This window comes from Bacillus sp. FSL R5-0286, from assembly GCF_038593245.1.
GTDB classification, from domain to species: domain Bacteria; phylum Bacillota; class Bacilli; order Bacillales; family Bacillaceae; genus Bacillus; species Bacillus altitudinis.
Map to the genome: position 1 here is coordinate 2,526,316 of NZ_CP151977.1, position 57,671 is coordinate 2,583,986.

General features: G+C 40.6%; 59 protein-coding genes, 1 tRNA gene, 3 pseudogenes, 1 riboswitch and 1 other annotated feature (2 of these 65 only partly in view). Of the genes and pseudogenes, 6 read left to right on the forward strand and 57 right to left on the reverse strand.

The features are described from left to right. The 6 genes from leuB to ilvE form a co-directional block, all read right to left on the reverse strand. Positions 1-47: the start of a 3-isopropylmalate dehydrogenase gene (leuB, locus tag NST24_RS12990; protein WP_342461866.1), read on the reverse strand. The gene continues 1,051 nt to the left of window position 1, outside the view; only the first 47 of its 1,098 coding nucleotides appear in the window; the start codon lies at positions 45-47; its stop codon lies beyond the left edge, outside the window. 18 nt (positions 48-65) lie between these two features. Further along, positions 66-1,619 (reverse strand): 2-isopropylmalate synthase, encoded by a 1,554-nt coding sequence (locus tag NST24_RS12995; protein WP_008342850.1) that lies wholly within the window; start codon positions 1,617-1,619, stop codon positions 66-68. Continuing rightward, positions 1,606-2,634, reverse strand: coding sequence for a ketol-acid reductoisomerase (ilvC, locus tag NST24_RS13000; RefSeq protein WP_007501581.1), 1,029 nt, complete (start codon positions 2,632-2,634; stop codon positions 1,606-1,608). The genes NST24_RS12995 and ilvC overlap by 14 nt, the downstream gene beginning before the upstream one ends. An 18-nt stretch (positions 2,635-2,652) precedes the next feature. After that, a complete protein-coding gene (gene ilvN, locus NST24_RS13005) occupies positions 2,653-3,171 on the reverse strand; it encodes an acetolactate synthase small subunit (protein WP_007501584.1) in 519 nt (172 codons plus the stop codon). Next, positions 3,168-4,892, reverse strand: a complete 1,725-nt coding sequence (ilvB, locus tag NST24_RS13010) for an acetolactate synthase large subunit (RefSeq protein ID WP_008342854.1) — start codon at positions 4,890-4,892, stop codon at positions 3,168-3,170. The genes ilvN and ilvB overlap by 4 nt, the downstream gene beginning before the upstream one ends. 122 nt (positions 4,893-5,014) lie before the next feature. Beyond that, positions 5,015-5,262 (reverse strand) — a binding site (T-box leader). 8 nt (positions 5,263-5,270) lie between these two features. Further along, complete coding sequence (ilvE, locus tag NST24_RS13015) at positions 5,271-6,185, reverse strand: branched-chain-amino-acid transaminase (protein ID WP_008342856.1); 915 nt, start codon at positions 6,183-6,185, stop codon at positions 5,271-5,273. Between the two features lie 432 nt (positions 6,186-6,617). Between ilvE and NST24_RS13020 the strand changes: the two genes are divergently transcribed. Next, on the forward strand, positions 6,618-7,661 hold the full coding sequence (locus NST24_RS13020; RefSeq protein ID WP_024718416.1) for a lactonase family protein: 1,044 nt from the start codon (positions 6,618-6,620) through the stop codon (positions 7,659-7,661). A gap of 195 nt (positions 7,662-7,856) precedes the next feature. On the opposite strand, the gene NST24_RS13025 is transcribed toward NST24_RS13020, so the two are convergent. From NST24_RS13025 to NST24_RS13065, 9 genes are all read right to left on the reverse strand, one after another. Next, a complete protein-coding gene (locus tag NST24_RS13025) occupies positions 7,857-8,276 on the reverse strand; it encodes a YkvA family protein (protein ID WP_008342863.1) in 420 nt (139 codons plus the stop codon). 95 nt (positions 8,277-8,371) lie between these two features. Continuing rightward, on the reverse strand, positions 8,372-9,538 hold the full coding sequence (dltD, locus tag NST24_RS13030; protein WP_144679859.1) for a D-alanyl-lipoteichoic acid biosynthesis protein DltD: 1,167 nt from the start codon (positions 9,536-9,538) through the stop codon (positions 8,372-8,374). Further along, entirely contained in the window at positions 9,538-9,774 is a 237-nt protein-coding gene (gene dltC / locus NST24_RS13035; RefSeq protein WP_003216498.1) for a D-alanine--poly(phosphoribitol) ligase subunit 2, read from the reverse strand. Before dltC ends, dltD begins: the two co-directional genes overlap by 1 nt. Positions 9,775-9,795: 21 nt before the next feature. Further along, positions 9,796-10,980 carry a D-alanyl-lipoteichoic acid biosynthesis protein DltB gene (dltB, locus tag NST24_RS13040; RefSeq protein ID WP_041506773.1) on the reverse strand — a complete coding sequence of 395 codons (1,185 nt, stop codon included), beginning with the start codon at positions 10,978-10,980 and terminating at the stop codon, positions 9,796-9,798. Beyond that, positions 10,977-12,482 carry a D-alanine--poly(phosphoribitol) ligase subunit DltA gene (dltA, locus tag NST24_RS13045; protein ID WP_342461867.1) on the reverse strand — a complete coding sequence of 502 codons (1,506 nt, stop codon included), beginning with the start codon at positions 12,480-12,482 and terminating at the stop codon, positions 10,977-10,979. Before dltA ends, dltB begins: the two co-directional genes overlap by 4 nt. Before the next feature lie 14 nt (positions 12,483-12,496). Next, on the reverse strand, positions 12,497-12,646 hold the full coding sequence (locus tag NST24_RS13050) for a teichoic acid D-Ala incorporation-associated protein DltX (RefSeq protein WP_024427820.1): 150 nt from the start codon (positions 12,644-12,646) through the stop codon (positions 12,497-12,499). 254 nt (positions 12,647-12,900) lie between these two features. After that, positions 12,901-13,806 carry a DUF1668 domain-containing protein gene (locus NST24_RS13055; protein ID WP_342461868.1) on the reverse strand — a complete coding sequence of 302 codons (906 nt, stop codon included), beginning with the start codon at positions 13,804-13,806 and terminating at the stop codon, positions 12,901-12,903. Between the two features lie 29 nt (positions 13,807-13,835). Then, the gene (locus tag NST24_RS13060) at positions 13,836-14,174 is read right to left on the reverse strand and encodes a kelch repeat-containing protein (protein ID WP_342461869.1); all 339 of its coding nucleotides are present in this window, start codon (positions 14,172-14,174) and stop codon (positions 13,836-13,838) included. Between the two features lie 768 nt (positions 14,175-14,942). Continuing rightward, positions 14,943-15,122, reverse strand: coding sequence for a hypothetical protein (locus NST24_RS13065; protein WP_017358156.1), 180 nt, complete (start codon positions 15,120-15,122; stop codon positions 14,943-14,945). Positions 15,123-15,229: 107 nt separating this feature from the next. On the opposite strand from NST24_RS13065, the gene NST24_RS13070 reads away from it, so the two are divergent. Next, complete coding sequence (locus NST24_RS13070) at positions 15,230-15,745, forward strand: hypothetical protein (RefSeq protein WP_046527223.1); 516 nt, start codon at positions 15,230-15,232, stop codon at positions 15,743-15,745. Between the two features lie 90 nt (positions 15,746-15,835). Here NST24_RS13070 and NST24_RS13075 read toward each other — a convergent pair. The 10 genes and pseudogenes from NST24_RS13075 to NST24_RS13120 all read right to left on the reverse strand — a co-directional run. Beyond that, a pseudogene (locus tag NST24_RS13075) lies at positions 15,836-16,111 on the reverse strand (HNH endonuclease); the annotation flags it as partial. A gap of 68 nt (positions 16,112-16,179) precedes the next feature. Beyond that, positions 16,180-16,638, reverse strand: a complete 459-nt coding sequence (locus tag NST24_RS13080) for a hypothetical protein (protein WP_342461870.1) — start codon at positions 16,636-16,638, stop codon at positions 16,180-16,182. 207 nt (positions 16,639-16,845) lie between these two features. Beyond that, on the reverse strand, positions 16,846-17,061 hold the full coding sequence (locus NST24_RS13085) for a hypothetical protein (RefSeq protein WP_342461871.1): 216 nt from the start codon (positions 17,059-17,061) through the stop codon (positions 16,846-16,848). A gap of 872 nt (positions 17,062-17,933) precedes the next feature. Then, on the reverse strand, positions 17,934-18,485 hold the full coding sequence (locus NST24_RS13090; RefSeq protein ID WP_342461872.1) for a DUF4145 domain-containing protein: 552 nt from the start codon (positions 18,483-18,485) through the stop codon (positions 17,934-17,936). 280 nt (positions 18,486-18,765) lie between these two features. After that, entirely contained in the window at positions 18,766-19,914 is a 1,149-nt protein-coding gene (locus NST24_RS13095) for a PIN-like domain-containing protein (protein WP_342461873.1), read from the reverse strand. A gap of 76 nt (positions 19,915-19,990) precedes the next feature. Continuing rightward, positions 19,991-20,532: pseudogene (locus NST24_RS13100) on the reverse strand (site-specific integrase). Then, positions 20,529-20,975 (reverse strand): annotated as a pseudogene (locus NST24_RS13105) (ArpU family phage packaging/lysis transcriptional regulator). The pseudogenes NST24_RS13100 and NST24_RS13105 overlap by 4 nt, the downstream one beginning before the upstream one ends. Next, entirely contained in the window at positions 20,972-21,112 is a 141-nt protein-coding gene (locus tag NST24_RS13110) for a hypothetical protein (RefSeq protein ID WP_342461874.1), read from the reverse strand. Before NST24_RS13110 ends, NST24_RS13105 begins: the two are co-directional and overlap by 4 nt. Positions 21,113-21,199: 87 nt before the next feature. Next, positions 21,200-21,823, reverse strand: a complete 624-nt coding sequence (locus NST24_RS13115; protein WP_113747111.1) for a hypothetical protein — start codon at positions 21,821-21,823, stop codon at positions 21,200-21,202. Between the two features lie 44 nt (positions 21,824-21,867). Then, positions 21,868-22,227, reverse strand: coding sequence for a hypothetical protein (locus NST24_RS13120; protein ID WP_342461875.1), 360 nt, complete (start codon positions 22,225-22,227; stop codon positions 21,868-21,870). Between the two features lie 184 nt (positions 22,228-22,411). Here NST24_RS13120 and NST24_RS13125 point away from each other — a divergent pair, with 184 nt between their 5' ends. Further along, positions 22,412-22,684, forward strand: coding sequence for an LCI fold-containing protein (locus NST24_RS13125; RefSeq protein WP_268362836.1), 273 nt, complete (start codon positions 22,412-22,414; stop codon positions 22,682-22,684). A 139-nt stretch (positions 22,685-22,823) separates the two neighbouring features. Here NST24_RS13125 and NST24_RS13130 read toward each other — a convergent pair whose 3' ends face one another. The 12 genes from NST24_RS13130 to NST24_RS13185 form a co-directional block, all read right to left on the reverse strand. After that, positions 22,824-22,961, reverse strand: a complete 138-nt coding sequence (locus NST24_RS13130) for a DNA methyltransferase (protein WP_234823404.1) — start codon at positions 22,959-22,961, stop codon at positions 22,824-22,826. A 591-nt stretch (positions 22,962-23,552) separates the two neighbouring features. Then, entirely contained in the window at positions 23,553-23,753 is a 201-nt protein-coding gene (locus tag NST24_RS13135; RefSeq protein WP_342461876.1) for a hypothetical protein, read from the reverse strand. 499 nt (positions 23,754-24,252) lie between these two features. Continuing rightward, positions 24,253-24,326, reverse strand: a tRNA-Arg gene (locus NST24_RS13140). A 120-nt stretch (positions 24,327-24,446) separates the two neighbouring features. Next, positions 24,447-24,971 carry a metallophosphoesterase gene (locus tag NST24_RS13145; protein WP_342461877.1) on the reverse strand — a complete coding sequence of 175 codons (525 nt, stop codon included), beginning with the start codon at positions 24,969-24,971 and terminating at the stop codon, positions 24,447-24,449. A gap of 14 nt (positions 24,972-24,985) precedes the next feature. Next, a complete protein-coding gene (locus NST24_RS13150) occupies positions 24,986-25,588 on the reverse strand; it encodes an XTP/dITP diphosphatase (RefSeq protein WP_007501598.1) in 603 nt (200 codons plus the stop codon). Between the two features lie 10 nt (positions 25,589-25,598). After that, positions 25,599-26,327, reverse strand: a complete 729-nt coding sequence (rph, locus tag NST24_RS13155; protein WP_024718627.1) for a ribonuclease PH — start codon at positions 26,325-26,327, stop codon at positions 25,599-25,601. A gap of 151 nt (positions 26,328-26,478) precedes the next feature. Beyond that, entirely contained in the window at positions 26,479-27,540 is a 1,062-nt protein-coding gene (locus NST24_RS13160) for a GerMN domain-containing protein (protein ID WP_125589917.1), read from the reverse strand. 101 nt (positions 27,541-27,641) lie between these two features. Continuing rightward, positions 27,642-28,460 carry a glutamate racemase gene (gene racE / locus NST24_RS13165; protein WP_100218322.1) on the reverse strand — a complete coding sequence of 273 codons (819 nt, stop codon included), beginning with the start codon at positions 28,458-28,460 and terminating at the stop codon, positions 27,642-27,644. Between the two features lie 7 nt (positions 28,461-28,467). After that, positions 28,468-28,908, reverse strand: a complete 441-nt coding sequence (locus tag NST24_RS13170) for a MarR family transcriptional regulator (protein WP_007501606.1) — start codon at positions 28,906-28,908, stop codon at positions 28,468-28,470. 149 nt (positions 28,909-29,057) lie between these two features. Beyond that, entirely contained in the window at positions 29,058-29,282 is a 225-nt protein-coding gene (gerE, locus tag NST24_RS13175) for a spore germination transcription factor GerE (protein ID WP_003184172.1), read from the reverse strand. 206 nt (positions 29,283-29,488) lie between these two features. Continuing rightward, on the reverse strand, positions 29,489-30,805 hold the full coding sequence (locus NST24_RS13180; protein ID WP_024718630.1) for a citrate:proton symporter: 1,317 nt from the start codon (positions 30,803-30,805) through the stop codon (positions 29,489-29,491). A 155-nt stretch (positions 30,806-30,960) separates the two neighbouring features. Next, on the reverse strand, positions 30,961-31,821 hold the full coding sequence (locus NST24_RS13185; protein ID WP_007501609.1) for a LysR family transcriptional regulator: 861 nt from the start codon (positions 31,819-31,821) through the stop codon (positions 30,961-30,963). 135 nt (positions 31,822-31,956) lie between these two features. Between NST24_RS13185 and NST24_RS13190 the strand changes: the two genes are divergently transcribed. After that, on the forward strand, positions 31,957-33,087 hold the full coding sequence (locus NST24_RS13190) for a PrpF domain-containing protein (RefSeq protein WP_342461878.1): 1,131 nt from the start codon (positions 31,957-31,959) through the stop codon (positions 33,085-33,087). Positions 33,088-33,229: 142 nt separating this feature from the next. On the opposite strand, the gene NST24_RS13195 is transcribed toward NST24_RS13190, so the two are convergent. From NST24_RS13195 to NST24_RS13215, 5 genes are all read right to left on the reverse strand, one after another. Beyond that, the gene (locus tag NST24_RS13195) at positions 33,230-33,946 is read right to left on the reverse strand and encodes a biotin--[acetyl-CoA-carboxylase] ligase (protein WP_144667234.1); all 717 of its coding nucleotides are present in this window, start codon (positions 33,944-33,946) and stop codon (positions 33,230-33,232) included. 72 nt (positions 33,947-34,018) lie between these two features. Further along, the gene (locus tag NST24_RS13200; RefSeq protein WP_007501614.1) at positions 34,019-34,477 is read right to left on the reverse strand and encodes a thioesterase family protein; all 459 of its coding nucleotides are present in this window, start codon (positions 34,475-34,477) and stop codon (positions 34,019-34,021) included. A 122-nt stretch (positions 34,478-34,599) separates the two neighbouring features. Beyond that, entirely contained in the window at positions 34,600-35,364 is a 765-nt protein-coding gene (gene sdhB / locus NST24_RS13205; RefSeq protein ID WP_008345969.1) for a succinate dehydrogenase iron-sulfur subunit, read from the reverse strand. Position 35,365: 1 nt separating this feature from the next. Continuing rightward, positions 35,366-37,126, reverse strand: a complete 1,761-nt coding sequence (gene sdhA, locus NST24_RS13210; protein WP_008345971.1) for a succinate dehydrogenase flavoprotein subunit — start codon at positions 37,124-37,126, stop codon at positions 35,366-35,368. Positions 37,127-37,163: 37 nt separating this feature from the next. Beyond that, positions 37,164-37,772 carry a succinate dehydrogenase cytochrome b558 subunit gene (locus NST24_RS13215; protein ID WP_342461879.1) on the reverse strand — a complete coding sequence of 203 codons (609 nt, stop codon included), beginning with the start codon at positions 37,770-37,772 and terminating at the stop codon, positions 37,164-37,166. A gap of 284 nt (positions 37,773-38,056) precedes the next feature. Here NST24_RS13215 and NST24_RS13220 point away from each other — a divergent pair, with 284 nt between their 5' ends. After that, positions 38,057-38,500, forward strand: coding sequence for a YslB family protein (locus NST24_RS13220; protein WP_008345974.1), 444 nt, complete (start codon positions 38,057-38,059; stop codon positions 38,498-38,500). Between the two features lie 132 nt (positions 38,501-38,632). Here the strand turns inward: NST24_RS13220 and NST24_RS13225 are convergent, their stop codons facing one another. The 3 genes from NST24_RS13225 to NST24_RS13235 are packed head-to-tail and all read right to left on the reverse strand — an operon-like array spanning position 38,633 to position 43,438. Then, entirely contained in the window at positions 38,633-40,426 is a 1,794-nt protein-coding gene (locus NST24_RS13225; RefSeq protein WP_342461880.1) for an ABC transporter substrate-binding protein, read from the reverse strand. 20 nt (positions 40,427-40,446) lie between these two features. Further along, the gene (locus NST24_RS13230) at positions 40,447-41,967 is read right to left on the reverse strand and encodes an ABC transporter permease (protein WP_342461881.1); all 1,521 of its coding nucleotides are present in this window, start codon (positions 41,965-41,967) and stop codon (positions 40,447-40,449) included. Positions 41,968-41,980: 13 nt separating this feature from the next. Next, positions 41,981-43,438 carry an ABC transporter permease gene (locus tag NST24_RS13235; protein ID WP_172793273.1) on the reverse strand — a complete coding sequence of 486 codons (1,458 nt, stop codon included), beginning with the start codon at positions 43,436-43,438 and terminating at the stop codon, positions 41,981-41,983. A 129-nt stretch (positions 43,439-43,567) separates the two neighbouring features. Between NST24_RS13235 and NST24_RS13240 the strand changes: the two genes are divergently transcribed. Further along, the gene (locus NST24_RS13240; protein WP_135009377.1) at positions 43,568-45,316 is read left to right on the forward strand and encodes an ABC transporter ATP-binding protein; all 1,749 of its coding nucleotides are present in this window, start codon (positions 43,568-43,570) and stop codon (positions 45,314-45,316) included. Between the two features lie 43 nt (positions 45,317-45,359). Here NST24_RS13240 and NST24_RS13245 read toward each other — a convergent pair whose 3' ends face one another. The 12 genes from NST24_RS13245 to NST24_RS13300 form a co-directional block, all read right to left on the reverse strand. Beyond that, a complete protein-coding gene (locus NST24_RS13245) occupies positions 45,360-46,595 on the reverse strand; it encodes an aspartate kinase (RefSeq protein ID WP_007501626.1) in 1,236 nt (411 codons plus the stop codon). 131 nt (positions 46,596-46,726) lie between these two features. Continuing rightward, positions 46,727-46,904: riboswitch (Lysine riboswitch) on the reverse strand. 61 nt (positions 46,905-46,965) lie between these two features. Continuing rightward, positions 46,966-48,738: an excinuclease ABC subunit UvrC gene (gene uvrC, locus NST24_RS13250; protein ID WP_041506756.1), complete on the reverse strand. Its 1,773-nt coding sequence runs from the start codon at positions 48,736-48,738 to the stop codon at positions 46,966-46,968. 139 nt (positions 48,739-48,877) lie between these two features. Next, a complete protein-coding gene (gene trxA / locus NST24_RS13255) occupies positions 48,878-49,192 on the reverse strand; it encodes a thioredoxin (protein WP_007501629.1) in 315 nt (104 codons plus the stop codon). Between the two features lie 246 nt (positions 49,193-49,438). Beyond that, positions 49,439-50,917 carry an alpha-N-arabinofuranosidase gene (locus NST24_RS13260; protein ID WP_342461882.1) on the reverse strand — a complete coding sequence of 493 codons (1,479 nt, stop codon included), beginning with the start codon at positions 50,915-50,917 and terminating at the stop codon, positions 49,439-49,441. A gap of 75 nt (positions 50,918-50,992) precedes the next feature. Beyond that, positions 50,993-51,970, reverse strand: coding sequence for an electron transfer flavoprotein subunit alpha/FixB family protein (locus NST24_RS13265; protein ID WP_342461883.1), 978 nt, complete (start codon positions 51,968-51,970; stop codon positions 50,993-50,995). Between the two features lie 44 nt (positions 51,971-52,014). Next, a complete protein-coding gene (locus NST24_RS13270; RefSeq protein ID WP_342461884.1) occupies positions 52,015-52,788 on the reverse strand; it encodes an electron transfer flavoprotein subunit beta/FixA family protein in 774 nt (257 codons plus the stop codon). 31 nt (positions 52,789-52,819) lie between these two features. Further along, entirely contained in the window at positions 52,820-53,599 is a 780-nt protein-coding gene (locus NST24_RS13275) for an enoyl-CoA hydratase (RefSeq protein WP_039964089.1), read from the reverse strand. Between the two features lie 25 nt (positions 53,600-53,624). Then, complete coding sequence (locus NST24_RS13280) at positions 53,625-54,209, reverse strand: TetR/AcrR family transcriptional regulator (protein WP_024718637.1); 585 nt, start codon at positions 54,207-54,209, stop codon at positions 53,625-53,627. Positions 54,210-54,383: 174 nt separating this feature from the next. Next, the gene (locus tag NST24_RS13285) at positions 54,384-56,093 is read right to left on the reverse strand and encodes an AMP-binding protein (RefSeq protein WP_342461885.1); all 1,710 of its coding nucleotides are present in this window, start codon (positions 56,091-56,093) and stop codon (positions 54,384-54,386) included. 100 nt (positions 56,094-56,193) lie between these two features. Beyond that, positions 56,194-56,649 (reverse strand): Imm63 family immunity protein, encoded by a 456-nt coding sequence (locus tag NST24_RS13290; RefSeq protein WP_007501636.1) that lies wholly within the window; start codon positions 56,647-56,649, stop codon positions 56,194-56,196. Positions 56,650-56,811: 162 nt separating this feature from the next. Further along, positions 56,812-57,216, reverse strand: coding sequence for a DUF350 domain-containing protein (locus tag NST24_RS13295; protein WP_007501637.1), 405 nt, complete (start codon positions 57,214-57,216; stop codon positions 56,812-56,814). A 14-nt stretch (positions 57,217-57,230) separates the two neighbouring features. Further along, positions 57,231-57,671 carry the final stretch of an endonuclease MutS2 gene (locus tag NST24_RS13300; protein ID WP_024718639.1) on the reverse strand. The gene runs 1,917 nt beyond the window's last position, so the window shows 441 of its 2,358 coding nt (coding positions 1,918-2,358); its start codon lies off the right edge, out of view; the stop codon is at positions 57,231-57,233.

Here is a 57,671-nt window from a genome sequence, read left to right on the forward strand (position 1 = left end):
TCCGGTCCGATTCCATCGCCGGGCAAAAGTGCAATTTTCTTTTTCATGAGTCCCTTCCTCCTTTCTTATGAGATGGCGTGATGTTTCTCAATTTCTATTAGGTTTGATTTAAAGATTAAATGTCTATTCACTGCATTGACGTAAGCTTTAGCCGATGCTTCCAGCACATCTTGCGCTACACCGCGTCCTGCTGTTTCTTTTCCTTCTATTGAAACAGTGACATATACTTCCGCTAGTGCGTCTCTGCCTTTTCCATTGGATTGAATACGATAATCTAGCAAATGAATTCTTTCCTCCATACAGCGCTCAAGCGTGTTGTACACAGCTTCTACACTGCCTGCACCTGTAGCTGCTTCTTGAATGACTTCCTGCGTTTCTTGATTTTTAAGAGAGACTGTTGCTGTCGGCATTTGCTCTGTCCCATAGTGAACTTGAAGACTTTCAAATTCATAGCCAATTTTACGATCTGCTACTTTTTCTTCTAATATAATAGAGATCAAATCATCATCTGTGATTTCTTTCTTCTTCTCTGTTAAGTTCTTAAACGTTTCGAAGAACTTATTGATTTCTTCTTCAGTCAATTTAAAGCCGAGTGTTTTTAAGCGGTCTTTAAACGCGTGTCTTCCGGAGTGTTTACCAAGGACAAGCACATCTGTTGTGACGCCTACAAGCTCTGGAGAGATAATTTCATAGGTTGTTTTTTCTTTGAGGAATCCATCTTGGTGAATACCTGATTCATGGGCAAATGCATTGTTTCCAACGACTGCTTTATTACGCGGTACAATCATACCTGAGTATTTGCTCACTACATCACTTGTGCGCTTAATTTCATTCAACTGAATGGTTGATTCGACTTGGTAAAAGTCTTTGCGAATATGAAGGGCAACTGCAATTTCTTCTAAAGCAGCATTTCCTGCGCGCTCTCCAATACCGTTGACAGCTGTTTCAATTTGATCTGCTCCATTTTCAATGGCAGCAAGTGAGTTCGCTACAGCCATTCCTAAATCATCATGACAGTGTGCTGACAAGATGACTTGATCGATATTTGGAACGTGTTCCTTCATATATTTAAAGATATTTCCGTACTCTTTTGGTGCTAGGTATCCAACAGTGTCAGGCAAGTTAATAACACTTGCGCCTGCGTCGATCACTTTTTCTACAATTTCTGCTAGGAAAGAAAGATCTGTCCGGCATGCATCTTCTGCTGACCACTGAACAACTGGGAAGCGCTCTTTCGCGTATTTCACCATTGAAACAGCTTGTTCAACCACTTCTTCACGTGTTTTCTTTAGTTTATGCTTGAGGTGAATGTCAGAAGTCGCAATAAAGACGTGTATTCTTGGTTGAGCTCCATCTTTTAATGCGTCCCATGCAGCATCAATGTCACCTTTCACACATCGTGCAAGTCCTGCAACTGAACAGTTCTTAATCGTTCTTGCAATTTCTTGTACGCCTAAGAAATCCCCTCGGGATGAAGCGGGAAAACCCGCTTCAATGATATTAACCCCAAGGCGCTCAAGCTGCTTTGCAATGATTAGCTTTTCTTGTGCATTTAAGTTCACTCCTGGTGATTGCTCTCCATCTCGAAGTGTTGTGTCAAAAAAATTAATTTTTCGCACCGACGCTCACCGCTTCCTTTTTCTTTCCTTGTTTAACGAAAGGCATCATTTCACGAAGCTTTCTTCCGACGATTTCAATTTGGTGCTCATTTTCATTTGCATTGATCGCATTGAAACGTGGACGATTCACTTGGTTTTCAACAATCCATTCTTTCGCGAATGTTCCGTTTTGGATGTCAGTCAAGACTGCTTTCATTGATTCTTTTACTTTTGCATCCACAACGCGTGGTCCTGATACGAAGTCACCCCACTGCGCTGTATCAGAGATGGAATATCTCATACCTTCTAATCCTTCTTCATACATAAGGTCAACGATCAATTTCAGTTCATGCAGACACTCGAAGTATGCAAGCTCCGGCTGATAACCAGCTTCTGTTAATGTTTCAAAACCTGCTTTTACTAATGAAGTAAGACCTCCACAAAGAACTGCCTGCTCACCGAATAGATCCGTTTCTGTTTCTTCTTTAAATGTTGTTTCAAGAACACCCGCTCTTGCTCCGCCGATTGCTTTTGCATAAGCAAGTGCTTTGTCTTTCGCTTGACCTGATACATCTTGATAGATAGCAAATAGTGCAGGTACACCAGCGCCTTGCTCATATGTTCTTCTTACAAGATGTCCTGGACCTTTTGGAGCCACAAGATACACATCTACGTCACTTGGCGGAACAATTTGATGGAAGTGAACGTTGAATCCGTGTGCGAATACAAGTGAATTCCCTGCTTCTAATTGATCTTTGATTTCTTCATCATATACTTTCTTTTGCTGCTCATCTGGAAGTAATACCATGACGACATCTGCTTGTGCTGCTGCTTCTTTTACTGTGAATACTTGATGACCGTCTTCTTGTGCTTTTGTATAAGATCCGCCTTTTCTTACGCCGACAATGACATCTACGCCGCTCTCTTTTAAGTTCAATGCATGTGCATGACCTTGTGATCCGTAACCAATGATAGCTACCTTTTGACCGTTTAATACGTTTTCTTGAATATCACCGTTATAATATACTTTTACCATTTGACTCTCTCCTTTTGTTTAGACAATTGAAATTGTTTTATTTGTTTGCGGCTTTTGCTGATTATCTCTCGCAAAGGCCGTGGTGCCAGTTCTGGCGACTTCTTTAATGCCGTATGGCTTAAGTAATTCAATGAGTGCTTCAATTTTTGAAGACTCACCTGTCACCTGAATGACGACACTTTCTCTGCTCACATCTACAATAGAAGCCCTAAAAGGTTCAATGACCCCCGTGATCTCCATTCTAGATGCTGGTGCAGATACGACTTTTATCAAAGCCAGCTCTCGCTGAACGATTGATTGGTTTGTAATATCCGTTACTTTGAGGACATCGATTTGTTTGTTCAGCTGTTTTGTCAGCTGTTCGATGTCTTTCTCCTGGTCTACATGGACGACGAACGTGATGCGTGATACATCTTGAATCTCAGAATGGCCGACCGTAATGCTTTCAATGTTGTAGTGTCTTTTGGTAAAAAGGCCTGTGATTCTGTTCAGTACACCTGATCGATTTAATACAGTCAACACAATAATTCTTTTCAAGGTTTCACCCCCACCATCTCATGAAGTCCTTTCCCCGGTGCTACCATCGGGAATACTTTCTCATCTCTCGCTACATTGACATCGATGAAAACAGGCTCTCTAGACGTTAATGCTTCTTCTAGCTTTTCTTGCGCCTCTTCGTCTGATGAGATTCTGATCCCTTTAATGCCATAAGCTTCAGATAATTTCACGAAGTCTGGCTGCTCTGAAAATTTAGAATGCGAGTAGCGTTCTTCGTAAAAAATTTCTTGCCATTGTCTTACCATTCCAAGACTGTGATTATTGAGAACAATCACTTTCACTGGAAGGTTCAGCTCACGGATAACGGCAAGTTCTTGCAGGGTCATTTGGAAACCTCCGTCTCCTAAAATCGCTACAACCGTTGCCTCTTGATCAGCTAGCTGCGCGCCAATCGCTGCCGGTAAACCAAATCCCATTGTGCCAAGCCCACCAGATGTCACCCATTTATCGGCATTTTCGAATGGATAGAACTGTGCAGCCCACATTTGGTGCTGTCCGACATCAGTTGCCACAATGGCTTCACCTTTTGTAAATTGATGAATGTATTCGATCAGCTTTTGAGGCTTAAAGCCTTCAGCTTCGTTTTCGACATACCAGAGTGGATATTCTTCCTTCCACTGATTTAGCTGGCTCTTCCACTCGTCTGATTCACCTTGTTTCCCGTCCTGCTTGATCAGTTCTTGAAGCACTAGCTTACTGTCACCAACAACTGGGATATGGGTGTGAATGTTTTTACCAATTTCCGCTGGGTCGATGTCAATGTGAGCCACCTTCGCATGCTTTGCAAAATGATTGAGGTTGCCGGTTACCCTGTCATCAAATCTCGCTCCGATTGAAATGAGTAAGTCACATTGATGTAGTGCCATGTTCGCTGCATATGTGCCGTGCATACCCGCCATTCCTAGGAAAAGAGGATGCTTTGCCGGGAATCCACCAAGCCCAAGCAATGTATGAGCGACAGGGATTTGTTGCTGCTCTACATATTGCCTTAATTCTTCCGACGCTTTGCCGTGAAGAACGCCAGCTCCTGCAAGAATAACTGGTTTCTTTGCTCTGCTTACAGCTTCTACTAACTTGCGAATTTGCAAATAATTCGGCTCAATTTTCGGCTGATAACCTGGCAAATCGATTGGCTGATCGTATTCAAATGTCCCTTCAATGCCAGCGACATCTTTTGGAATATCAATCAAGACTGGACCAGGTCTGCCGGTTGTTGCGATGTGAAATGCCTCTTTAATGACACCCGGTAACTCTTCTGGGCGTCTCACTTGATAGCTGTGTTTTGTGATTGGCATTGTGATACCAAGTACATCTGCTTCTTGGAAAGCATCTGATCCAATGACTGAGGTTGCCACCTGTCCAGTGAAGATAACCATAGGTAGTGAATCAATCATCGCATCCGCAATTCCTGTGACTAGGTTTGTTGCCCCCGGTCCTGATGTGGCAATAACAACACCTGGTTTACCAGATACTCTTGCGTATCCCTCCGCTGCGTGAATCGCTCCTTGCTCATGTCTTGGCAGGACATGAAATAAACCAGAATCGTAAATTTTATCGTAGATCGGTAAAACAGCTCCGCCAGGATAACCAAAAATGACTTCTACTTTTTCTCTTTTGAGTGCTTCAATTAACATGAGTGCACCGTTCATCGTTTGTGGTGCATTTGATTTTTCCGTCTCCATTTGTACATTTGTCCCCATTTGATTTCCTCCTCTTTGTCTTGCTTCAGTCAAGTCCTTTCACCCTTTTCCATTCAAGATAGAGATATGAGACCATATAAAAAAGCCTTCTCACCCCACAATGACACTACTTTTCACTAGGTCAAAGGGGCGAAAAAGCTTTGTTTTTCGCGGTACCACCCTTGTTCACGGCAAATCATGCTGCCGTCTCATGGACATCTTTCATCCATTTTGGTAACGAGTGATGCAATGTCACTCGGTCTGCCCTACTATCATTTCAGGCAGACACTCAGAGGTGAGTTCACTTTAGAAAGTAACACCGGTTTCCAGCTAGCACCGGCTCTCTGTAGATACTGACTCTAAAGCTACTAGTCCTCTTCAACGTTTATCGATATCTATTTAGCTTGCGTGAATGTTTTCATCGGTAAAGACTACTTTTTCTCCTTCTTCAACGACTCGCTTGCGGAATTGTTCAAGAAGTTTGTTTGTGTGGAACCCTGGTTTTCCTTCGCCAATGATACGGCCGTCAACTTTTACAACAGCGATGACTTCGGCAGCGGTTCCTGTCAGGAAGACTTCTTCAGCTGTATACACATCATGTCTTGTGAAAGGTTCTTCTTTCACTTCGTAGCCTAAGTCTTCTGCGATTTCCATGATGGCATTTCTTGTGATGCCTTCAAGAGCGCCGATATAACCTGGCGGTGTATAGAGCTTACCTTTTTTATAAATAAACACATTGTCTGCAGAACCTTCTGCCACGTACCCTTGATCGTTCAGCATCAGCGCTTCACTCACACCGGCCATATGGGCTTCGATTCGGACAAGGATGTTATTCAAATAGTTTAATGATTTCACTTTTGGACTTAGTACGTCAGGACGATTTCGCCTCGTTGGTACTGTCACAATATCAATACCTGTTTCATATAGGTGCTTTGGAAAGATGGCCAGCGGCTCTACAATGATCACTGTGTTGGCTCTCCCACAGTTGTTTGGATCTAAGCCAAGATCACCGGCTCCTCTTGAGACAACAAGGCGGATATAGGCATCTTTTAGGCCGTTCCTTTCAACTGTATGAATCATTTTTTCAGTGAGCTCCTCAAGTGAATATGGAATGTTCAGCATAATGGATCTAGCGGAATCATACAGGCGGTCTAAATGTTCTTTCATTCGAAAGATATTTCCGTTATATACACGTATTCCTTCGAACACACCGTCACCATATAAGAAGCCATGATCATAAACTGAAATTTTCGCATCCTCTTTTTTCACGAGTTCATCGTTTAAAAAGATCCACTGTTCCTTTTGGTCTTCCATCTTCAGTGAGCACCCTCTCTTTCAAACAAAAAGTAGTTGAATTTTCAGACACTTTATATTGAAGTGTCTCACGCTTACTCTGCGTGTCTGTTTGCTTTTGTTGAACCCATCTTACGCCGCTTTCCATACAGTGTCAACAGCATTTTTAAAATTATTAGACAATTTAGACTAATCAAAATAAAATGTATACGCTTACACCTTTGCTAGACAAGGAATGAAAAAACTTAAAATTTTTTGTATTTTTTCTTCAATTTATTTACTCTACATGAACGGTTTTCTTTTGAACAAGCTTTTGTAATATTTTTTCACACGGTTTTCGAAGAATATTGTGAGATTTCATTGCGTTTGTTTTTTCCTTCAGCATGCCTTTCTAAAGCGTTTTCCTATGAATTTGTGATAGAATGAGAGCATCTAATAGAAGGAGGGCAATACATGGCTAACATCAGAGGTTATATCGGAACGTATACAAAGGGAGACAGCAAAGGAATCTATTCTTTTACTTTAAATACGGACAAGCAGCAGATTGAACAAGTAGAAGTGGCTGCAGAACTTGAAAATCCTACATATTTAACTGTCTCAGATTCTCAAAAGTTTGTGTATGCTGTTGTGAAAGAAGGAGCACAGGGCGGTCTTGCTGCGTATCAAATTGATGCCGACACCGGCGCACTTCGTTTCATCAACCAAGAGCTTGCCGATGGGGCTTCTCCTTGTCACGTCAGCGTGGACAGCCAAACGAAAACGGCGTTTACAGCAAACTATCATAAAGGAACAGCAGAGATGTACGAAATTGATGCTGAAAACGGCTCAGTGATCCGCACGCTGTCACAGGCACAGCATGAAGGCACTGGACCAAACGAAGACCGTCAAGAAAAACCGCACACTCACTTTATGGGTTTGACACCTGATGAACAATTTGCAGTAGCTGTTGACCTTGGCACAGACGGAATTTATACGTATAAGAAAGAAAACGGCAAACTTGAGCTTGCCCATACATTTGAAACAAAACCAGGCAGCGGCCCTCGTCATATCACATTCCACCCAACGAAACCTGTGGCCTATGTCATGACAGAGCTCAGCTCAGAGGTCATTGTACTTCGTTACTTTGAAGATGGTCATTTCGAAGAGATCCAAACGATCGCAACCATTCCTAATGACTTCACAGAGAATAATCAAGGCAGCGCCATTCATGTGTCTTCTGACGGTCACTTTGTGTATGCAGGAAATCGTGGACATGACAGCATTGCCATTTTCAAAGCAGATCATGATGGCAAACTAAGCCTTGTCGACATTGCTTCATCTGAAGGAAATTGGCCTAGAGACTTTGTCCTTGATCCAACAGAAGAATTTCTCGTCGGCTCAAACCAAGAATCTAGTAATCTTGTGTTATACAAACGTGACAAAGAAACCGGTCGACTCACTGTCTTACAATCAGACATCACCGTTCCGCATCCGGTTTGCGTGAAATTTTTAGGATAATGAAAAAAACCTCCGTTTAGGAGGCTATAGATTGTTGACAAAGGGCTAAAATGAACTTTATTTTAGCCCTTTGTCTTTTTTTCAGCGTAGTTGAAAACCCTTGAAGTCTAGGAAGAACGAGCACCGGAGCGCAGGACTGACAAAGAATGCGAGGGTTTGTCTACACGCTGAAGCCTCCGTTTAGGAGGCTTTTCTTTAAGCAGACGGCATACCGCCATCTTCAAGCTTTTGATCAATGAAAGACGTATCGCTTTTTTCACCGAACCATTTTCCCAGCCTGTCTTTTGCTTTTCCTTTGACATCGTCATCAATGTACATTGCGACTTGAAGCAGAGCAAATGTGATGGCGCCTAGATCATCTGTGTAGCCGATCCCCACCAATGTATCAGGGATCAGGTCAATCGGAAGGATAAAGTACCCTAGCGCCCCAATGATGAGGGTTTTCGCTTTAACCGGTACTTCGGGTTTTTGCAATGTATAATAAAGTAATAACACAGCATAGACAAGAGAAACTCCAGCTTTTTGTGCCGTCTTTTTTAACTTTTCCCAAAAGGCATGATCATTAAAATGCTTCTTTGAACGCTTTAATAGTTCTTTTTTCTCAGAACGATTCATCGTATCGCCTCCATATTCAGCATAGCCCTTCCACCTTATTTATACAAGAAATCCACTCATTCGACAAACAAAAAGCAGCAGAAAGCTGCTGCAACCTACTGCTCTTTGTAAAACTTTTCAATCGCCTTATCGATGTATACCCATCCTTTATACGACACATGAATCGTATCCTTAAAGAAATATGGGTCATACTCATGCGAAGTCAAATCTGCGACTTCATACCCGTTATCTCGAATTTGACGATTGATTTTTTGATAATAATCTGTACGTCCCTCTTTCGGAAAACCAGTGTAATCATACCATTTTCCGTTGACAGGAATCGTCACGAATAAAGGCTTCGCCCCTGCCTGTTTTAAAATATCCAGCATGATCTGGAAATCTTTATATTCAGGTGATGCTGCATAAGAATTGTCACGACGAGAATCCTTCATCTTTTTCATGATCGGCTTCAGCTTACGATCAAACAGTCTCTGATCAATATAAAACGGGTTGTCCCCTGCTTTTTCAGATCCTAGGACACTCGCTTCTTTTTCAAGCTCAGTCCATGTTTTCCCTTTCACTGAAGGAGACGGACGATGCTTGCGCTCATGCCCAGACCCGATCGTATAGTACATGTCTTTCTTTTGAAGCATGCCATAATACATTTTTGCAATAGGAGAAATCGCGCCATAAGCGAATTTGTTCCCAGAAAGCTCTGCTTTAAAAAGCTCTGTGATGACCATGTCGTTCTTTACTGCCTTAAACTTCATGATCCTTTTGATGAGCTTTTTTTTCACAGCTGGATCAATTTCTTTATTATAAGCAAGATCAAGCGCCTGAAGCGCTGAATAGTTAGGAGCAAAGTGATTCTCGTCTGATCCCCCTTTGACAAACCACTGCGGGGACACGATAAACACAAGCTTTTTCCCTTTTAATTCATCCATATGCGCTGCAAAGTTCATGGCATGAATTAATGATTGCGATCCACCTTTTCCAACAAGATAAGGTGTAAACCCTTGAGGATTTTCATGAAAGAAATTCGAAGGGTGATATGGATCAAAACGGGATAGTTCAGAAGATCCATAGATCGGCAAATAAGTTGGATCTTTTAGCATTTCATCTTGTAAATAAAGCCCTTGGAACATCCCTGGATCTAATTCTGTGGCTGACTTTTGTAATTTGTCTTTTGGGATCAGATGTGAGAGCCATGCATTTGGTACAAGAAGAACACCAATGAATAGAACAGCCGCTAAAATAAGCGGCCCAAAAAAACGCTTTTTCATTACTTCATCTCTGCCAGCTGCTCAGCAATGTGATTCGGTGTATCCCACACATCACGATCAAACTCTGTAATCGGAACAGTAATTCCAAGTTGACTTTCAATTGCCATAAGTAGTTCTACTGTACCAAATGAATCTAGAAGACCTTCGTCAAAAATTGCAATCTCTGGATTTTCTTTCACAACGTCGTCCTGACAAACCTCTGCAATAATACCGTATACTTGATTTTTAAATTCCATAATTTTCTACTCCCTTAATTATTAATGATGAAATGGTTTTCCTGAAAAAATATAAAATCCGAAACAAATCACATGGAATGTAATAATGATCGACACTACCATTGTGACCTTATTATCCGGCCACCACTTGTGCTTTTTATTCCACTTCTCAAATAAATTGTAACCGGACATCACAACTGCATGGTATAGTCCGTAAATAATGTATTGAAGGGCGAGACCATGCCAAGCACCCATCAATAGAAAGAGGACAAAGTACCCAATATTTGATACAGCCATTCGGTTCTTGATCCACTTCTTCTTTGTCATAAAGAACACAAATCTCATAAACACATAATCTCTGAACCAAAAGGACAGCGACATGTGCCAGCGATTCCAGAAGTCTTTAATATTCCGGCTGATAAACGGTTTATTAAAGTTTTCTGGTGATTTAATGCCCATGATATAACTCACACCTACAGCAAATGCTGTATATCCAGCAAAGTCAAAGAACAAATACATACTGTACGCATACATATACGTTAACTGTTGAACAAAGTGACTGCTACTAATGTGATGAATATTCATGAGAATATATGTGTGAATGAGATAACCAATAATGAACTTATATAAGAACCCAATAAAAATTTTATGAATCCCTGCATATAGAAGGTCACTGTACGCTTCTTTTTCAGGCGGTGTATCCATATCCTTTTCAAACCGGCGATAACGATCGATTGGACCTGATGAAATCGTCGGGAAAAAGACGATGAAATAGACCAAACGGTGAATCGGGATTTTCTTTTTAATCAAGCCGTCTCTTGTCTCGATAATTAACTGAACACCTTTAAATGTTAAGTACGAGATCCCCAAAAAGCTCAGCCAGTTCATTGGCGGCGGTTGATGCGGATGATGAGTTAAAAAGAACGGTAAAATCTTTGATAGCACAAGCGGCAAAATCGATGCCACCACTGCCATATAGAAGACAGACGCACGGTTCGCCTTCAGCCGGTACGCAAGGTATAGGCGGATGATCAAGACTTGCCACACTGTAAACAAGAACAGCAACAAAGCGCCATGTGCATCCTTTGAGAAAATAAGCGCGAGTGCCACAACCGTTGCAAACATGTTGTAGCCCTGCATTCTTTTGCCGCGAAGACCAAGAATCATCGTCGGCAAAAGAAGAATACCAATTAGAATGAAGAAAAAGAATGAACTAAACGGAATCATAGAAGAACCTCTTTCGCGATTCTTTTACGGTCAACCTTCCCGTTTGGCGTCATGTACAGCTGCTCAAGGTAGTCAAACTTTCTTGGAATCATGTACGCAGGAAGTGAATCCGCCATTTCTTTCTTAATCGCACTTGTCAGCTGATATTCTTTTTCAAAGGAATGCGCTGCTGGAACAATGGCTGCAATCAAGTACTCCACATGCCCGTTTGGCTGGAATGGCACAATCACACAAGCATTGACATACGTTGTCTCGCTCACATGATATTCAATTTCTTCAAGCTCCATCCGGTATCCATGTAGCTTAATTTGATAGTCCAGACGACCGTGGCACGTAATCAAACCATCCTGCGCCACACCTGCGTCACCTGTGCGGTAAGCAGGGCGTCCTTCGTATTCAAAGAACACTTTATCCGTTAAAGTTTGTTCACCTAAATAGCCTCTCGTGACGCTTGGCCCCACGATGACAATTTCCCCTTTTTCCCCATCAGGGAGTGTCTTGCCTTCTTCATCTAAAATGACGATATCTGTATCCGGTTTGGCATAACCCACTGGTAAAGAATCGTGCTGATCAAGAATCTCCTGCGTGACTTCAATCGATGTAATCGCAACAGTTGCTTCAGTTGGACCATACGTATTAAAGACCTGCGCCTTAGGAAAACGCTCAAGAAGCGCACTTGCTACAGATACAGGAAGTGCCTCTCCGCAGAACAAGAAAACTTTCAACTCTGGTAAAAGCTCCCCTGTAAAGGAAGGATCCATTAAGCACATTTGCACAAAAGAAGGTGTTGATGTCCACACTTCAACGTCAGATTGACCAAGTGCTGCAAACATATCCTTCGGCTTATTCACAAGATCTTTCACTAAACAGTAAAGCGTGCCGCCTGATTGAAGCGCTGGATACAAATCCATCACTGATAAGTCAAAAGAAAATGGTGCTTGATTTAAGAACGTGCGCCCCTCACCAATTGGGAAATCGCGGCACATCCATCCTGTAAAGCTTTCTAAATTGCTGGCTGTTACCTGAACGCCTTTCGGTTTCCCGGTACTGCCAGACGTATAAATAATGTAGAAAACATCATCTTGTTGAACCCACTGCGTGGATGGCGGTGCTTCTTTTTCAAGTGCTAAAAGCGATGCCGCACTCTTCACTTCAATGTGTTCTTCTACATCTAATACATTCTGCTCATTTGCACATATCAATAGACTTGCTTTTGAGCTTTCAATGATTGAGACGATGCGCTCGACAGGTATTGAGATGTCGACCGGAATATAAGGTCTGCCTGATTTCACAGTACCTAAGAAAGAAATCAGCATCTCTGGCTCCATATGACCGTATACAATGACAGGTGCACTGTCAGTTGCGACAGCATCGATCGCACCAGCCATTTGGTCTGATAGACGCCAAAGCTCATCATATGTGATCGAAGCATGTTGAGAAACAAATGCTGGCTGTGTCGGTTTCGTTTGTTGGTATTCATGAATCGTGTGTAATAGTTTCATAGTTTAATCTCCAATTAAAAATCGTTGTAAATGAATGATCCCGTATTTGCTGTATGGAATCCGTAAATAAAGAACAATAATAGCAAAATAAGTAAGTAAAAGCTTGTATATCCTATCCATTTTACAGACTTATTTTCTGATAGCTTTTTGAATAGCATATTGATAACCTCTTTTCTTTTGACACTTATAAAGACGCATGGATCATCAAAAGAGTTTCATATCAAAACATAAAAATTTTAAGAATTGATGAAAAAAAGATGTCCAAAGTATGAACGTGTCTTCAGGCAAAGCTGTCTTATTGTAACAAAGATTTAATGTAATTGAAATGAAATGGAAGCTTAAATTTGCCTTAAAATTGCCGAAAACTGTCGAACAAACGTAAAAGCCACCTAGTTTGACTAGATGGCTTTTATATCAATTACTTCTTATATTTATTGACCTCGAACATGAGAATGTTGTTGAATACCACATAGTCCTTTTTACTTTCAAAAGGACCTTTGTTGTTGTCATGCTCATCAATTTCATAAAACCCTGGTCCTTCTCCGGCATCACGCTTTTTGTACCAGGATAGGAAAGCATTGACTTCTTTCATGGAGAGGTCATACTCTTTTTGCAAACCATTGACCATTGTGATGATGAGGAGAGCATCGCCGTCTTCATCTGTTGTATCGTCTTTTGGTGGTGTGGTTGGTTCTGGGTCTTTGTCGCCAGGTGGTTCAGTTTCAGTGTTTTTAAGACTCTTTAATGAGATAGATAAATTAGATTTGAAATTTGCTCTAGCGTTAGTTGGGGCACTTGAACTTTGTTCAACTCCTCCAATTACATAGAGCGTATCATTAACAAGTGCGGATACATGTCCCATTCGATAAGGTGCAGAAGTGTTAGGTATAGTTTTTGATGTCTTAGTTTCTAAATCATAGAGTGTAACTCTAGAAACTCCACCCGTTCTTATAATATAATTTTCATACATGACTGCAGAATAATAGGGTGCAATAGCTCCACCACTACTAACTCCCCTCCATTGATCTACTATAGGATCATATTCATAAATTCCTTTTACTAAGACCTCTGATCCAGATAAAATGTAAAGCTTATTCTTCACAACCACTGCATTTCCCGAAGTAGCTTCAAAATTAAATTTTTTCTTTTTGGTCCATTCTTTTGTTTTCAAATCATAACTAAAGGTATTGTTGTACCTATCTGCCTTTAATGCACTATCGTATCCAACTACATAGATCTTCCCATCAATGGCACCTGCATATAAATTGTAAGCAGATACCTTTCTTTCAAACGGGAGCTCTACTGAATCTTCCCAAGTATCCATTTTGATATTATAAACTTCTACGCTATTTGTTAATCCTTGTTCTGTTCTCCCCCCATTACATATATACGATCATCAACAATTACACTGGCAGCACCCATGCGGCCTGTCTTCATACCAGCTTTTTCTGACCATTTATCTAACTTCGGATCATATACAAAAGTAGTATTAGAATATGCCTTACTTGGACCCGTTCCACCTATTACATAGATTTTCCCATCATATACTTCACTTACAGCTCCTACTCTTGCATCTGGCAACTCCGCCCGTTCTTTCCATTCAAGAGTATCTGTATTTTCCGCTTTTATCGATTGTAATGGATAACATAATGCTGACAACAACAAAACGAAAATAAAAAGCCATTTTTTCAAGATAACCACTCCTTCAATTTGTTTACATAACAAATATCGGATAGTTATTTATTTTTTTCATGTTTTTGTTACTTATATATATTTATTACTTATTTACTTACTGTTTCCCCAATGCGCCTATAAATTTCTAAAATCAGACTTCCGCATTAGAATCAATTAATCAATTCATATTTTTGTATTCCTCCATCAAAAAAACCCATGATTCATGGGTTTCTCATCAGTCCATTATTAAAAAATCCGTCACAAGACAAGCAGGTTCCCCGTTTTCATCCAGCCTCCAAAGCTTGGATACACACTGTCCCCAAAACCAATAGAAAAGATCTCTAAATCAGCTTTCTCCTGAAAGCGCGTGACTAACTAGCTTCTTGTATCCTCATAACATTTCTCAAATTTCTCTTCAAGTGCATCATATATGTAATCATGTTCGGAAAGTATAAATCTCAAAGCATGCTCTTCTATAAAATACCCTTTTCCAGTATCAACTCTGTAGCCAAAGAACTGCTCCCCTTGTCAATCACTGATTTGATTTTGTACACCCCAGAATTCCTCCTTACTCATTTCATATTCTCCTTCTACTATACACCTTAATTTTTTAAGTTAGAGAAAGAATGTTCTTTCTATTTAACATTAATCTCTGCGGTGACTGAGCAGGAGATTCGTAAGGCTGTTAAGAAGCTTGTCTTAATTAATGTTGTATTAGAATGAGATAAAGAGAAGAAAAAATGAAGGTTCATTAAAAACGCCCTTCCAGTGGGAGGGGCTGTGTAATTAACTATTTTCTTTGGAGTATTTTTTTATCAATGATTCACTAATCCTGCTTACGATATAGATCGCAACCGCTAAAATTAGCATCAACGGAAACATACCTAAACGATTATCTGCAACATAAACAATGATCCCCACAATGATAGCTACTACGATTGCCGTTAAAAAATGCTTCACCGCCATCTCACCCCTTTGTTTAAATCATATACATTTTATTACATAAAAGTTGGAATTAAAACACTTTTTTGATTATAATGAAATAAATTACATTTTTTACAGAAAGAAGGTTGATGAAAATCTTTAGATCTTTGTTTCTTGTTAGTTTGTCTTTGGTGTTAATGCTTTCTGTCAGCAGCACTCCTTTATTGGCGCAGCAGAATGAAGTGATTTCTAAAAATCAAATAAACTATGAACCTTCCCTATATGTTACTAATGAGAACTTATTAAACAATGAATTGGAAGCTCGAGCAAAATGGGACGGACAATTCTCATCTAATTACACTATACCTTCTTATGTAGTTGCATCAGCTGCCACCTATGGGATGTTTCATATTACAAGATACTTAACTGCAACTTTACAGCTTGGACCTGCTGCAGCTGCTGCGTTTGCTGGGATGGTATCTGGTTATGTCTCGGCAAAAGGTGAAATAAAATTAAAAGCAGTACAAAAGTATAGATGGCTTAAGAAGTATACTAAAGCTGAATACCAAGCAACCACAAAAATATATGTTAATGGCAAATACAAAACAACCACAACAAAAAAATGGATCTCGGAAGTAGATACTAACATCGATCGTGTTAAATAACAAAAAAGTCCCTTCATTATTATGGAAGGGCTTTTCAGTTTACTATTGTGACCCATCGTGATATACACATGCTTTCAAGGTTGTTTAAGTTAGGCGTTCGTTTAAATCTAGTTCCACTATGTGATGAACCATATCAGCAGGTACGACACGATCTTATTTTAAACAGCTCTGACAAAGGTAATTGTCTCTCATTAGAACAAGTTGTCTTGTCTGTTTCCATTCTCTTGATTTATAAAAACTTGTTGATTGTTTATCTCGAACATGTTTGTCGTAATACTTCGCTTCCTGCTGCTTACCATAAGCATGAGCAGGACAATAACCATCCTTTGTTAACTCTCTGCATCCTCGCACTATATTAGGTGGCATCATCGACTCTCCTAAATTAAAATTTAATAAAAAAACACTTGAGAAACCAAGTGTTTTATAAAAAGTATTTAATTATTGTTGTCAATATCATAGTTAAACATGAAGTCCTTCTCTGTCATAATTTCCAATATATTATTGTTGTCAATTTTAATATCAGGCTTTACATACGAGTATAGTTCTGATAATCCATATTCTAAATTTGCAATTGACTTTTGAATTACCCACTTCTTTAATTTAATTTCTTTTTCAATATTAGATAAGTAATTATAATTTTCTTTAGTAATTCCATAATCACTATCCTCATCTTCAACCTGAAAAGTCCAATATTGGTAGTAATCCAAGGGTAGCTTAAACTTTATAATATAATGTCGATATTCGTTATTATCATTCCAATCTTTTTCAATTTTTTCATCTTTAAAGAGTTTTGCTAAGTTAAAAAGTATCTCAGGTCTGTCTCTTGTATACCCATCATATGTAAGGACATCATCATAAGTTAAACATCCATTAATCTGAAAGTCACTATACAATTTATGTATTACTCCGTTTTTAAACTTTTCTTCTTCATTAAAAGAATAACTGTCATTTCTTTTACTTATATCAATTTTGTCTCCCTTAAATAAAATGTATTTTTCTTTAGTATTAATTTGGATATTTTTATTTTCTAAATATTTCTTTAATGGTGTTTCTTGTGTAACAACTTCTTGTAAATTAATAATTCCTTTTTCCTTAATTGATTAGCAATTATCAATACTGGCAGTACTATGTAAGCTCACCAATTCAATATTTTTTTCTAATAATTGATTATCTTGAATCTTAAACTCTTTCAGAAAGTCTATAACATCTGCATTTCTATTTCTTGAAATAAAATCTAAAATATTATTCTCGGAAACATTTAAAAATGTTGATAGAGAGTTAATTGTATTATTATAATTTGTCATGTCATAAATCATTATTGATATCTCCTCTTTCACGAAACACTCCCAGTTTTAAAGAAAAAGATAAAACTTTTGGGAATCTTAGAATTCTTTATTTAACATTGTATTCAACAAATTCCCTTGGATGTAGTTTAGATTTGCAGAATAATAATTAAAATACACCAATACAACAAGTATGATCACTATCTGCAACGCTACTAAAAAATCAATCCGAAGCGGAATCGAAGATATTCCATATTTATAAATAGCAAGCAATAATGTAAATAAAAAAGAAATTAAGTGACTTACAAAAATAGTTCCTAGCCCGTGGACAGTTGATAGTAGATATCTATATCTTCCAACAATATAGGTGCGTTTTTCTTCCTTCAGTTCTAATAGGTTCCTATGCCATATGTATTCAAAATAAAAATAATCCTTATTGCTATTATCCCCCCAATTTTATGGTTTAGGAAAATCATCTACCTCTTTGAGAGCATTTTCAAATATACGTGTTTTATTCGTAATACAGTTTACCGCAAAACATATTTGATGAATTATATAGCCTATTGCTACACCAAACACTCCTAAAGAATAAATACACCTACTAATTTTCCTAAATCCAAAAAATTAAATTTTGAAAGGGTTTCATTATAGTAAGTTGAGACAAAAAAAGTTATTATCCAAAATATTAACATCCAACTAGGTATGCCCCATCGTATTAAGTATTTTGCTTCAAAATTCAAACAATCACCTCCTACCTTTATATCGGCAAAAAATAACCAAATAACACCGTTGGCAAAAAATAAACGACTTCCTAAATGGAAGCCGCTCTCAATTTATCATTAATACCATCATAACCGTTCTCAGACAATATGCTTTGCCAAGATCATGCCAAAAATATGCCGAAATCAGGTTTTTGCCATTTTACCAGGCATTTCATATGTAATCCTTAATAAAAATTCTAAAAATGTTACAATTTCTTCTGCTAATTTTTGATCTATAGATGGAATTTTATGCGTTGCAATATTACCTGCTTTTCTAATGGCATCGACCCAACTCTTACCATTTTTAGGAATAATACCTTCATTCTGAAGATAATCCACATAGACCACAAAACCTTCCCCTTCTTTTGCACCTGAATCAACAGCTATATTCATTAATAGCTTTCTAGCTAATAGTACTCCCGCCGTATACAATTTATGAGACATACAATCTCTTATCTCTATGTAGACTTGTTCAATTTCTTTTGGAAGATGCTCCATATGATTTCCATATCGTGGTGAAGGGATTTGAATCCAACCATTTTTCAATTCAAAGTAAGTAGGTCTGTTGCAATTAGGACATATATAAATCTTTCCAAGCTGAACCCCATCAATACCGCTATCTAGCTCACAAGAATAACCTACATCTGGAGCAACTGTGGCATCACAGTGGGAACAGTGATATTTGCGTGGCTCCATTTTATCAAGATCAATCCATACACCGTATAAAATATTTAATCACCCCTTTTTTTGTAAAGTATAACATATCCACATTATCCACCAATTCACCATATCTATTATTGTGTCTAACTAAGAGAATCGCTGAATCCTTTGTCCCTCTTGCTTTACAGCTATTTCCTTTAAGTGAGTTGGACATTTTCTCATTTTGACAAACTGATTAAAAAAATAAAAAAATTACCCACCTTCAATCAAACAGGTGAGTATCATTTTGATTATTCTTTTATAATGTTCATTTTTTCTACGTTATTAATTTTAATAATTCAAGTCCTAAATCTAGCTCATCACTAGCTTCTCTTGCGAGTTTATACGCAACCTCATAAACACTTGAATCGTGAAGTTGATATTCCGTATCTATTATATTCGTTATCATATCTATCTTCTCACAAACCTCTTGAGAAATTATTTTATGCCTAAACAGTTTCTGTTGTATATATTCAAATTCAAAATTTCTATCATAGCCAATATCATATCCTTCACAAAGTTGAACTAATTTCTCTTGTATCCTACTATACAATTCGCAAAATTCACTATAAGTTGAATCTCTTACTGAAATTTTAAATTTCTCTAAATCCTCTTTAATTGTGTCACTTACAGAAGGGTTAATATAATCTACCAATTCCCTTGGTGTGATATGAGCAAATCTCTTTCCATTTTTCTTAAAAAATTCTTGGGTTAGTTCACGTCTCGCAACAATAGATCTACCATTCTTCTCCGAATAAACCCAATCTTCTTTTATATCCCCGCTTACAAAAACAACATCATTGTCTATTTCTAAAATCGTTGACCATATTAAAAAATCACCTGCACTATTTGACTCTTTAGTGCTATCTTTATAACCAGGAGGTATCTTATCCTTGAAACGTTGACTCGCTTCTTGTAACAAGTCATCTATTTTTTTATCAGATGAAATAACTGATTCCTCACTTATTTTGATTACTTTATCCAAAAATGGATCTTTTATAAATAGCCTTTTTAATTGATTCCTAAGCGCTACAAGTTCATCTTTATATTTTTTCAGAGCCTCGTTATAATTTTTTCTAAGAGTTTCGACCGCTAACGTTGAATTATCTTTGGTCTGTAACATAGGCAGACGTTCTATAATTGGTTTTGTATCAGCTTGGTGTTTGGAAATTATTAAATCAATATCATTCATTCTTTGTTTAATTTGTTTCGGTCTATTTTCTGAAAATTCCTTTATTACTTGTAAAGGGATTCTAAGCCGACCCTCTTTTTTAATTCCTTCTAACACTTGAAGTACTTCATTAACTGTGATTTCTCTCCATTGATAAGCTGCTAACAAAACATTAGTATCTATCACTATTATTGCTTCGTTTAGCCATTCTGAAACTGGTTCAGGTTGATATAAGTGATATTTCCATTCGTCCAACAAAAACACTCCTGAATTTTTATATTTTATATCGACGAATATTTTATTAATTTTAACCTTTTAAGAAGTCTAAATATTATAAGCCAAAACTGTCCATAGTTTTATCCATTGTATCTTGTGTGATCCCTATATATCGCAATGTAACATCAGGTGTTGAGTGATTTAAAAATTCCTGTAGCAGAGCCACGTCTTTAAATTTTTTATAATGCCAATAGCCAAAAGTCTTTCTTAGAGTGTGAGTTCCTATACTATAAAGCCCCACATACTCCACCGCTTCTCTCAAAATATTGTATGCAATGCTACGGCTGATAGGTTTGTTGAGTCCTTCTCTACTCTTAAAAAGATACTCTTGATCATCTTGTCTTTGATATATTGATCTATCGCTTTTCGAAGCGTCTTGTTTATTTTGATTCTTTTCTCTTTACCTGTTTTTTGTTCTCTTAGCGACACATATTGCTTTCTTACATCTTTCACTCTCAATTGCAGCAGATCGGATATGCGCAAACCTAAATTGATTCCGGCCACAAAAAGCAGCAGGTTTCGTTTGTTTCTCTCACCTAAATACTTCTTGATATAATGGATCTGATCAAGGTCCCTGATTGGTTGTACAAAATTCATGATTTATTCCCCTGCTCATACACTTCTTCTCTAAGTGCAAAGGCCAGTCGGTAGTATGCTTTATTTTTAAAACGATAGTAATTCCTTTGGCTGAGACCCATTTTAGCATAAATCTCGTAATCAAACATTTCTTCATCCTGCATATAGCATTACTAAGATGCGGCGCTCTTTTTGCGTAAGGCGATTAATTGCACGCTGAATCCGTTTCATGAATTGTTCACGCTCGATTTCCCAATCCATTTTTTTAAGAGCTGCTTCTTCTGTGGATGAGTGGAACTGATTGGAAAATCTCGGCAGCCTAATCGTGTAAGTTATTGTGATTTTCGGGAGAAAGTCCTCTGGCGTTTTGAAGCCTTAACATTTTAGACTTTTCTAGCATTCTTTCCATCTTTGCTTTAGTTTTCCTCGTCGATCTGCGGAATGTCTAAAATTGTTTGATTCATGATAATTCCCCCTTTATTTTCTCCGCATGGCCCGGCTTTAAAGCTCTTTTTAAAACTTGCATATTTTGCCCCATCAGCTCTCTTAAATCTCTGTAAGTGAGCTTCTGCGTGTTCTTTTTGGGCTTTTCTTTTTTCATGGTGCCGCTCCTTTCCAATAAAAAACGGACACCAACCAGCACCCTTAAAAGGTGTTGATCAGTGTCCGCAGCCTCTCCGTCTTGGACTTATGTTGATTTTTTTTTGAATAGTTTACCAAGAGACAAATCTAAAATAAACCAAGCACTTATAAAACAAGTAATTATAGAAACACTTAACAAAATAGCCATAATTGTTTGCTGAGGATAAAATTTAAATATATCCCAGGACTCATTCAAAGAATAAAATCCAAATGTACAGAAATAAATAAAGACACCCGCACTGAAATACAAATTTAATTTAGCAGGGATACCCATTGCTTTTTCATTGTTATCAACTTTGTCACCTAGTAAATTTTCTTTCAGATCCATTAACTGTTTTGCTATATTAGATTTTTGTTGAACTGATATGAAATTTGTCTCAAAAATATCTTTTAGCAAATGATTTATAACTTGATCTACATTATTCATTTCTGATCTCTTGACGCTGTTAGATTCTGAATAAGCTTGACTTAGAGATTCTATAAGTAAGACAGATGGAATTTGCCCCTCTGATACAAAATTTTTAACTGTTCTAATTAACTCCATGTTTGCATTTGCAATTCTTTTCTTGTAGTATTTTCTTCTGAAAAAGTACACAACTGAATTAATAAAAAATGAGCTTATTACCGTTGTAACAAAGCTAATAACCCAAGCATTTGACAAAAAATCCATTATAACCAACCTTTTTTACTTCAATTATACAATATAAAAAAATTTCAGCTATATTTTAATTTCCTCACCTCAAATGACGGCGTGTAAATGTTCTCCTTAGCACCTGTCCAATTGCTGTTTTTGTAGATTGTCATTTTGATACGGTGCGTGCCAGCTGTATGGTTTACTGTGTAAAATTCCTTTGCTGGTGTGGCTGTTTTGAAAGAACCGACCAAGCTAAACAGTTGATCTTTCCATTTGCCGCTCACCTTCTTTTGAAGCGTGAAGCGGTAGTATACTGTTTCACTGCCTATTTTCCGTGCCGTGACATCAATGCTTTTGGCTCTCGGTGTATAAGAATTTGCATCCGTCGATACGCTGACTGTATGCCCTCCAATTGTTTTATAACCGTTCGTTACTGCCACAACAGACGACGCATAAAGCACCGCAGCCGCGAAAATAGATAGCGTGATTAGCAGTTTTTCATTTCATAACCTCCAAAATTCATCACCATATATGTTAAATAAATTTTAATATGGATTAAATTTGAATATATAGTATTATTAAACTTGTAAGTCTTTAATCCCAACTATAAAGGAGAGTCAAACTATGAAAATTACAAAAGTAATTGCAAGTTCATTTCTGTCATTCGCTTTGCTAATTTCTTCATCCGCTTTTTTTACTGCACAGGCAGAAGCAGCTACTCCAAATGAACAATGGAAAGAATGCGCTAATAAAGAAGTTGGCCCTTACAATTCAAGAAATGCAATCCCAGCAATCCATAACGATGGAACCCATAACTGGTACTTAAAAGGTGTGAGATCTTGGAAAGGTACTTGGTATGGTTATTATGAGCGTTGCTGGTACACAACATTGACGTGAATATTACTTTTAAAAGAGGGAAAATCCCCTCTTTTTTATTTATAGCAAGCTGCCATCAATAATCAGCACCATTTCTTCTTCGTTCGTTAAATACTCAAGTGCTTCTTCAATCGGAATTATTTTGTGATCATCTCTATGTTTAAAGGTGATGCAACAGTTCAATTTGTATGCCGTTTAAGCGTTTGTTTGCGATCTTTATATATTTAGGATTCAATTCAATTCCGATAAAATTTCTGCTATGCTTGAGTGCCGCTATACCCGTAGTTCCTGAACCCATGAATGGATCGAATATAATTGGCAACCAGCTAATACACACGGCTCTATCAGCTCCACTGGATATGTTGGAAAATGAGCATCTTTGGTTAGCTTGGTTTCAACGGTCCAGACTGAACGCTTATTCCACTTATTCCTGATAGCTCTGCATGCTAAGTCACCATACTTCCCTTTGAATGAACCACTGGGCTTGTCCTCCCTTCGCCCTAATTTGTTCTATTCCAAATGCGCCTTTTGATCCTCTTGGTGATCCGGAAACGGTTTATAAGCAGCTTCTTCTTTAATCGATTCATAATCGTAGTATTACTTTTGCGATTTTGAGAGAAGTAAAATATATTCATGTGACTTGTCGGTCTATCCCTCACACTCTCCGGCATGGCATTGGGGTTGTTCCAAACAATATCTTTCCGCAAGTACCAACCGTCTTCTTGGAGAACGAAAGCAACACGCCACGGCAAGTCTATTAAATCTTTTAGTTTTAACGCCGCTATTTTGTCCCACCGATTGCATATGATTGATACCTGGATGAGTACGGCCGTTCGCAATAAACCAATTTGCTCAATCATTCCGTAATCTCTTAACCCCCAATAAGCTGTTAATTCACTTTGCTATATTTGTTCATATGTTCATGTACACACACCTCAGGGAGGTTAGCCCTCGCCAGCTGCTCTGCGAATTGCGGCGGAACACTATTCCACACCCTGCGTATTTGATCCGATTTATTACCGATGTTAAATGTATATCCAGGCGGGAACCCCTTCCCTGCAAATAGTTCGTTTGGTTGCAACATACGCAATCCGATGTCTGCGATCCTCTGGCCATCTGTGCAAACTGTTGTTAATGGGAAACGGCCTTTTGTTGTAATGGTATACAGTGGCTCGTCTAATTACTGGCCTATGCCTTGACCGTAATACTTAGTCAAAAAGGCAACGGTCACTAGTCCGAATCTATTGCCGCTAGCTGTGATCGTGATCGTGTGTAATGGTCGATCAAGTGAAAGACCTTTTACATCCTTTTCTACTGCATATTAAAGTAATTAATGCGCACCGTTTAAGAAATACCCACGCTAGTGTACTATTATTTAAAAGAGTCTCAATTTATTATGTTTCTGAACGTTTAGGCCACAGCCACATAGATACAACACACTCATACTATGTTCGACGTTTGCATCTATGCTCGTTTAATTATATGAAAAATTTGCGCAAAAAATTTAAAACGACAACTAGGAGAAAACAAAAAAGCCAGAAACATTGTTTTATCAATGTTTCTGGCTTTTTAACGGTTTTAAATAAATACGTCCCAGGAGAGATTCGAACTCCCGACCGACGGCTTAGAAGGCCGTTGCTCTATCCTGCTGAGCTACTGGGACATGTTGTTATGTAGTGTGCTTTGGCGTATTACCTCAGCGACAAGATTTATTATATTACTATTGTTCTTTAAAGTCAACGGTTTTTCGAAAGTTTTTTCATAAGGGGCAAATGCTGCACCCTTATGAAATACCTTCCAATGTGACAGTGTCTTCGAGGTCTTGTATGACGTGACCTTTGTCCGTGAAAAACTGTACGTTTGCTTCGCTTCCATCTAGTGTCAGTATAGCATAGCTGCGCTCTTTGCGCACTCTTGGCAGGTGCACGCTGCCTGGGTTAATGAGGAGTTTTCCTCTTAGCAGTTCACTGCCAGGGATGTGCGAGTGGCCAAAGCAGATAATGTCTGCGCCTAGCTCTTCTGCACGGTAGTAGACTTGAAGCAAGGATTGTTTGATGCCATGCAGATGTCCGTGAGTGAGAAATAGTTTTCCGCCTCCATCCAGTGGGAACAGGAGTTCTTCTTCAAAATCGCCCATAAAGTCACAATTTCCTTTGACGACTTTGTATCCTTCGAGTGCTGGGTGGTTCGTTTCGAGTTCTGAATCTCCGCAGTGAATCATCATGTCCACTTCAGCCGCATGCCGTTTGGCAATGGTTTGAAGTTCGTCTGTGAGTCCATGACTGTCACTAATGATGAGTATCTTCATGGCTTCATTCCCCCTTATTCATTTGCGTCTAGCAGTGATGAAAGCTTTTGAAGCGCGACCGCTCGATGGCTGATCTTGTTTTTTTCCTCTGGTGATAACTCGGCCATCGTCTGGTCTTTGTCTTTGACGATGAAAATTGGGTCGTATCCGAAGCCGTTTTCGCCGATCGGTTCTTCTGCGATAAAGCCTTCTACTGATCCTTCTACCGTTTTTGTTTCTTTACCAGGTATACTGACAGCCAGGGCACATCTAAATCTAGCAGTGCGGTCTTCTTTTTCGATACCTTGCAGCTCATTCAGCACCTTTTCCACGTTCTCAGCATCGTCTTTATGCTCGCCCGCGTACCTCGCTGAATAGACGCCAGGTTTTCCGCCAAGGTAATCAATCGACAGACCCGAGTCGTCTGCAATCACCATTTCACCTGCTTTGGCTTGAATGGCCTCGGCTTTGATGATCGCATTTTCTTCAAAGGTATGTCCTGTTTCTTCGATCTCTTCCGTAAATCCGATGTCCGCTAGTGTTTTGACCGTGAATCCTTTTGGCTCAAGAATGGCTTTGAATTCTTTCGCTTTGCCCGCATTGTGCGTTGCGATGATGGCAGTTTTCATCCTGATCAAACCCTTCTCTTTATTCGATAACTTCTCCTGTCACTGCTTTTTGCTTTTCAATTAATTCTTTGATGCCTTTTTCGGCTAAATCAAGCAGTCCGTTTAGTTGTTCTCTTGAGAATGTCGCTTCTTCGCCAGTGCCTTGAAGTTCAACAAAGCGTCCAGCGCCTGTCATGATGACATTCATATCCACTTCAGCTGAAGAATCTTCTTCATAATTTAAATCTAACAGAAGTCCCTGTTTAGAATCAATTCCGACGGATATTGCGGCTAAATAATCAGTGATCGGATTTTCTTTCAAAACGCCTGCTGATTGAAGCTTTTGAATCGCTAGTGTCATGGCCACAAATGCACCTGTAATAGATGCTGTGCGTGTTCCACCGTCTGCTTGAATGACATCACAATCAATCCAAATGGTGCGTTCACCAAGCTTTTCTAAATCAACGACTGCGCGCAGAGCTCGTCCAATTAAACGCTGGATCTCCATTGTACGTCCTGTGACTTTTCCTTTAGATGATTCTCTTATCGTTCTTTGAGCCGTTGCTCTTGGAAGCATGCTATATTCTGCTGTAATCCAGCCTTTTCCTTCTCCTCTTAAAAAAGGAGGTACGCGGTCCTCGATCGATGCGTTACAAATCACCTTCGTATTTCCCGCTGAGATTAAGACAGAGCCTTCTGGATGCGTGATGTAGCCTGCCTGTATTTCAATTTTTCTTAATTCGTCGTATTGTCTTTCATCTAATCTCATGTTTTACCTCCGTTACAATATACATTCCGCGCGGGTGTCAGCGGGGTTCTCCTATTAACTTTGACAACCTCGATCCGTTCTAATCGCTTGGAATAAAAAAGAGGCAGCGAATGTGCATGCCTCTTTTTCTCCATTATATCAATGTGTGACGTTAAAAACTACCTGTATTCACTTGTTCTGGTCTTGAAACTGGCTTTGTGAGCTCTGCTCCTTTTTCGTTCACAAGCTCTGCCTTTCCGTTTACCTTCACAGACACGCTTTTCACATCTGGCAGCTCTGTTAATGTCAGCACAATGCTATCAAGAACTTTTTGTGAAATGACCTTTTTCTTTTCATCTGCACTGCCAAAAATGGATTCATTGAAATCAAGTGTCACATGACCGTCTTTTACTTTCGGGACATCATTTAGTTTCACATCTTGATCAAAGTCTGTCAGCAATTGGCTTGTTTTGCTTGGCCCAGAGACGAGCTCATCAATGGCTGCTGTAATTGGATCATCATCGTCTTTTGGTGCTCTTTTGGTCACCGGGACATAGTACGTCTGTTTGTCAGATTCAGCTAAATAGTAGACGGTCACAGGCTTTGTTGATGTCATATCAGCCGCAGCCTCGTGCTGAATATTAATGCCGTCCTCTCTGCTTAAATCATCTGAAATCGGCGTCCCATTCACAGGCATCTCTTTTAATTCATGTCCATTCATCTTTAATTTGACTTTGGCTACTGAATCAAACTGCGTTAATGTCCAAGTGACCGATTGCAAAATGCGCTGTTCGTCTTCTTTTTTATAGTTTTTGAATTCATTTGAGAAATCAACAACCGCAGTGCCATCTTTAATATCGACAGATACGCTCGTGTCCGCCGGTAGCACGGCTCTGAATCCATTTGGCATCAGGTTAGAAATCGGTCCCCCGTCTACAAGGTATTCAAGTGTTTGTTTCGCACTTCCTTCGTTTTTCGGCAGCGGAATGGATTGAGAGACAACATATCCATTTTTATCAATTAAATATAATTCTCTCATGACGGTATCTGCTTGCTTCTCTTCTTTTCCTTCTTTGGCTGTTTGTTTCTCTTCTTTATTTTCTTTCACAAATGTGACATTTTGTGGTGGATCAATCTCTGTTTTCGCTTGGTCTGTTTGAAACAATCCGCATCCTGATAAAAGCATGGCTGACGCAATACACGTAACAGCTGCTGTAGTTCCTTTTTTCAGCATACTTCACCCTCCTCTAGTGGTTTGTACTAGTATGTATACGAGCTCCCTCAGAGGATTAGACCCTTTTCATAAAAAAATAACCCACTTCCATGAGAAGTAGGTTATTGCTGATATACGTGTTCAAGCGAAACCGTTTCGACCTTTCCTGGCAGGTAGCCGAACCAGTCTTGAGCGATGTTTTGAAAGTTTTGCTGCTGCCCTGTTGTATAAAAAGTATGAACAGGCTCTTCCTTCGAATCATTTAAGAGCCCTTTATATGAAAGAATGGTGCTCGCTTCTCTCGCTGTCTCATCTCCTGAAGAAATGATGTTGACGCCACTGCCCATAAAGCGCTGAATCGGTTCTTTTAAAATCGGGTAGTGTGTGCAGCCAAGAATAAGCGTATCAATGCCTGTTTCTTTCATCGGTTCAAGAGAAGCTTTTACGACTTCATCTGCTGTATGATCTAAAAACGTACCACTTTCCACAAACGGTACAAGCATTGGACATGCCAGACTTTGAACAGTTAGTCCTGCTTTTAAAGAAAGCAGTGCTTCTTTATAGGCTTCACTTTTGATCGTATTGGCTGTGCCGATGACGCCAATATGCTGATTGTTTGTGACCTTGATCGCTGTGCGAGCTCCGGGCTGGATCACGCCAATGACCGGGATATCAAGTGTTGCTTTAATTTCATCAAGTGCTATCGCCGTCGCAGTGTTACACGCAATGACCAGCATTTTAATATGGTGATGTCTTAATAGGTAGTGCGTCATTTCCCATGTATACTGAAGAACCTCTTCTTCTGCTCGAGGGCCGTATGGACATCGTTTTGTGTCGCCTACATAAATAATTTTTTCTTTTGGCAGTTGTCTCATGATTTCCTTCGCAACGGTTAAACCGCCTACGCCGGAATCAATCACGCCGATGGGTTGATCCAACAAAATCGCCTCATTTTCTTTTCATTTGCTGCTGTAGTTTCGTTAAAGATTGGTTGAAAACGATGGCTTCTTCTTCTGAGAAAGCCCCTAGAAGTTCACTGACGTATTCTTGGCGTTTGACAATCACTTCTTGAATGATCCGCTCACCTTCAGGCAATAAATGAATGCGAACCACGCGGCGGTCAGACGGATCTTTCACCCGTTCAACAAGTTCACTTTTTTCCATTCGATCAATTAAATCGGTTGTCGTGCTGCAAGCCAAATACATCTTTTGTGATAGCTCACCTATTGTCATATCTCCGAATTCATAAAGCCACTGGAGCCCTACAAATTGAGGAGGAGTAATCGTATATTGATTCAGAATTTCTCTACCTTTTTGCTTAATGATTGCAGCAATATGGCGCAATGATTTTTCAATTTCTGCAACATGGCCTGACTCATTCGTTTCCATTTCATTGATACCTCACTATAGCATCTCACTTTGATTAAAACGTACATTCCTATTTTCCTCGTTTTTCAAAGAAATTGCAAGAAGAGACTCATGGAAACGATATAGAAATAACCGGCTCCTCCCTGGTGCGGAAGGAAAACCGGCTGACGTTAGAGCTCTAGCTCACCCATACGCAGAAGCTCGACTACGGCCTGTGAACGACCTTTGACTCCTAGCTTTTGCATGGCATTCGAAATATGATTTCGAACAGTCTTTTCGCTAATAAAAAGCTCGCTTGCAATTTCTTTTGTTGTTTTATCTTGGACGAGCAATTCGAATACTTCTCTTTCTCTTTTGGTTAATAGCGGCTTGGATTGAAACTCTTTCTCCTTCAAGTATTGTAACCCTCCTTGCTAAGGTGAGAGCTCTAGTCTCTATAGAATGGGATTCTGTATAGTCGAGATATCATATGCCGGGTACTTGAGGTAGGTGACGTTAAAATCGAGAATTCCCGCAGATCAGCGTCCAATTTCCTCGCCTTCAAACCGCACAAAAAAGGACGAGTCCCCTATAGAGACATCGTCCTTTATCAAACAAGCTTTTAAAATATCGAAATGGCTCCTGTTAAAAGAGCAATAAGTGTTGTAAACAGGGCTGTGAGTACGGTCCATAGCAGTGCGTACTTTTGCAAATCACCAATATCTTTATTCAGCATACTCACAAGCAGTAATGTGGAAGCGACAAGCGGACTCAGTAAATGGACAGGCTGTCCGATAATAGAGGCGCGCGCAATTTCCACTGGATCAATTCCGTAAGCTGCGCCGGCTTCAGCTAAGATTGGCAGCACCCCGAAATAATAAGCATCATTTGAAAGAACAAATGTAAATGGCATACTCGTCAACGCGACAATGAGTGGAAAAAATGAGCTGTATGAATCCGGAATCATGTAAATGACCAAGTTAGCAATGGATTCCACCATTTTTGTTCCCGAAAAAATGCCTGTGAAAATTCCTGCTGCAAACACAAGGGTAATGACCGTTAAGGCATTTCCTGCATGCGATAAAATCCGCTCGCGCTGATCTTCAACTTTTGGATAGTTGATCATAAGCGCAATGACAAAGCCAATGAGAAAAAGTACAGGAATCGGTACGATATCCAATACAAGTGTGGCCATGACAGCAATCGTCAGGAAGAAGTTGACCCAAATCAAGTTTGGTCTCTTCATATCAGCTACGCCATCTTCAATTGATGCCGCCAATTCAGGAGAGATCGAGACCTCTTCTTTATACTGAATCTCGGCAACCCCAATGCGCTTCCGTTCTTTTTTTCCAAGAACATACGCTGTAAAAAGGATAAAAAGACCGCCCCCTATCATCGTCGGGAGTAATGGAATGAAGAATTCCGCTGCATCTAAACCAAGTGCAGCAATCGCACGAGTAGCTGGACCGCCCCAAGGCGTCATTCCACTCATAATGCCTAGTGATAATAATGAAATCGTCCCTAAAATCAGTGGGTTCATCCCAATTCTTAAGAAAAGTGGCAACATAGCTGATACGGTAATCATGTACGTTGTGGTCCCATCACCATCTAATGCAACAAGCATAGACAAAATCGCTACCCCAAAAGCAATTTTGACCGGATCGCCTTTCACAAGACGTAAAATCAGTTTGATCAATGGGTCAAACAATCCAGCATCCAGCATGACACCGAAAAATAAGATGGCAAATAACAATAAAGCAGCAGATGGTGCAACGGTCTTGAGTCCATCAAGCATCATGTCCCCTAATCCGCTGTAAAATCCACCGATTAATGCAAAGATGATTGGCACAACGGTTAGAGCCACCACCGGATGCATACGTTTTGTCATAATAAGAAATGTAAAAGTCACGACCATCAAGATCCCTAAAATAGCTAGCACTTCATATCCCTCCATCCTCTTCTTTACACGATCCACAAGCGCCCCTTTTGCACTTGCGGCCCGAAATGTTAGCGCTTTCTATTTCAAGGATATAATAGCTTTTTTTATAATGAAAATATCGATTTTTTCGTCTATTCAATAAATTTTTTTTATAATTAGCCTTGCTGACTTCTTAAAAACTCAATGAATGCTTTCACAACAGACAAATGAAGAGAATCCGGCTGGTACATGAGCCATGTATCTCTTAAAACAGGCTGTCCATCTTTATACGAAAGACCTTTTACAAATAGCTCATCACTTGGTCTGAGGCAAATTTCCGGGACAATGGCATAACCTAAACCATGCTTCACCATCTCTTTTGATGTATCTTGCCTGTCTGTCTCCATTGTCACAAGCGGAGGCATCGTGAACGTCTCCTGCCACCATCTGTTAATCAATCGTTTTAATGAACTATCCGTGTGATAGTCAATGAGCGGCAGTTTTGGTAGGTCCTTTAGCTGTATTTCTGATTTTGAAATGATACAAAGGCGTTCTTTATCAAGCAAAAATCGCTCTCCATTCCAGTCGTAATCTCCTCTTAAAATCCCTAAATGTACACTTGATGTCCCTAATAAATCCATGACTTTTGTGCTCCATCCTGTGTTCACCATAAATTGAACATGTGGATACTGCTTAGAAAACTCTCTTAAAATTTCCGGCAGTTTATATTGAGCAAAGTTACTCGACACCCCTAGTCGGATCGTTCCTTTGACCTTTTTTTGCATATTGAGCATGCCATCTTTCGTTTGCTGGAGCTGCTTGAGCATGTCATTTGCGTATTTAGCCAAGTATTCGCCCTCTGATGTAAATTCAATGCCTCGTTTTCTTTTAAAGAAAAGCTTCATGTCAAATTCCTCTTCAAGCTGTTTCAATCGATAACTTAAGGCAGGCTGCGAGACAAATAATTTTTCTGCCGCTTTTGTGATGTTCTTCTCTTCATATAGCACCTTTAAAAACCGCCAATCTTTCTCATCCATTGTGTGCCCTCCTTTTAACCTTGTTATAAAAATAATTTATCGGTTTCTCTTAAAATAATGTATTTAACTTATTTCTTATTATACTTTACCATTTTGATTAGATAAATAGTAACTAAACAATTGAGGGTGAGAGCAATGAGAAAAGTTCCAATCACAATCATGCGAGGCGGTACAAGCAAAGGGGTCTTCATTCAAGCCAATGATGCACCTTACGAACACGATGAGCTCGAAGCATTTCTATTAGACATTATGGGCAGCCCTGACAGGCTACAGGTTGATGGAATCGGGGGCGGTAATTCTTTAACAAGTAAGGTGGCCATTATCGACAAAGCTACTCGTCCAGATGTGGATGTGAACTATACGTTTGCACAAGTCAGCATCAATGAAAGATTTGTCGACTTTAAAGGAAACTGTGGGAATATCTCATCAGCAGTTGGGCCGTATGCCATCATTAAAGGACTTGTCCAAACAGTCGAGCCTGTCACAACAGTACGTATTCTGAATACCAACACGAATAAAATCATTGTGGCAGAGGTAGAAGTCGAGAACGGAGAAGTGAAATTTGAAGGACAGGCAGAAATTCCAGGAGTGAAAGGAACAGGTTCTCCCATTTATTTATCCTTTGAGAAACCTGAAGGCGCTGTCACAGGTAAAACCTTTCCGACTGGAAACAAAATGGATACGATCCAGACAAAGTTTGGAGAGATTCCGATCTCAATCGTTGACATTGCAAATCCAATCGCCTTTGTCCGTGCCAAAGATATTCAATTAAAAGGAACTGAATTGCCTGAGGAGTTTACAGACGAATTGCTGGATGATTTAGAAGAGATTCGCTCCGTCGCTGCTGAAATGTGCCACTTTGCACCAAAAGAACTGGCCACATTACAGTCTCCAGCTGTTCCAAAGCTTGCAATTATCAGCGAGCCTGCTGATTATGTAGATACAAATGGAATATTGAGAAGAGCAGCAGATATGGACATCATCGTTCGGATGCTATCGATGCAAAGACCGCACCAAGCACTTGCCATTACCGGATCTGTCTGTGTGTCAGCCAGCTGTTTCATGGATCAAACGCTTCCGGCACAGCTTTTTCAAGGTCAAGATGATACACTTCGAATTGGTCATCCTGCTGGTATTATGCAAACTGAAATTGATATCTCACAAAACAGAGTGAAAGTCATTCGAACCGCAAGAGAAATCCTAGATGGAGTGGTCTTTACAAAAAAAGACTACATGGTTCAACCTCAAATAAAAAGAGAAGCATAAATGAGACGTCATCATGTCGACAAAGAGCTAAAATGAACTGATTTTAGCTCTTTGTCTTTTTTCAGTTTGAAGATCTTAAAGCAACTCCGTTCTAACACCGAATGCAACGGTTTGTCTACACACTCATCGAACAAGAAATTGTCTACTTGGGCGGTGCATCAATATCTCCTGCTGAATGGGCTTTTATATGTCCTTGATCATCTTTTAACTGAATATGACCATAACGGTTCACACCACAGCAAATCCCTTCCTGCCATGTTTGCTTTTCACGATCTAATGAAATACGAAGCGGTTGATTCAGCCGATATAATCGTTTGTTGTAGAGGGCAGTGAGGGCTTCAAATCCTTCCATTTGCCAGCGTGCATGGTATTTTTCAAAGGCCGCTGCCAAATCTTTCACTAGCTGGTCCGCTTTCACCTCAGTCAGTTCTGATAGGCAAACGGTTTTATACGGAACGTGCTCGGGCTTTGTCTCTACATTGATGCCCACACCGATGTAAATGGCGCTGCGGTCTGCTTCAATTAATGTGCCAGATACTTTCGCTTCATTAATCAATAGATCATTTGGCCATTTGATCGCCAGCTGATCATCTTTTCTCATGAGTGGTTTGAGTACATCATAAATGGCGAGTGCCGTCAGCGGGGCAATCGTTGATTGGGTGGAGATATCTACTGGCGGTTTTACTGTCATCGTGACAGCTACATTCCCTGTAGGCGTTTCCCACGGTCTGCCAAGCCTGCCTCTCCCTGCTGTCTGCTGCCGGGCATATACAGCAAATGAAGGGGTTTCTCCTTGCTGAATAAGCCTTTTCGCTTCATTATTTGTACTATCAATGGTGTCGTATTGAAAAATCTTCATGTGCTCTCCTTTTGTTTCTTCTTCATTATGATTCTTTTATTATAACAAAATGAAGCATGTGACCGTGATTCTTTAATGTCGCTGGGCCTGAAAAGTCTCTTTTTCCTCTTCTGTAAACGGTACAGGGGCACCGGTGTCTTTACTTATTTGCACCATGGTGACTGAGCCTGTAAAACACGGTTCTTGCTGTTCATTTTCTCCTAAATAATGAAGGATGAGAGAGCTTGATCCAACCTTTTCTGGCTTTACATACACACGCAGCCTCTCACCGATTTCCACTTGCTTGATGTAATCACATTGAAGGTTTGCCACGACCGTAATCGTCTCTCTCGCTCGCTTCATTCGTTTATCTACAATTCCCGTTTTTTGAAAGAAGGCAATCCGCGCCTCTTCAAAATACACAAACGGGGTGACATTGTTCATGTGACCAAACATATCCGTTTCTGAAAAACGGACGGTTGTTTCCACATAAAATCGAAACGATGCCCTCCACTCTTCAAACGGTTCTTCAATATATGACGGCAGCCTCATTTGATCCACTCCTTATTCGCAAACAAAACGCCTCTCCCTTATTGGAAGAGGCGTTTGTTATGTTTTGCATCCAGCCTCTTGTAAACACTCATCATGATTGGCAAGGAGGACTGAATGTGATGTTATTCTGCGTGATCGCTTCCGAAGAAGTTACGGAAAGCTTGTAATGTTGTATCTCGGTTAAGTGCTGCAATTGATGTTGTGAGCGGGATTCCTTTCGGACAAGCCTGCACACAGTTTTGAGAGTTCCCGCAGTTTGCAAGACCGCCATCACCCATAATTTCTTCTAAACGGTCAGACTTATTCATTGCACCTGTCGGATGTGCGTTAAATAGACGAACTTGTGAAAGCGGTGCAGGGCCCATAAAGGAAGACTTATCATTCACGTTTGGACAAGCTTCAAGGCAGACACCACATGTCATACACTTTGAAAGCTCATACGCCCATTGACGCTTTTTCTCAGGCATTCTTGGTCCAGGTCCAAGATCATATGTGCCATCGATCGGCACCCATGCTTTGACTTTTTTCAATGAATTGAACATACGGCTTCGATCAACCTGCAAGTCTCTCACAACCGGGAAAGTTTTCATCGGCTGAAGACGAATCGGCTGCTCTAGCTTGTCAATTAGTGCTGTACATGACTGGCGAGGCGTTCCATTAATGACCATGGAACAAGCGCCGCATACTTCTTCAAGACAGTTCATGTCCCAGTTAATAGCCGTTGTTTTTTCACCTTTTTTATTGACCGGGTTACGTCTGATTTCCATGAGTGCGGAAATGACGTTCATATTCGGACGGTAAGGGATTTCGAATTCCTCATCATAAGGCTTGCCATCTGCTGTATCTTGACGTGTGATAATAAATTGAATCGTATTTTTTTCACTCATCTTATTTCTCCACCTTTTTCTTCGAGTAATCTCGTTTACGAGGTGCAATTAACGATACATCGACGTCCTCATAGTGGAATGCAGGTTTTTGGTTTTTCCCTTTGAACGTAGCCATCGTTGTTTTTAGGAATTCTTCATCGTTTCTTTCTGGGAATTCCGGTTTATAGTGTGCGCCTCGGCTTTCATTCCGGTTGTAAGCCCCAATCGTAATGACGCGTGCCAGCTGAAGCATGTTGTCAAGCTGACGCGTGAAGGCAGCGCCTTGGTTGCTCCATGAAGCTGTATCGTTGATGTTAATATGCTTATAGCGTTCCATTAGTTCTTCGATCTTCTGGTCTGTTTTTAAGAGCTTCTCGTTGTAACGAACCACTGTAACGTTATCCGTCATCCATTCTCCAAGCTCTTTATGAAGCACATATGCATTTTCTGTGCCATCCATGCTAAGGATGTTGTCCCATTTCTCCTGCTCTTTCTTCACGGCACTGTCGAATGTTGCAGATGATAAATCTTCTGCAGACTTTTCAAGACCGCTAATGTATTTCACAGCATTTGGTCCAGCAACCATCCCGCCGTAAATCGCAGAAAGCAATGAGTTTGCACCAAGTCTGTTTCCGCCGTGCATAGAGTAATCACATTCTCCGGCAGCAAACAAGCCTTTGATATTCGTCATTTGATCATAATCAACCCATAATCCGCCCATTGAATAATGAACAGCCGGGAAAATTTTCATCGGAAGCTTACGCGGGTCATCACCCATGAATTTTTCATAGATTTCAATGATTCCACCAAGCTTAATATCAAGCTCTTTTGGATCTTTGTGAGAAAGATCTAGGTACACCATGTTCTCTCCGTTGATGCCAAGCTTTTGCTCCACACATACGTCGAAAATTTCACGCGTTGCAATGTCACGCGGTACAAGGTTCCCGTATGCTGGGTACTTTTCTTCAAGGAAGTACCAAGGTTTTCCGTCTTTATATGTCCAAACACGTCCACCTTCACCACGAGCTGATTCACTCATGAGACGCAGCTTGTCATCTCCTGGGATCGCTGTTGGGTGAATTTGAATAAATTCTCCATTAGCATAATGAGCACCTTGCTGATAAACGATCGATGCAGCTGATCCGGTATTAATCATGGAGTTCGTTGATTTACCGAATACGATACCAGGGCCGCCTGTTGCCATGATGACAGCATCTGAACGGAAGGATTCGATTTCCATTGTCGTCAAGTTCTGTGCGACAATGCCTCGGCATACTTCCTCGTCATCTAAGACAGCGCCAAGGAATTCCCAGCCTTCATATTTCGTCACAAGACCCGCTACTTCATAGCGGCGAACCTGCTCATCTAGTGCGTATAATAACTGCTGACCTGTTGTCGCACCAGCAAATGCTGTACGGTGGTGCTGTGTTCCCCCGAAACGGCGGAAGTCCAGTAATCCTTCTGGTGTTCTGTTAAACATTACACCCATACGATCAAGTAAGTGGATAATGGACGGCGCTGCTTCACACATTGCCTTTACTGGCGGCTGGTTAGCTAAAAAGTCTCCGCCATATACCGTGTCATCAAAATGCTCATAAGGTGAATCTCCTTCACCTTTTGTATTGACCGCTCCGTTAATTCCGCCCTGTGCACAAACAGAATGCGAACGTTTCACAGGTACGATTGAAAATAGTTTAACAGCTGTTCCCGCTTCTGCTGCTTTGATAGTTGCCATGAGACCAGCTAAGCCGCCTCCGACAACGATGATGCTAGAATTACTCATTGTAGCCCCTCTCCCTCTTCTACTAATCTATTTCCTCTTAAACAAAAGCGAAAATTGCTCTTAGCCCTACATATGAAAGCGCTATAAATATACCTAATGTCACATATGTGGAGATTCTTTGTGAGCGTGGTGAAACTGTAATTCCCCAGCTGACAGCAAATGACCACAAGCCATTAGCAAAGTGGAAAATAGTAGATAAAACGCCGACAATATAGAAACCTAGCATAAATGGAGAGCTTAAAATATTCGCCATCATGTCATAGTTTACTTCAGCTCCAAGCTGCGCTTGAATGCGTGTTTCCCATACGTGCCAAGTGACAAAAATCAATGTGATGATACCTGTAATACGTTGCAGTCTGAACAACCAGTTTCTTAAGTAACTGAAGCGAGACGTGTTGTTTTGTGCCGTAAAGGCTATGTACACCCCATAAACAGCATGATAGATCAGTGGTAAGAAAATCACGAACAGCTCAAGTGCATATCTGAATGGAAGCTGTTCCATAAAGTGTGCAGCTTTGTTAAACGCCTCTGGTCCATTCGTCGCAAAGTGGTTAATCACTAAGTGCTGTACTAAAAATAGACCGACCGGAATGACGCCAAGCAAAGAATGCAATTTCCGATAAAAAAATTCTTTGTTCCCCGACATTACTTTACCCCCCTAGTAAAAAAAGTGCAATTGCTTGAAAATTGTCTTACCCCCGCTTCTTTCAATTGTAAGCACTTTATTCAAATTTATTGACAATTTCATTTTACTCCTATGTCAAAAAAGCGTCAAGAAACCGCGTACATAAATTAAAATTTTCCGAAATTTAAAAGTTTTAAATCAAAATTCGTTTTACTACAATAAGAATTTCTTAGACTTCAGGGAAAACTCTGTCATCATATGCCCACATAAGCTATAATAAATTGTTGAAAGAGGGGAGCCATACAATGAATAAATTCGAATCTAACTTAGAACAGCTAAAAGAAATTGAAGTCAATGGATTTGCCTACGAGCTGATACGCGAAGTTCTGCTGCCTGACATTCTTGGTCAGGATCATTCATCTATGATGTATTTTGCGGGTAAACTGCTTGCTCGTAAATTTCCTCAAGAGTCATGGGAAAAGATCCCCGAATTTTTCCATGATGCCGGATGGGGAACTCTCACGATGGTCCATTCTAAAAAACAGGAAATTGAGTTTGAGCTCGAAGGTCCACTTGTATCGAATCGACTCAGCTATCAAAAGGAGCCATGCTTTCAAATGGAAGCAGGTTTTATCGCTGAACAGATTCAGCTTCTCAATGAGCACGTGGCTGAATCCTATGAACAAGTAAAAAAGCGTGCTGATAAAGTCATTTTAACCGTTAAATGGGATTTAAGAGACCCTAGCTAACACTGCTTATGAAAGGCGAGGACTTCGTGTCACGCCTTTTTTATATACCCTTCTATCATAGCATACACACAGAAGCTGGATTTCCTTTCATCAGAAAAACATCTACCCCCATTCGGAGTAGATGCTCCTTGTTCATTTTTTACTTTTTTGATATGTCGTTAAGTATCCCTTCACCTTTTCTGCGTCTGGCTTTAACTCATTTTTTGTTTCGACAAGCGGACTGACTGTGGATGAAGCCTTGTTTTTATGACCTTGATAGAAGTTGACGAATTCCTCTTGATTGATTGAGTAAAGGATGGCTTTTCGTAATTCTTCACTTTTTGCCACTTCGCGTTTAGATGTGTTAAATAATAGATAAGCAACCGCATTGCTCTGATTTTTTTGCAAGGCGAGCTTGCTGTCTTTCTCGACCACATCATATTTTGTTTCAGGAATACCATTAAAAATATGAATTTCACCATTTCGAAGTGCAGACAGTGCACTATCAGGATTTTCAATAAATCGAACGGTGACTTGAGAAATGTTTGGCTCGTTCTCTGTGCCTTTCATATATGCAGGGTTTTTATAAAAAACGGCTTCATAATCGTTTTTATACGATAAAATGTATGGACCACTCGCAAACAATTGATTGTTATACATTTTTCCTTCCGTGATTGTACGCTGATCACCATATGGGATATCCTTTGCTGGATCAAAGGCATCCATATCATATGTGTTTACACGCTCTATCTGTTTCTTAGAAACAATTCCTGCTGATTGATGGGCTAAATAATTTAATACTTGCGGGAATGGCTCTGTTGTCGTGATCTTGACCACTTGATACACACCTGCTTGATTGTCTGCATCTTCTTTATCTTTTACGAGCTTTTGCACCTTCTGTTGCACATCTTTTTCTAATTCTTCTTTGATCGTACCGCCATTACCAGATGTTGCTTTCAGTTCAGATAGATCGGTAACAACCTCTGCGCTTTGAATATGCTCATGCAATGAGTATGTACGATGGTCTGGTACTGCGTTTTTATCCTTGGCTCTGTTAAGCGAAAAAACCACATCATCTGCACCTACGCGTTCACCCGAATCCATCGCTTTTTTATTCTCCACCTTTGCAAAACGGATATCGTCTCTTAATAAGAAGTAATAATGTGTTTTATCTTTTGCTGCGGCATGATTCCAAGAAAGTGAACCTTTTGATGTGACTTTATCATCATCTGTCAAATTCACAAGTCTTACATACATATTTGTATTCAGTGTATTAATTGATCCATCATTGCCTTTGATCGGATCAAGCGATGTAAGGGAAGCCAGTGCCTGCTGCGTGATGAGCGGATCTTTATTTCTTTTGGATGAATCGTTAAAATCAATTGATTCCCATGCAACTGCCCGAGATTTAGCTAGACGAACGGTCTTCTCATTGATCACACCTTTGTTCACACCTTGAGCTTTCAATGAATTGTAAAGCGGCGCAATATAGGCCTTATCAAAGACGAGACGCTTTTCTAATTCTTGATACGTTTGAATGTATTCGACAGGCGTTTCTGTTGCTGCTTTGTCAATCAATTGATCGATTTGTTTATCTGACATGATGCTGTTATCAGCACCGGTTTTAAACAGGCCACGAACCGCATAATCAGGGTTCCCCGTCACAGTCGTCCAACTCGAAAGAACAATGTCATAATTCCCGGCATCCTTTTGAGCTGTATAGCTGCCATAATCAGGCTGAATATTGAGTTTTACTTTAAATCCACTCTTGACCAATTGATCTCGAACAATATTCAGGTCATCTTCACTGCTACTCATTCCAAGTAATTCAATGGTTTCTTTCGACGATTGACTACCTTCTTCATTTCCTACACTTGACTTCGTATTGACACAGCCTGCTAATACGAGAAGCAATATGATGAGCAATGGTAATACACTTTTTTTCATAATATTTCCCCCTTGTGTTTTTACATTTCATCTAATTTTGGATCTAACGCATCCCGTAATGCGTCACCTAAAAAGTTAAATGATAAGACAAGCATGATAATGGCGAGCCCTGGAAAAATTGCTAGATAGGCATGAGATTCTAGATAGGTACTCCCCGCTTTTAATATATTTCCCCATTCCAGAATATGAGGTTCAACGCCAAGGCCCAAGTAACTCAAACTACTTGTCGCAATCACTGCCGACCCAATTGTCAAAGTGGCTTTCACAATCATCGGCGCGAGTGCATTAGGGACAATTTCTTTAAAAATAATAGACCAATCACTAGCACCTAATGCACGGGCTGAGTGAACATATTCGAGATTAGAAATCATCATGACATTGGCACGCATTGTTCTGGCATAGGTCGGAATCGCTCCTACACTAAGAGCAATGATCAAGTTCACAATATTGGCTCCAAATGCTGCAATGATCGCGATCGCCAGCAATATGCCAGGGATGGCATAAAGAACATCCAGCAGCCGCATAATGACATGATCTATTTTTGGCGTGTAGTATCCTGCAATCGCCCCCAAAAAACCTCCAATGACAGCTGGAATAAGGGTTGAAATGCAGCCAACGAGTAAGGAAATTCTTGCCCCAAAGACAATTTGCGAAAATACATCACGGCCAAATTGATCAGTTCCAAGTGGATAAGCAAGACTTGGTGTTTGCAAAATAGCACCATATTGATTTTCAACCGCCAAGTCATAATCGAAGGTAAACACACTCCACATTGACAGAGAAAAAACAAAAACAATGAACAACAGTCCTAGCATCGCTGCTTGGTTTCTCGTTATTTTCTCCCAGATGGAACGCCATTTTTCAAAACGATATTTTTTGATATGTCCTGTTTTCACCACAAGCTGTATCGCAAGAAGAAGAGCAAATACGTTGCCCATCACAGATGAAAACACAAGGGCAATAGCAAAATATGTTCCTGCTACCGGTGATACCTTTCTATCCTCCTGCTTGATGACAAACACAAATACTGCCGTATAAAAGAGACCGATGACAAGCAGAATCAGCATAGCAAGCGGAAAGGAATCCGTTACATAGGGTTTGAATAAATTAAGAGCGGACAAAGCCATGATCACGATATGATTGATCAGCATGTAAAAAGCAAATATATATGCCAGAGATTTTCTTTCTTTTATGAGACTAAAGGCAAAAACGGTGATGATGAGATGACCGGCCAAAAGACTCAACAGCTGCACATAACCTAGACGCCTCGTGAAGGTTTGAATTACACCTGTCTTTTCTAGATCATTCTTCATTTTCCATGTAATACTGACTTGAATAAGCGAAAAGAAAAGGTAAATAAAAGATACACTGAACATCAGTGGCTTCACGGTTTGATTCGCAATATCAACGCTGTTTATAAAGAAAAGAATGGTCATGACAATTGATGCAACAGATGTGAATTTTGCGCCAATATACTCGATAGACCGCTTTTTCACGTGATGCTGCTCATGAGAGTGAATCGACTTCATCGTTGCTAACATTCCTACACCTACTTCAATATTGTTTCATCTTTGATCTAATACGAGGATCAAAAAATGCATATAAAATATCAATGATGACATTCACGACGGAGATGGTAATCGCCACATATACAACCCCTCCCAAAATACTCGGAATATCAGGAATAAACTGCTTATCAACAATATAGCTTCCAATCCCACTAATGTTGAATACCTTTTCTGTAACAGCCGCTCCTCCAAGCATGCCGCCGAAAAGCAGTCCAATGACGGTAATAATCGGAATCATGGCATTGCCAATTCCATGTCGCCATAGAATATACTGCTGACTTAGCCCCTTTGCTTTTGCTGTAATCATGTAATCTTCATGAATAACTTCGAGCATAGATGACCTGGTCATCCGAGCAATCGAGGCAGTTAACCCCGTACCAAGGACAATGACTGGCATGAGTAACGATAACCAATTTTCTGGGGAATACGTGGCGGGAAGCCATTTCCATTTAATCGAAAAGTTCAAAATGAAAATGAGTCCTTGCCAAAAATTTGGAATAGACAACCCAAGTAATGCGATAAACATGAACGAATAATCAAAAAATGAATACGGTCTTGTTGCAGAAATAACCCCTATTGGAATGGCAATCACAATCGCCATGACGAGTGACCAAACAGCTAATGTGAGCGTGATAGGAAATTTACTCGCTATGCTTGTTGCCACTTCTTCATTTCCGGTAAACGATTTTCCTAGATCAAATGTGAAAAGTCCTTTTAAAGCATTCCAAAGCTGTTGGATATATGGTTGATCTAGACCATATAGGTGATTAAAAGCTGCGATTTGCTCCTTTGTTGCGGATTCTCCAAGAATATTTACTGCTGGATCAAATGGAGAGAAATAGAGAATGGTAAAGACAAGAATGACTACACCGATAATCACCAATACACTCATAAGCAGCCGTTCAACAACATATTTCAAGAATGCATGCCGGTATAAAAAAAGCAGAATGTACATTGGTAAGCCTGGAATCAATGTCACCATAAGAAAAAGCCGGTTAGATAATAGTGAAGCAAAAACCGTGTGAAACGTGACTTTCGACTGACCTTGTTTTTTGAGCTCTTCCTCAACCTTCAATTTCACTGTTTTTTGAAAGGCTTCTTCTGTCCACTGGTGAGTGAGGCTGTCGATCTCATGTGGATCTATTTTTTCATGGAAGAATTCTTTTTTCCTCAACACTTGCTGCTGAATATCCGCTCTCATTTTCTCTTTAACACCGGAAACATCTAAACGAGCCTTCACTTCTTCTAATACATGAATATATGTATCTTGTTTACTCTTATGTAAATAATAAAAAAACACAAACAAATGCACGGGTAAACCAACAATCCACAGCACTAATTGATATGCGCGGCGCGATTGAATGTCTTGAAATATTCGACTAACCCAGGATGGATGAGATACGCAGCCAATCTCATCATGTTTTACAGCTACCATTCTCGACAACCCATCGTTCCCCCTTTCACATGAATGTTCGTTCCAAAAAGTTAATTGCATTATTCCGATCTGTATAGTAAAGTTTATGCTAGCTTCATTTGAAAGTCAATATCCATATCATACAGGTGGTGGAAAAAATTGAAGGATTTAGCACCTCTTCTAACAGTGAAGGATTTACATATATCTTTTCACACACGAGATGGCGAATTAGAAGCTGTCCGTGGCATTAGCTTTGAAGTAAACAAAGGAGAAACACTTGGTATTGTCGGGGAATCAGGAAGCGGGAAAAGCGTAACAGCCCGGAGTATTTTACAACTCCTTCCATCACCTCCTTCTTTTTTAAAATCAGGACGCATCACCTTTCAGGGGGAAGAACTCACAACAAAAACGGAAAAAGAAATGCAGGCTGTAAGAGGGCGGGATATTGGCATGATTTTTCAAGACCCTATGACGTCTCTCAATCCAACGATACGGATCGGACCCCAAATCGCTGAAAGCTTAATCAAACGCAAGAAGCTTTCAAAAGAAGAAGCCAGACGACAGGCCATTGACCTGATGAAACTTGTAGGGATTCAGCATAGTAAGGAGCGCTATCAGCAATATCCTCATGAATTCTCTGGCGGTATGCGTCAACGGATCGTCATTGCCATCGCTTTAGCCTCTCAGCCAGCCTTGCTTATCGCAGATGAACCAACGACTGCACTCGATGTGACGATACAAGCCCAAATTTTACATGTGATGAAGGATATTCAAGAACGGTTTGGGACATCGATTATTTTCATCACACACGACCTAGGCGTTGTTGCCGGAATGTGTGATCGGGTGGTTGTGATGAAAGAAGGAAAAATTGTCGAATCCAATACAACAGAAGAATTGTTTGAGAACCCTCAGCATGAATATACAAAACAGCTTCTCAATTCTTTGCCTCGTTTACATGAAAAGAAAAAAAACAAGAAAGATTTTGATGCCATACATATCAAACATCATCCGCCTTTACTGAAAGTTAAATCATTATCTCAGCACTTTCAAATCGGTAAAGGGCATGTGCTAAAAGCGGTTGATCAGATTGATTTTTTGATTAAACGCGGAGAGACACTGGGGCTTGTTGGCGAATCAGGTTCAGGGAAATCAACCACTGGCCGAGCGATCCTGCGCTTAAACGAACCAACAGATGGAGATATCTTATTTCAAGGCATTCCAGTCCACCGTCTGTCGAAAAAAGAAATGAAAACGATGCGGCGGCATATGCAGATGATTTTTCAAGACCCTTATTCATCTCTAAATCCTCGCTTTAAAGTGCTGGATATTATCGGACAGGCGCTTGATCTCCACAGGTTAAGCACAAACAACACCGAAAGAAGAAAAAGGGTGGAAGCACTGCTTGAGATGGTTGGCCTCAAGCCGTCACATGCCGATCGGTACCCTCATGAATTCTCCGGAGGACAGCGCCAGAGAATTGGAATCGCAAGGGCGCTTGCCGTCGAACCACAATTGATTGTATGTGATGAACCTCTGTCTGCACTTGATGTTTCTATCCAAGCGCAAATCGTACGCTTATTAGAGGATCTTCAGAAAAAGCTTGGGTTGACTTATTTATTCATTGCACACGATTTGTCGATGGTGAAACATATTAGTGACCGAGTGGCTGTGATGTATGCTGGTAAAATTGTTGAATTAGCCGAAAGTGAGGAGCTTTACAACAATCCGCAGCACCCCTACACAAAATCGTTACTTTCAGCTATCCCTATACCTGATCCTAAAGTGGAAGCAAAGAAGGAAAGGTTCGTTTCGGCAGAACAGATGGACGAAGATCCTTATCATTTACAGAATGCAGAGCTAGTAGAAATATCAAAAGATCACTGGGTTGCCATTCCAACAGCACAATAAAAAAGAGGTGTACCCGCTACAATGGGTACACCTCTTTTGTTGTTTAAGAATGAGCAGCGGCGCTCACCTTTGATAATTCAAACGCATCATGAAGGGCTTCTACCGCTTTCACCATATCTTCACGATCAACGACTGTTGAGACTTTGATCTCAGACGTACTGACCATTTTCACTTGAATGTCTTTTTGAGCTAACACAGCGAACATTTCAGCCGCAACGCCTGGGTTTGAAACCATACCAGAACCCACGATGGATACTTTGGCTAATTTGCTTTCTGTCTCAATCTGCTCATAACCAAGCGCACCTTTGTATTCTTCTAATACTTCAACTGTTTTAGACAAATCATCCGTTTTCACAGAGAAAGAGATGGAGGTCTGATTGGTGCTTGTGACAGACTGAATGATGATATCGACATTGATATTTTGCTTTGCAAGTGTCGTAAAAATCGTCGATAGCGTTGTTAAACCGCTTGAAAGGCCGCATACCGTCACGCGTGTCATCTGATCTTCAAATGCAATGCCTCTTACAACTAAATTTTGTTCCATGGATGATTCCTCCTCAATTAACGTACCCGATTCATTTTCAATACTAGAACGGACTTCTAGTGGGATTTGATAATTTTTTGCAAATTCGACCGCTCTCGGATGCAGCACACCTGCTCCTAAATTGGCTAACTCAAGCATTTCATCGTATGAAATTCCTGCAAGTTTTCGCGCAGACGGTACATAACGAGGATCTGTTGTAAACACACCTGGTACGTCCGTATAAATATCACATTTGTCCGCTTTGAGTGCCGCAGCTAGTGCCACAGCAGTCGTGTCTGATCCACCACGCCCAAGTGTTGTAATATGTAGATCATCCGCAATTCCTTGGAAACCTGCTACAACGACGACTTTTCCCGCACTCAGTTCTTCTTTGATTCTTGCTTCATCGATGTCCACGATTCTTGCATTTCCGTGCACCTTCTCTGTTTTCATCCCAGCTTGCCAGCCTGTAAAGGAAATGGCATCATAACCTTTTGCTTGCAGTGCCATCGCTAATAATGAAATGGTCACCTGCTCACCAGTTGTCAGTAGCATATCCATTTCTCTTTTGCTTGGATCATCTGTGAGTTCTTTCGCTAGGTCTACTAGAACATCCGTTGATTTGCCCATCGCAGACACAACCACGACCACATCATTTCCTGCCTCGCGTTCAGCGATGACTCTCTCTGCGGCATTGCGAATTTTTTCTGTCGATCCAACAGATGTTCCACCAAATTTTTGTACAATTAGTCCCATGTCTACCACCCTTTTTCAAAAGATCACGTGTGAGAGAAGAGGCTGCGGAGACTGCTCTGTTCACTGCAAATAAAAAAGCAATGAGAGAACAAATCTCCCATTGCTTTAAAATCATCATCAAACGATGCAAACAATGAGATAGCCCTCCAAGAAATACATTCTTGACAGCCCTACATTTCTTCAATGTACAGCCAGCGAATAAAATGAGTGGATTTTATTCACTTCGGCGACGCTCCCCTTTCAGCCCTCTTCCTAGATCCCCTCGATCTCTGAAGGCTTACTCTTGAAGTTCGCACCTCTATCTTCAACAAACAACACGTTCATTTATTAAATTAGTCACATCTTAACAGACTTTTGGAAAAAGTACAATCTATTTTTTTAATGCCTCCATTAAAAGTTCAGCCGTTTGTTTCGGAATACCAGCGTCCTGAAAATCCTGGATAGAGGCTTCTTTCATCTTTTTCACAGAGCCAAAATGTTTCAGCAACTGCTTTTTGCGCTTTTCCCCGATACCTGGGACATCGTCTAGAATAGACTGGAATGCATTCTTCCCCCGCAGCTGCCGGTGAAAACTAATCGCAAATCGGTGCACTTCATCTTGAATACGCTGCAATAAATAAAAGGCCTGACTATTCCGTTCGAGCGCAACAATTTCAAGCGTATCACCCATCATAAGATTCGATGTCCTGTGTTTTTCATCTTTCACAAGACCTGCCACAGGAACAGACAGATTTAATTCATTTTCGAGCACATCTATGGCTGCGTTGATTTGTCCTTTTCCTCCGTCGATTAAAATCAAGTCAGGAAGCGGCAGTTCATCCTTTAACACACGGGTATACCGCCTTCTAATGACTTCACGCATGGAAGCATAATCATCGGGCCCCTCAACGGTTTTAATTTTGTATTTTCGGTATTCCTTTTTATACGGCTTCCCGTCTTGGAAGACAACCATAGCGGATACGGGGTCTGCTCCTTGGATATTGGAGTTATCAAACGCCTCAATCCGGTATGGCATATAAATATTGAGTGCATCGCCAAGCTGCTCCACTGCACCAATTGTTCGTTCTTCATCACGCTCTATAAGCGAGAACTTTTCTTTGAGAGCAATTTTGGCGTTTTGGTGGGCAAGTAAAAGCAAATCCTTTTTCTTTCCTTTTTTCGGCTGATGAACATTCGTTTCAAGCAATTGCTCAATCATCTCTTGATCTACGCTGTCCGGCACCAAAATTTCTTTCGGAAGAAAATGGTTGTTCTTTTCATAAAACTGCCCCATAAACGTGAGAAATTCTTCCTCAGGGTCTTGATACATCGGAAATAGGCTGACATCACGTTCGATTAATTTCCCCTGTCTGATGAAGAAGACTTGGACACACATCCAGCCCTTATCATAAGCATAGGCAAACACATCACGATCAGATAAGTCACTCATCGTCATCTTTTGCTTTTCCATCGTTGAGTCAATATATGCGATTTGATCTCTCAGTTCTTTTGCCCGCTCAAACTCTAATTGTTCGGCCGCTTCTTGCATCTTTTCTGTTAATTCTTTCTTGATTTGCTGATGTCCTCCGTTTAGAAATCTTGTGATTTCGTCGACGAGCTGTTTATTCGTTTCTTCAGAAATGTCATACACACACGGAGCAAGACATTGCCCAAGATGATAATAAAGGCAGACTCGGTCAGGGAGTGTCGCACATTTTCTAAGTGGATATAAACGGTCGAGCAGCTTTTTCGTTTCTCTTGCTGCTTGTACGTTCGGATATGGACCGAAGTATTTCCCTTTATCCTTTTTCACATTGCGGGTGACAATCAGCTTAGGATGACGTTCATTCGTAATTTTAATAAAAGGGTACGTTTTGTCATCCTTGAGCATGACATTGTATTTCGGGTCATATTTTTTGATTAAATTCAGCTCTAAAATAAGTGCCTCAATATTTGAAGAGGTGACAATGTATTCAAAGTCTTCGATTTCACTGACAAGCCGCTGCGTTTTGGCATCATGAGATCCTGTAAAATAAGAGCGGACCCTATTTTTTAATACCTTTGCCTTTCCCACATAAATGATCGTATTTTGTCTATCTTTCATTAAGTAACAGCCTGGTTGATCAGGTAAGACTGACAGCTTTTCTTTGATCAATTTGTTCATATTTTCATCCGTCCTTGTTTTCCTCTTTCACTCCTTCTAGTGTATCACGAACATTTGTTTTATACCACGATGAAAGAAAAGCGGCTCTCGACTATACGAGAACCGCTTTTGAGATCATGCCACGCGGGCATAGATCGGTTTATAGATGTTTGTTTACAAGCTCAGCTAGTGCTTCTTTTGGTTTGAAACCAACAGACGTTTCGACGACTTCACCGTCTTTTAAAACAAGAAGTGTTGGGATACTCATAACGCCGTATTTACCAGCAGTTTCTTGGTTATCATCCACATCAATTTTTACAATTTTCATTTTATCGCCCATTTCTTGATCAAGTTCTTCAAGAACTGGAGCAATCATTTTACAAGGTCCGCACCAAGGTGCCCAAAAGTCTGCAAGAACAACACCTTCTGCAGTTTCTTGTGAAAATGTTGCGTCAGTAGCTTTTACGATTGCCATTATTCATTCCTCCAATGTAAATTATGCTTTTTAGTATAGCATCTACCAATGTGACTTGCGAATGAAATGCTTACGAATCATTTTTTATGAAATGAATTAAAAAACAAACCGTATGATCGCACCAATAACAACAATCGCACCGATGATCATCAGAATGGTTCTAAGCATATGACATAACTCCCTTTCCGCTTCATTTACAATGTATGATGCCCCAACATTCTTCTCATCAAACATTGAAATATGCGATCAAGCCAGATCGACGGTCAACATTACAACCGACATAGGCGGCAGATCAATAGTCAGCTCGCCGTGCTTAACAGCAAATTGCCGAAAGTCCGCAGGCTGAACGGAATGAGGATCATCGAACGTGTTGTGCGCATTCATCCGATCAGCAGTCAGCACACGGCCAGTGACCTTCGTTTTTGCATCGATTCCCTCTATCGCAAGAGATACGTCTACTTTTTCATGGGGATTCACATGACATAAACTAATATGCATCTTGTCAGATGACCGCGAGGCTGACATTCTGACTTGAGGGATTTTTTCACCCCGGCGTTCATATGAAGGCGCATTCAATTCTACTTCAAGCGCTTCTTCTTCTTGATGCACTTGAAACATGTGAAATACATGATAGGTAGGTGTCAGGAGCATCTTTTCGTCCTGCGTTAACACCATCGCTTGCAGCACATTGACGGTCTGGGCAATATTCGCCATATGAATCCGCTGGCAATGGCGATGAAAAATATGAAAATGCAGGGCACAGACTAGAGCATCTCTTAATGTGTTTTGCTGATACAAAAACCCTGGATTTGTCCCCGGTTCTGGATCATACCATGTCCCCCATTCATCAATAATCATCCCGATTCGCTTGTCTGGATCATAACGATCCATGATCTCTCCGTGATCTACAACAAGCCGCTCCATTTCAGACGCCTTTTTCAGCGTTGTAAACCACTCATCCTCATCAAAATCGGTCGCTGACCCTTTCTTCTCCCATGTTCCTGGGACCGTATAGTAATGCAAACTGAGCCCATCCATCCAAGGCGCTGCACGCTCCATTAATACTTTTGTCCAATTCACATCATTTGAATTCGCACCGCATGCGATTTTGTAAATGCGCTGACCAGCAAATTCTCTCACATACGTTTGGTAGCGTTTATATAAGTCTGCATAATACTCTGGCGTCATATTTCCACCACATCCCCAGCTTTCATTGCCTACACCAACATACGTCAGCTCCCACGGTTCTTGTTTTCCATTTTGAATCCGCCAATCCGACATAGGTGTCCCCTTAGGAAATGTGATATATTCAATCCATTCTGCTAATTCTTGAACAGAACCGCTTCCAACGTTTCCACAAATATAAGGCTCACATTCAAGTAATTCACACAGTCTCATAAATTCATGTGTACCAAACGCATTTGATTCAACGGTGCCACCCCAATGAGTATTCACCATCGGCTTTCGTTCACTCAGATCACCGACGCCGTTTGCCCAATGATACTCGTCTGCAAAACAGCCGCCCGGCCACCTCAGCACCGGGATATGTAAGGCTTGAAGTGCCTTTAGTACATCGGTACGAATCCCCTCAATATGGTCAATCGATGAGTCTTTCCCTACCCAAATGCCGTCATAAATTCCTCTTCCTAAATGCTCTTGAAAGTGTCCATAGATGTGTTTAGAAATGCGTCCAATCACTTCATTGATTTTTACTGTCCCATTCACTTGTAAACCGCTCCTTTGTTTCGTGATGACATACAAAAAAACCCAGAATACCTAGGCATTCTGAGTGTATGAGCGTTAAGAATGGATATTCATCTTTTTTAACTCTTCATTTAAAAGCGGAACGACTTCGAATAAGTCACCAACTATTCCGTAATCGGCAATTTTGAAGATTTCAGCTTCAGGGTCTTTGTTGATCGCAACAATGACTTTACTGTTGGACATACCGGCTAAATGCTGAATAGCCCCTGAAATCCCGCAGGCAATGTAAAGGTCAGGTGTGACGACTTTACCGGTTTGACCAATTTGCAGGGCATAATCGCAGTAGTCAGCGTCACATGCACCACGCGAGGCACCGACTGCTGCGCCAAGCGTTTGGGCAAGTTCTTTCAGCGGTTCAAAGCCTTCTTTGCTCTTGACCCCCCTGCCTCCTGCGACAATGACCTTCGCTTCAGATAAATCTACACCTTCTGATGTTTTTTTAATGACTTCCTTCACGATCGTTCTTAGGTTTTGAATATCGACAGAAACTGGCGTCACTTCTCCGCTGCGTGACGCATCACGCTCCAGCGGTGCCACGTTGTTTGGGCGGATAGTAGCCAAAAGCAGACGATCTGTTGAAATGACTTTTTCAAAAGCTTTTCCTGAATAAATCGGTCTAGTGAAAACAAGATGTTCACCGGTAACGCTTACATCTATTACATCTGAAATTAAGCCAGTTTGCAGGCGTGCAGCTATTTTAGGTGACAAGTCTTTTCCGATCGATGTATGACCGAAGAGCACTGCATCAGGATTGACTTGATCTAATATTGCTTGAAGCGCCTGCGCAAAACCATCAGACGTATAATAAGAAAGATGCGGGTGCTCGACGATCATCACATGATCCGCTCCATAATAAAGCAGTTCATCCGCTTGGTCTTTGACGTGATCCCCTATTAAAACGCCAATCACTTCACCGCCATCAGCCACCTCGTGAGCGGCAGCAATCGCTTCAAACGTCACATTTCTTAATTTACCGTCACGACTTTCTCCAAGTACAACAACTTTTTTACTCATCCTTTAAGCTCCCCCTTGTTCTCGTGATATCGTAAAGTGGATGTTTAGATGACTTTTGCTTCATTTCTTAGCAGGTCTGTCAGTTCCTTGACCTGATCCTGAAGCTCGCCGCTCAGCACCTTGCCACCCTCTTTTTTCTCCGGTAAGAAACGTTCGATTGTTTTGATTTTATATGGCACATCATCTTCATCTAAATCTAGATCGTCTAATTCTAATTCTTCTAAAGGCTTTTTCTTTGCCTTCATGATGCCTGGTAACGATGGATAACGAGGCTCATTGAGACCTTGCTGCGCGGTGACCACTAGCGGGAGCTCGGCAGAAATCACTTCCACATCACCCTCTGCATCTCGCTCAATTGAAGCTGAGCCGCCGTCAATTTGAATACTTGTAATGGTTGTGACATATGGAAAGCCGAGTAATTCAGCAAGACGCGGGGCCACCTGTCCAGACCCGCCGTCAATCGCTACATTCCCTGCTAAAATTAAGGAAGCTTCTTTATCTTTGAAATAGTGATATAGAATCGTAGAAGTGGAAAACTGATCCCACTCCTCCAAATCATCTTCAACATTTAATAAAACGGCTTGATCGCAGCCCATTGCAAGTGCTGTTCTAAGCTGTTTCTCCGCATCTTCATTGCCAACTGTCACGACCGTTACTTCTCCCCCGTGCTCATCCCGAAGCTGAATCGCTTCTTCAATTGCGTACTCATCATAAGGATTAATAATGAACTCTGCCCCATCTTCTTGAATAGCACCAGACTGAATAGAGATTTTCTCTTCCGTGTCAAACGTACGCTTCATTAAAACAAAAATATTCATTCATTTCTCCCCCTTGTGTCGTACTAATCCCTTATTCCCCTTTAAAATTCGGTTTGCGCTTTTCGATAAAAGCCTGGATGCCTTCTTTGGCATCATTCGACTGGAACACCTCAGCAAACTTTTTGGCTTCCAGCTTCATTCCGCCATCATATGAGTACACTTTTGTCGCATTCAATAACTCAAGCACATACTCAAGCGTTTTAGGGCTTTTCGCTGCAAATTTCGCTGCCAATGTTTTGGCTGATTCCAGCGCTTCTTCCTCTGTTTCCGCAAGTTTTGAAACAAGTCCGCAAGCAAATGCTTCTTCTCCTGTAATTGGCTCAGCTGTTCCCATCATTTCAAGTGCTTTAGCTGATCCAACGTAGCGAGGCAGGCGCTGCGTTCCGCCGAATCCTGGGATAATACCGAGATTTAATTCCGGCAGTCCCAGCTTTGCATCTTTTGTTGCGATTCGAATATCACACGACATCGCCAGCTCAAGCCCGCCGCCTAATGCTGCCCCGTGAATGGAAGCAATCACCGGTTTTGGACATTGTTCAATTCGTTCAAACACTTGCTGTCCTCTGTCTGCAAGACTGGCATAATCAGACTCTTCCTGCAAGGTCGTAAATTCTTTAATATCAGCACCTGCTGAGAAAAATCTACCTTCTCCATGAATGACAATAGCTCTCACTTCACTGTTTTGTTCAAGCTGATCAAACATGTCGTTGAGTTCAGTGAGAAGCTGAGAGGATAAGGCATTTGCAGGTGGGTGTTGAATCGTGATGAGTGCTGTCTGTTCGTCTTGGTGTAAGCTAAGTATTTTTTCCATGTCAATCATCCTTTTTCAATTGTCTTTAAGATTGATGTATTCCGTTTAAGAGAAGATCATGTACACTTTCTGCGAGTGCAGGCAGGTCATACTTTTGATCATTCATGACCCATGTTGTAGCGGTTTCGTCAATCGTCCCAAATACCATTTGTCTCGCTAAGCGGACATCTAGATTTTGTCTAAATTCTCCTGTCTTCTTTCCTTCGGCTAAAATGGAGTCTAGCATATTTAAATACCCTTTCAGCACCTCATTGATTTTTTGGCGCAGTTCAAGGTTTGACTGCCTGAGTTCAAGCTGTGTCACTAGGGCCAAATGATGGTCTTGAGATAGCAGGCGAAAGTGTTCTCGAATGAGGAGAAGAAGCTTTTCTTTGGCAGACGGTTTCTTTTGAATATCTGTTTCCATCCGTTCGATGAATTGTCCCATTTTTTCTTTGAACAACGAGATCAAAATGTCCTCTTTGTTTTTGAAATAGAGATAAATGGTTCCGTCTGCTACCCCTGCTTGTTTGGCAATCTTTGAAACTTGTGATTGATGGTAGCCGTTCTCTGCAATCACCACAACGGCTGCATCAATAATTTGCATGTACTTCGGTCTTTTCTGCTTCAATGTGCTTCGTCCCTTTCTAAATTGAATGAGCATTCATTCATAACTTTATGTTAAAAAGAAACGAGTGATTTGTCAAGTGCTGTTCTTCTTTCTTTTCAACCTTTAGCATACCAGAGCAGACACCTACAATTCAAATCATCCGGCCGCTTGACCGGATGATGCTGGTTCATTCTCTCATCGATCGACTGGTTCTTCTTTTGAAGATGATTGCTTTCTTTTTTCTTCCTCAATTAACACTCTGCGCAAGATTTTCCCTACAGCCGTTTTAGGCAGTGATTCCTTAAATTCGTAGACACGCGGCACTTTAAATGAGGCAATTCTTGTTCTAACAAAACGATCCAGTTCATCCTCTGTTACATAGGCATCCTTTTTCGGGACAACAAAGGCTTTTACTGTTTCCCCTCTATACGGATCTGGAATACCCGCCACAACAACTTCTTGTACAAGCTCATGCTCATAAAGGGCTTCTTCAACCTCTCTTGGGTAAATATTATAGCCACTCGCGATGATGACATCCTTTTTCCGGTCTACGATATAGAAAAAACCATCCTCATCCATATACCCAATGTCTCCTGTGAAAAACCAGCCGTCTCTTAACACTGCCGCTGTCTCCTCCGGCTGATTCCAGTATCCTTTCATGATTTGAGGACCTTTGACGATAATCTCTCCGTGCTCATATGGCGCTTTGAGTCCACCCGTTTCTTCACAATAAATACCGGCATCTGTATTCGGCCAAGGGCACCCGATACTTCCTATTTTGTTCGCTCCCCATAAGAAATTGGCATGAGTGACAGGAGAAGTTTCTGAAAGTCCATACCCCTCCACCAGCCTTCCTCCTGTTAGTTTTTCAAAACTCTGTTTGACTTCAACAGGAAGAGCGGCCGATCCGCTTAAGCATGCGGTGATGGATGATAGGTCATACTTTTCAATATTCGGATGATGAAGCAGGGCAATATACATCGTTGGTGCTCCTGGGAACAGCGTCGGTTTCTGTTTTTCAATGGTCTTCAAGGCATCCGCTGCATCAAAACGCGGAAGAAGAATCATTTGATGACCTTCTTTGACTGCAAGGTTTAGCACGGTCGTCATGCCGTATACATGAAAGAACGGAATGATCCCAAGAATCCGCTCTTTTCCGCGGTTCGTTTTATACATCCAGGATGCACACATTTCTGTATTGGCTACTATATTTTCGTGTGTGAGCATGACCCCTTTTGGTAAACCGGTCGTTCCGCCTGTATATTGCAAAACTGCGACATCCTCTTTCGGTTGAAAGGATATTTGCGGAATCCGTTCTCCTGACGATTCTTTCATGATCTGTGAGAAATGATGAATGGTCTCACTCTTCTCCACTTGGATGACCATGTTGTTTTTCCTTCGCTGGACAATCGGAAACAATATGTTTTTTGGAAATGGCAAGTAATCTTGTAATTTTGTGATGATCAAATGTTCCATACTTGTCAGCGCTTTCATTTTATAGGCCTTTGGATACAGTAGATCGAGGGTGATGAGCACCTTAGAGCCGCTGTCCTCCATTTGATATTCCAGTTCTTTCTCCGTATAAAGCGGATTGGTTTGAACGACAATGCCGCCTGCTATTAAAACCGCATAATAAGAAATCACCGATTGCGGGCAGTTTGGCAGCATAATCGCTACTCTGTCGCCTTTTTTGACACCGATGTCAATCAAGTGACTGGCTAATTTCAGTGCATCTTCTTGTAACTGCTGGTAGGTGATGTTTTTTCCTAAAAAATGAATGGCTGTATGCTCAGGTGCTGCCTCTGCGGAGCTGAATAAGTAAGATTGCAACGTTTCATTTGGGATGGTGAGTTCGTGGGGAATTTGATTCGGGTAATGCAGAAGCCAACGTTTATCTGACTGCATAAAAACCCTCCTTCCTGAACTTTCATACTATTTTATTATAGCAAACTTTTCCTTATGGCTGTTTGCTTTTTTCAAATCGAGCTCGTTCCATGACACATCTTCATTTTTTCGCCGGTGTTTCTATAGAGGCTCTTTTCCCTTCATGATGCCACTTTTCGTATAATCCACCGATCGCACGAAATGACTCATGGACTCTCTCCACAATCTGTTTATGGATACTAGGGTCATTAGGTAAATGTGTGTGGATGTTGTCCACTTGATATTGTCTCATCATGTCTAGATACACAGTTAGAAAGATGGTGTCTTCTAAAATCCAATAAACGACTTCATCCGCCTCTTTTGTTCTTTTATGAAGCACTTTAATCCCTCGTTCATATTGAATAAGAATATAGCCGGCTGGATCAATTTCAATATAGGGGCTCAAATCATCAAAAAAACCAGTCGTTTGAAAAGGACGTGCAATATACGGTTCATATATGTCTTGGGGAAGAGATGTCTTTTTGAGACAACTGTCAATGCGCTTTATGAGTTCGTCTTTTTGCAAAATTTGATTCATTCTGATTCGCCGCCTTTGATGAGTGAAAAGCTGTCAAGGTTTTCCCTGACAGCTTTCTAGAATGTATTCTTCATTTTACAGGAACATGTAAACGGCACCAATAACCGCAAAAGTGCAGGCAACTACAATTAATACTTTGGCTAGTTTTTCCATGTCGTCTCCTTAAATGCCGGCTGCTACTACATAAGACAGCCCAACAGAAATAATGAGTGAAATAAACCCGACCGCTCTATTATCATTCTCAATCTCTTTGTCTACTTTAAATCGTGGTGTTAAAAATTCAAAAATGAAATAGCTGACGAGCAGCATCACAAAGCCGTATACGCCCCATCCGACCATTTGAAGAAGCGAGTTGTGCTGGGCGATGGAATGCTGAAAGACATTGGCAATCCCAAAAATCTTCCCGCCGGTTGCCATAGCAACAGCTAAGTTCCCCCGCTGAATCTCTTCCCAGTTTTTATAGGAGGTCACGAGTTCAAATATGGTAAGAAATAAGACAAGACATAGGACGGCCACGCTGTAATAGGCGGCAATTTCCACAAGTTCATTTTCCCAAAAGGCTTTCATGCGTTTTCTCCTTTTTACTTTAATTCGACGATGGTGACGCCTGATCCTCCCTCGCCTTGTTCTCCAAAACGAGCATTTTTTACACTACGGTGCTGTTTTAATAATTCCTGGACCCCTTTTCTCAAGGCGCCAGTGCCTTTACCGTGAATGATCGACACACGCGGATAGCCAGCTAAGACGGCATCATCTAAGTATTTCTCGACTCTGCTTAAGGCATTCTCATAACGCTCTCCTCTTAAATCAAGCTCAAGTGATACATGATAGTCTTTTCCTTTGACCGCCGTGATGGCTTTCTCTTGTTTAAATTCCGGTGCTGATTTGATAAATTCCATATCTTTTTCTTTTACTTTCATTTTTAGAATGCCCATTTGGACACTCCATTCTTTGTTACCCGTTTGTTCGATGAGCGTTCCTTTTTGGCCAAACGTCAGCACTTTGACTTCATCGCCTGGCTT

Excerpts from the sequence above, each read along its gene's own strand:
- sdhA (WP_008345971.1), bottom strand. The coding sequence starts at position 37,126 with ATGAGTAATTCTAGCATCATCGTTGTCGGAGGCGGCTTAGCTGGTCTC.
- NST24_RS13090 (WP_342461872.1), bottom strand. The coding sequence starts at position 18,485 with ATGGAGCCACGCAAATATCACTGTTCCCACTGTGATGCCACAGTTGCT.
- NST24_RS13275 (WP_039964089.1), bottom strand. The coding sequence starts at position 53,599 with ATGGAAAAAATACTTAGCTTACACCAAGACGAACAGACAGCACTCATC.
- dltA (WP_342461867.1), bottom strand. The coding sequence starts at position 12,482 with ATGAAACTATTACACACGATTCATGAATACCAACAAACGAAACCGACA.
- NST24_RS13185 (WP_007501609.1), bottom strand. The coding sequence starts at position 31,821 with ATGGATGAGAAAGATTGGCGGTTTTTAAAGGTGCTATATGAAGAGAAG.
- NST24_RS13055 (WP_342461868.1), bottom strand. The coding sequence starts at position 13,806 with ATGGATACTTGGGAAGATTCAGTAGAGCTCCCGTTTGAAAGAAAGGTA.
- dltD (WP_144679859.1), bottom strand. The coding sequence starts at position 9,538 with ATGAAAAAGCGTTTTTTTGGGCCGCTTATTTTAGCGGCTGTTCTATTC.
- NST24_RS13195 (WP_144667234.1), bottom strand. The coding sequence starts at position 33,946 with ATGAAGATTTTTCAATACGACACCATTGATAGTACAAATAATGAAGCG.
- NST24_RS13110 (WP_342461874.1), bottom strand. The coding sequence starts at position 21,112 with ATGAAAAAAGAAAAGCCCAAAAAGAACACGCAGAAGCTCACTTACAGA.
- sdhB (WP_008345969.1), bottom strand. The coding sequence starts at position 35,364 with ATGAGTGAAAAAAATACGATTCAATTTATTATCACACGTCAAGATACA.
- NST24_RS13215 (WP_342461879.1), bottom strand. The coding sequence starts at position 37,772 with ATGTCGGGGAACAAAGAATTTTTTTATCGGAAATTGCATTCTTTGCTT.
- NST24_RS13230 (WP_342461881.1), bottom strand. The coding sequence starts at position 41,967 with ATGTTAGCAACGATGAAGTCGATTCACTCTCATGAGCAGCATCACGTG.
- NST24_RS13160 (WP_125589917.1), bottom strand. The coding sequence starts at position 27,540 with ATGCTGAAAAAAGGAACTACAGCAGCTGTTACGTGTATTGCGTCAGCC.
- NST24_RS13190 (WP_342461878.1), top strand. The coding sequence starts at position 31,957 with ATGAGAAAAGTTCCAATCACAATCATGCGAGGCGGTACAAGCAAAGGG.
- rph (WP_024718627.1), bottom strand. The coding sequence starts at position 26,327 with ATGAGATTAGATGAAAGACAATACGACGAATTAAGAAAAATTGAAATA.
- NST24_RS13115 (WP_113747111.1), bottom strand. The coding sequence starts at position 21,823 with ATGGATTTTTTGTCAAATGCTTGGGTTATTAGCTTTGTTACAACGGTA.
- NST24_RS13245 (WP_007501626.1), bottom strand. The coding sequence starts at position 46,595 with ATGGGACTAATTGTACAAAAATTTGGTGGAACATCTGTTGGATCGACA.
- NST24_RS13290 (WP_007501636.1), bottom strand. The coding sequence starts at position 56,649 with ATGAATCAAATTTTGCAAAAAGACGAACTCATAAAGCGCATTGACAGT.
- NST24_RS13125 (WP_268362836.1), top strand. The coding sequence starts at position 22,412 with ATGAAAATTACAAAAGTAATTGCAAGTTCATTTCTGTCATTCGCTTTG.
- NST24_RS13265 (WP_342461883.1), bottom strand. The coding sequence starts at position 51,970 with ATGAGTAAAAAAGTTGTTGTACTTGGAGAAAGTCGTGACGGTAAATTA.
- ilvC (WP_007501581.1), bottom strand. The coding sequence starts at position 2,634 with ATGGTAAAAGTATATTATAACGGTGATATTCAAGAAAACGTATTAAAC.
- NST24_RS13270 (WP_342461884.1), bottom strand. The coding sequence starts at position 52,788 with ATGAATATTTTTGTTTTAATGAAGCGTACGTTTGACACGGAAGAGAAA.
- NST24_RS13200 (WP_007501614.1), bottom strand. The coding sequence starts at position 34,477 with ATGAGGCTGCCGTCATATATTGAAGAACCGTTTGAAGAGTGGAGGGCA.
- NST24_RS13070 (WP_046527223.1), top strand. The coding sequence starts at position 15,230 with ATGAAAATCTTTAGATCTTTGTTTCTTGTTAGTTTGTCTTTGGTGTTA.
- uvrC (WP_041506756.1), bottom strand. The coding sequence starts at position 48,738 with ATGAACAAATTGATCAAAGAAAAGCTGTCAGTCTTACCTGATCAACCA.
- ilvB (WP_008342854.1), bottom strand. The coding sequence starts at position 4,892 with ATGGGGACAAATGTACAAATGGAGACGGAAAAATCAAATGCACCACAA.
- NST24_RS13020 (WP_024718416.1), top strand. The coding sequence starts at position 6,618 with ATGGCTAACATCAGAGGTTATATCGGAACGTATACAAAGGGAGACAGC.
- NST24_RS13220 (WP_008345974.1), top strand. The coding sequence starts at position 38,057 with ATGAATAAATTCGAATCTAACTTAGAACAGCTAAAAGAAATTGAAGTC.
- NST24_RS13065 (WP_017358156.1), bottom strand. The coding sequence starts at position 15,122 with ATGGCGGTGAAGCATTTTTTAACGGCAATCGTAGTAGCTATCATTGTG.
- NST24_RS13145 (WP_342461877.1), bottom strand. The coding sequence starts at position 24,971 with ATGAAGATACTCATCATTAGTGACAGTCATGGACTCACAGACGAACTT.
- NST24_RS13285 (WP_342461885.1), bottom strand. The coding sequence starts at position 56,093 with ATGCAGTCAGATAAACGTTGGCTTCTGCATTACCCGAATCAAATTCCC.
- trxA (WP_007501629.1), bottom strand. The coding sequence starts at position 49,192 with ATGGCAATCGTAAAAGCTACTGACGCAACATTTTCACAAGAAACTGCA.
- NST24_RS13295 (WP_007501637.1), bottom strand. The coding sequence starts at position 57,216 with ATGAAAGCCTTTTGGGAAAATGAACTTGTGGAAATTGCCGCCTATTAC.
- ilvE (WP_008342856.1), bottom strand. The coding sequence starts at position 6,185 with ATGGAAGACCAAAAGGAACAGTGGATCTTTTTAAACGATGAACTCGTG.
- NST24_RS13025 (WP_008342863.1), bottom strand. The coding sequence starts at position 8,276 with ATGAATCGTTCTGAGAAAAAAGAACTATTAAAGCGTTCAAAGAAGCAT.
- NST24_RS13170 (WP_007501606.1), bottom strand. The coding sequence starts at position 28,908 with ATGGAAACGAATGAGTCAGGCCATGTTGCAGAAATTGAAAAATCATTG.
- NST24_RS13130 (WP_234823404.1), bottom strand. The coding sequence starts at position 22,961 with ATGGGTTCAGGAACTACGGGTATAGCGGCACTCAAGCATAGCAGAAAT.
- dltC (WP_003216498.1), bottom strand. The coding sequence starts at position 9,774 with ATGGAATTTAAAAATCAAGTATACGGTATTATTGCAGAGGTTTGTCAG.
- dltB (WP_041506773.1), bottom strand. The coding sequence starts at position 10,980 with ATGATTCCGTTTAGTTCATTCTTTTTCTTCATTCTAATTGGTATTCTT.
- NST24_RS13085 (WP_342461871.1), bottom strand. The coding sequence starts at position 17,061 with ATGATTTATGACATGACAAATTATAATAATACAATTAACTCTCTATCA.
- NST24_RS13225 (WP_342461880.1), bottom strand. The coding sequence starts at position 40,426 with ATGAAAAAAAGTGTATTACCATTGCTCATCATATTGCTTCTCGTATTA.